The 55,789-nt window shown below is 70.3% G+C and carries 56 protein-coding genes and 2 riboswitches (2 of these 58 running past the window's edge); of the genes, 27 read left to right on the forward strand and 29 right to left on the reverse strand.

Features of this window, described 5'->3' with window-relative positions; translation table 11 throughout:
- Both DMC61_RS10025 and DMC61_RS10030 read right to left on the reverse strand, forming a co-directional pair.
- A protein-coding gene (locus DMC61_RS10025) for a substrate-binding domain-containing protein (RefSeq protein WP_125688672.1) crosses the window boundary here: on the reverse strand, positions 1-507 show its start. 1,026 nt of this gene lie to the left of the window's left edge; the window shows 507 of its 1,533 coding nt (coding positions 1-507); the start codon lies at positions 505-507; the stop codon falls past the left edge of the window.
- Positions 504-1,742, reverse strand: a complete 1,239-nt coding sequence (locus tag DMC61_RS10030; protein WP_125688674.1) for a hypothetical protein — start codon at positions 1,740-1,742, stop codon at positions 504-506. Before DMC61_RS10030 ends, DMC61_RS10025 begins: the two co-directional genes overlap by 4 nt.
- Before the next feature lie 170 nt (positions 1,743-1,912).
- On the opposite strand from DMC61_RS10030, the gene DMC61_RS10035 reads away from it, so the two are divergent.
- Positions 1,913-3,568 (forward strand): glutamate--tRNA ligase, encoded by a 1,656-nt coding sequence (locus tag DMC61_RS10035; RefSeq protein ID WP_125688676.1) that lies wholly within the window; start codon positions 1,913-1,915, stop codon positions 3,566-3,568.
- Between the two features lie 344 nt (positions 3,569-3,912).
- On the opposite strand, the gene DMC61_RS10040 is transcribed toward DMC61_RS10035, so the two are convergent.
- Both DMC61_RS10040 and DMC61_RS10045 read right to left on the reverse strand, forming a co-directional pair.
- Positions 3,913-4,626 (reverse strand): hypothetical protein, encoded by a 714-nt coding sequence (locus tag DMC61_RS10040; RefSeq protein WP_125688678.1) that lies wholly within the window; start codon positions 4,624-4,626, stop codon positions 3,913-3,915.
- A 15-nt stretch (positions 4,627-4,641) separates the two neighbouring features.
- Positions 4,642-5,475, reverse strand: coding sequence for a hypothetical protein (locus DMC61_RS10045; protein ID WP_233594746.1), 834 nt, complete (start codon positions 5,473-5,475; stop codon positions 4,642-4,644).
- Positions 5,476-5,686: 211 nt separating this feature from the next.
- On the opposite strand from DMC61_RS10045, the gene DMC61_RS10050 reads away from it, so the two are divergent.
- Positions 5,687-5,914, forward strand: a complete 228-nt coding sequence (locus tag DMC61_RS10050) for a hypothetical protein (protein WP_125688680.1) — start codon at positions 5,687-5,689, stop codon at positions 5,912-5,914.
- Between the two features lie 4 nt (positions 5,915-5,918).
- Here the strand turns inward: DMC61_RS10050 and DMC61_RS10055 are convergent, their stop codons facing one another.
- Positions 5,919-6,152 carry a hypothetical protein gene (locus tag DMC61_RS10055; protein WP_125688682.1) on the reverse strand — a complete coding sequence of 78 codons (234 nt, stop codon included), beginning with the start codon at positions 6,150-6,152 and terminating at the stop codon, positions 5,919-5,921.
- Between the two features lie 171 nt (positions 6,153-6,323).
- Between DMC61_RS10055 and DMC61_RS10060 the strand changes: the two genes are divergently transcribed.
- A complete protein-coding gene (locus DMC61_RS10060) occupies positions 6,324-7,043 on the forward strand; it encodes a sensor histidine kinase (RefSeq protein ID WP_125688684.1) in 720 nt (239 codons plus the stop codon).
- On the forward strand, positions 7,040-7,705 hold the full coding sequence (locus DMC61_RS10065) for a response regulator transcription factor (RefSeq protein ID WP_038511188.1): 666 nt from the start codon (positions 7,040-7,042) through the stop codon (positions 7,703-7,705). The genes DMC61_RS10060 and DMC61_RS10065 overlap by 4 nt, the downstream gene beginning before the upstream one ends.
- Here the strand turns inward: DMC61_RS10065 and DMC61_RS10070 are convergent.
- From DMC61_RS10070 to DMC61_RS10090, 5 genes are all read right to left on the reverse strand, one after another.
- Positions 7,669-9,225: an alpha/beta fold hydrolase gene (locus DMC61_RS10070; protein WP_125688686.1), complete on the reverse strand. Its 1,557-nt coding sequence runs from the start codon at positions 9,223-9,225 to the stop codon at positions 7,669-7,671. The genes DMC61_RS10065 and DMC61_RS10070 overlap by 37 nt on opposite strands.
- Positions 9,226-9,266: 41 nt before the next feature.
- On the reverse strand, positions 9,267-10,499 hold the full coding sequence (locus DMC61_RS10075) for a sodium:proton exchanger (protein ID WP_125688688.1): 1,233 nt from the start codon (positions 10,497-10,499) through the stop codon (positions 9,267-9,269).
- Between the two features lie 181 nt (positions 10,500-10,680).
- Complete coding sequence (locus tag DMC61_RS10080) at positions 10,681-10,977, reverse strand: hypothetical protein (protein WP_016335539.1); 297 nt, start codon at positions 10,975-10,977, stop codon at positions 10,681-10,683.
- A 115-nt stretch (positions 10,978-11,092) separates the two neighbouring features.
- Positions 11,093-11,671 (reverse strand): hypothetical protein, encoded by a 579-nt coding sequence (locus tag DMC61_RS10085; RefSeq protein ID WP_199749971.1) that lies wholly within the window; start codon positions 11,669-11,671, stop codon positions 11,093-11,095.
- Between the two features lie 101 nt (positions 11,672-11,772).
- Positions 11,773-12,336 carry a TetR/AcrR family transcriptional regulator gene (locus DMC61_RS10090; RefSeq protein ID WP_233594747.1) on the reverse strand — a complete coding sequence of 188 codons (564 nt, stop codon included), beginning with the start codon at positions 12,334-12,336 and terminating at the stop codon, positions 11,773-11,775.
- A 108-nt stretch (positions 12,337-12,444) separates the two neighbouring features.
- On the opposite strand from DMC61_RS10090, the gene DMC61_RS10095 reads away from it, so the two are divergent.
- Both DMC61_RS10095 and DMC61_RS10100 read left to right on the forward strand, forming a co-directional pair.
- Entirely contained in the window at positions 12,445-13,053 is a 609-nt protein-coding gene (locus tag DMC61_RS10095; RefSeq protein WP_125688692.1) for an SRPBCC family protein, read from the forward strand.
- 26 nt (positions 13,054-13,079) lie between these two features.
- Positions 13,080-13,439, forward strand: a complete 360-nt coding sequence (locus DMC61_RS10100) for a hypothetical protein (protein ID WP_043848231.1) — start codon at positions 13,080-13,082, stop codon at positions 13,437-13,439.
- On the opposite strand, the gene DMC61_RS10105 is transcribed toward DMC61_RS10100, so the two are convergent.
- From DMC61_RS10105 to DMC61_RS10130, 6 genes are read right to left on the reverse strand one after another with little or no spacing between them, the layout of a single operon-like run.
- Complete coding sequence (locus DMC61_RS10105; RefSeq protein WP_016335543.1) at positions 13,369-14,250, reverse strand: ECF transporter S component; 882 nt, start codon at positions 14,248-14,250, stop codon at positions 13,369-13,371. The two genes, DMC61_RS10100 and DMC61_RS10105, sit on opposite strands and share 71 nt — an antisense overlap.
- Entirely contained in the window at positions 14,247-15,842 is a 1,596-nt protein-coding gene (locus tag DMC61_RS10110; RefSeq protein WP_125688694.1) for an ABC transporter ATP-binding protein, read from the reverse strand. The genes DMC61_RS10105 and DMC61_RS10110 overlap by 4 nt, the downstream gene beginning before the upstream one ends.
- A complete protein-coding gene (locus DMC61_RS10115) occupies positions 15,839-16,951 on the reverse strand; it encodes an energy-coupling factor transporter transmembrane component T (protein ID WP_125688696.1) in 1,113 nt (370 codons plus the stop codon). Before DMC61_RS10115 ends, DMC61_RS10110 begins: the two co-directional genes overlap by 4 nt.
- On the reverse strand, positions 16,951-17,874 hold the full coding sequence (locus DMC61_RS10120; protein WP_125688698.1) for an ABC transporter substrate-binding protein: 924 nt from the start codon (positions 17,872-17,874) through the stop codon (positions 16,951-16,953). Before DMC61_RS10120 ends, DMC61_RS10115 begins: the two co-directional genes overlap by 1 nt.
- Positions 17,871-18,431: a flagellar hook-length control protein FliK gene (locus tag DMC61_RS10125; RefSeq protein ID WP_125688700.1), complete on the reverse strand. Its 561-nt coding sequence runs from the start codon at positions 18,429-18,431 to the stop codon at positions 17,871-17,873. Before DMC61_RS10125 ends, DMC61_RS10120 begins: the two co-directional genes overlap by 4 nt.
- Positions 18,428-20,872, reverse strand: coding sequence for a hypothetical protein (locus tag DMC61_RS10130; RefSeq protein ID WP_125688702.1), 2,445 nt, complete (start codon positions 20,870-20,872; stop codon positions 18,428-18,430). Before DMC61_RS10130 ends, DMC61_RS10125 begins: the two co-directional genes overlap by 4 nt.
- A gap of 89 nt (positions 20,873-20,961) precedes the next feature.
- A riboswitch (cobalamin riboswitch) is annotated at positions 20,962-21,029 on the reverse strand.
- Positions 21,030-21,122: 93 nt separating this feature from the next.
- Positions 21,123-21,272, forward strand: a riboswitch (cobalamin riboswitch).
- A 31-nt stretch (positions 21,273-21,303) separates the two neighbouring features.
- On the opposite strand from DMC61_RS10130, the gene DMC61_RS10135 reads away from it, so the two are divergent.
- Complete coding sequence (locus DMC61_RS10135) at positions 21,304-22,311, forward strand: prenyltransferase/squalene oxidase repeat-containing protein (RefSeq protein WP_233594748.1); 1,008 nt, start codon at positions 21,304-21,306, stop codon at positions 22,309-22,311.
- Positions 22,312-22,687: 376 nt separating this feature from the next.
- Here the strand turns inward: DMC61_RS10135 and DMC61_RS42010 are convergent, their stop codons facing one another.
- Positions 22,688-25,054, reverse strand: a complete 2,367-nt coding sequence (locus tag DMC61_RS42010) for a LuxR family transcriptional regulator (RefSeq protein WP_125688704.1) — start codon at positions 25,052-25,054, stop codon at positions 22,688-22,690.
- A 48-nt stretch (positions 25,055-25,102) separates the two neighbouring features.
- A complete protein-coding gene (locus DMC61_RS10145) occupies positions 25,103-25,699 on the reverse strand; it encodes a QsdR family transcriptional regulator (protein WP_038511150.1) in 597 nt (198 codons plus the stop codon).
- A 140-nt stretch (positions 25,700-25,839) separates the two neighbouring features.
- Between DMC61_RS10145 and DMC61_RS10150 the strand changes: the two genes are divergently transcribed.
- Genes DMC61_RS10150 through DMC61_RS10175 form a run of 6 tightly spaced genes read left to right on the forward strand, consistent with a single transcriptional unit; the run spans position 25,840 to position 31,415 of the window.
- Entirely contained in the window at positions 25,840-26,697 is an 858-nt protein-coding gene (locus tag DMC61_RS10150) for a serine aminopeptidase domain-containing protein (RefSeq protein WP_016335551.1), read from the forward strand.
- 59 nt (positions 26,698-26,756) lie between these two features.
- A complete protein-coding gene (locus DMC61_RS10155) occupies positions 26,757-27,527 on the forward strand; it encodes an ABC transporter ATP-binding protein (RefSeq protein WP_370456395.1) in 771 nt (256 codons plus the stop codon).
- Positions 27,514-28,218 (forward strand): ABC transporter ATP-binding protein, encoded by a 705-nt coding sequence (locus DMC61_RS10160; RefSeq protein ID WP_125688706.1) that lies wholly within the window; start codon positions 27,514-27,516, stop codon positions 28,216-28,218. The genes DMC61_RS10155 and DMC61_RS10160 overlap by 14 nt, the downstream gene beginning before the upstream one ends.
- A gap of 11 nt (positions 28,219-28,229) precedes the next feature.
- On the forward strand, positions 28,230-29,108 hold the full coding sequence (locus DMC61_RS10165) for a branched-chain amino acid ABC transporter permease (protein WP_125688708.1): 879 nt from the start codon (positions 28,230-28,232) through the stop codon (positions 29,106-29,108).
- A gap of 1 nt (position 29,109) precedes the next feature.
- Positions 29,110-30,111, forward strand: a complete 1,002-nt coding sequence (locus DMC61_RS10170; protein ID WP_125688710.1) for a branched-chain amino acid ABC transporter permease — start codon at positions 29,110-29,112, stop codon at positions 30,109-30,111.
- Positions 30,108-31,415, forward strand: a complete 1,308-nt coding sequence (locus DMC61_RS10175) for an ABC transporter substrate-binding protein (protein WP_125688712.1) — start codon at positions 30,108-30,110, stop codon at positions 31,413-31,415. The genes DMC61_RS10170 and DMC61_RS10175 overlap by 4 nt, the downstream gene beginning before the upstream one ends.
- A 1-nt stretch (position 31,416) precedes the next feature.
- Here the strand turns inward: DMC61_RS10175 and fahA are convergent, their stop codons facing one another.
- The 3 genes from fahA to DMC61_RS10190 all read right to left on the reverse strand — a co-directional run bounded on the left by fahA (position 31,417) and on the right by DMC61_RS10190 (position 34,045).
- Positions 31,417-32,592, reverse strand: coding sequence for a fumarylacetoacetase (gene fahA / locus DMC61_RS10180; RefSeq protein WP_125688714.1), 1,176 nt, complete (start codon positions 32,590-32,592; stop codon positions 31,417-31,419).
- Complete coding sequence (locus DMC61_RS10185) at positions 32,589-33,431, reverse strand: hypothetical protein (protein WP_125688716.1); 843 nt, start codon at positions 33,429-33,431, stop codon at positions 32,589-32,591. The genes fahA and DMC61_RS10185 overlap by 4 nt, the downstream gene beginning before the upstream one ends.
- An 80-nt stretch (positions 33,432-33,511) precedes the next feature.
- Entirely contained in the window at positions 33,512-34,045 is a 534-nt protein-coding gene (locus tag DMC61_RS10190; protein WP_125688718.1) for a MarR family winged helix-turn-helix transcriptional regulator, read from the reverse strand.
- Positions 34,046-34,185: 140 nt separating this feature from the next.
- Between DMC61_RS10190 and DMC61_RS10195 the strand changes: the two genes are divergently transcribed.
- Genes DMC61_RS10195 through DMC61_RS10205 form a run of 3 tightly spaced genes read left to right on the forward strand, consistent with a single transcriptional unit; the run spans position 34,186 to position 36,778 of the window.
- A complete protein-coding gene (locus DMC61_RS10195; protein WP_125688720.1) occupies positions 34,186-34,803 on the forward strand; it encodes a DUF1989 domain-containing protein in 618 nt (205 codons plus the stop codon).
- Positions 34,800-35,912: a tRNA-dihydrouridine synthase gene (locus tag DMC61_RS10200; protein WP_125688722.1), complete on the forward strand. Its 1,113-nt coding sequence runs from the start codon at positions 34,800-34,802 to the stop codon at positions 35,910-35,912. Before DMC61_RS10195 ends, DMC61_RS10200 begins: the two co-directional genes overlap by 4 nt.
- Positions 35,909-36,778 carry a polysaccharide deacetylase gene (locus DMC61_RS10205; RefSeq protein ID WP_125688724.1) on the forward strand — a complete coding sequence of 290 codons (870 nt, stop codon included), beginning with the start codon at positions 35,909-35,911 and terminating at the stop codon, positions 36,776-36,778. Before DMC61_RS10200 ends, DMC61_RS10205 begins: the two co-directional genes overlap by 4 nt.
- Here DMC61_RS10205 and DMC61_RS10210 read toward each other — a convergent pair.
- Positions 36,766-38,325, reverse strand: coding sequence for a PucR family transcriptional regulator (locus tag DMC61_RS10210; protein WP_125688726.1), 1,560 nt, complete (start codon positions 38,323-38,325; stop codon positions 36,766-36,768). The genes DMC61_RS10205 and DMC61_RS10210 overlap by 13 nt on opposite strands.
- A 117-nt stretch (positions 38,326-38,442) precedes the next feature.
- On the opposite strand from DMC61_RS10210, the gene DMC61_RS10215 reads away from it, so the two are divergent.
- The 3 genes from DMC61_RS10215 to DMC61_RS10225 are packed head-to-tail and all read left to right on the forward strand — an operon-like array spanning position 38,443 to position 40,918.
- Positions 38,443-39,648, forward strand: a complete 1,206-nt coding sequence (locus tag DMC61_RS10215; RefSeq protein ID WP_125688728.1) for a serine/threonine-protein kinase — start codon at positions 38,443-38,445, stop codon at positions 39,646-39,648.
- A gap of 56 nt (positions 39,649-39,704) precedes the next feature.
- On the forward strand, positions 39,705-40,331 hold the full coding sequence (locus tag DMC61_RS10220; protein WP_125688730.1) for a ClpP family protease: 627 nt from the start codon (positions 39,705-39,707) through the stop codon (positions 40,329-40,331).
- Positions 40,328-40,918, forward strand: a complete 591-nt coding sequence (locus DMC61_RS10225; protein WP_016335566.1) for a ClpP family protease — start codon at positions 40,328-40,330, stop codon at positions 40,916-40,918. The genes DMC61_RS10220 and DMC61_RS10225 overlap by 4 nt, the downstream gene beginning before the upstream one ends.
- Here the strand turns inward: DMC61_RS10225 and DMC61_RS10230 are convergent.
- Positions 40,915-41,247, reverse strand: coding sequence for a helix-turn-helix domain-containing protein (locus tag DMC61_RS10230; protein ID WP_016335567.1), 333 nt, complete (start codon positions 41,245-41,247; stop codon positions 40,915-40,917). The genes DMC61_RS10225 and DMC61_RS10230 overlap by 4 nt on opposite strands.
- Before the next feature lie 45 nt (positions 41,248-41,292).
- Positions 41,293-42,237, reverse strand: coding sequence for a GlxA family transcriptional regulator (locus DMC61_RS10235; protein ID WP_125688732.1), 945 nt, complete (start codon positions 42,235-42,237; stop codon positions 41,293-41,295).
- Between the two features lie 71 nt (positions 42,238-42,308).
- Between DMC61_RS10235 and DMC61_RS10240 the strand changes: the two genes are divergently transcribed.
- On the forward strand, positions 42,309-42,644 hold the full coding sequence (locus DMC61_RS10240) for a cupin domain-containing protein (protein WP_125688733.1): 336 nt from the start codon (positions 42,309-42,311) through the stop codon (positions 42,642-42,644).
- Here DMC61_RS10240 and DMC61_RS10245 read toward each other — a convergent pair.
- The 3 genes from DMC61_RS10245 to DMC61_RS10255 form a co-directional block, all read right to left on the reverse strand.
- Complete coding sequence (locus DMC61_RS10245) at positions 42,629-43,294, reverse strand: pentapeptide repeat-containing protein (protein ID WP_125688735.1); 666 nt, start codon at positions 43,292-43,294, stop codon at positions 42,629-42,631. The genes DMC61_RS10240 and DMC61_RS10245 overlap by 16 nt on opposite strands.
- Before the next feature lie 54 nt (positions 43,295-43,348).
- Positions 43,349-43,525 (reverse strand): CsbD family protein, encoded by a 177-nt coding sequence (locus DMC61_RS10250; RefSeq protein ID WP_016335571.1) that lies wholly within the window; start codon positions 43,523-43,525, stop codon positions 43,349-43,351.
- Positions 43,526-43,597: 72 nt separating this feature from the next.
- On the reverse strand, positions 43,598-43,804 hold the full coding sequence (locus DMC61_RS10255; RefSeq protein ID WP_125688737.1) for a hypothetical protein: 207 nt from the start codon (positions 43,802-43,804) through the stop codon (positions 43,598-43,600).
- A 146-nt stretch (positions 43,805-43,950) separates the two neighbouring features.
- Between DMC61_RS10255 and DMC61_RS10260 the strand changes: the two genes are divergently transcribed.
- Both DMC61_RS10260 and DMC61_RS10265 read left to right on the forward strand, forming a co-directional pair.
- The gene (locus tag DMC61_RS10260) at positions 43,951-44,478 is read left to right on the forward strand and encodes an EF-hand domain-containing protein (RefSeq protein WP_199749950.1); all 528 of its coding nucleotides are present in this window, start codon (positions 43,951-43,953) and stop codon (positions 44,476-44,478) included.
- Between the two features lie 87 nt (positions 44,479-44,565).
- Entirely contained in the window at positions 44,566-45,519 is a 954-nt protein-coding gene (locus DMC61_RS10265; protein WP_233594749.1) for a hypothetical protein, read from the forward strand.
- Here the strand turns inward: DMC61_RS10265 and DMC61_RS10270 are convergent.
- Together DMC61_RS10270 and DMC61_RS10275 are read right to left on the reverse strand one after the other, a co-directional pair.
- The gene (locus DMC61_RS10270; RefSeq protein WP_016335574.1) at positions 45,449-46,084 is read right to left on the reverse strand and encodes a response regulator transcription factor; all 636 of its coding nucleotides are present in this window, start codon (positions 46,082-46,084) and stop codon (positions 45,449-45,451) included. The two genes, DMC61_RS10265 and DMC61_RS10270, sit on opposite strands and share 71 nt — an antisense overlap.
- Before the next feature lie 75 nt (positions 46,085-46,159).
- Positions 46,160-46,411 (reverse strand): hypothetical protein, encoded by a 252-nt coding sequence (locus DMC61_RS10275; protein WP_125688739.1) that lies wholly within the window; start codon positions 46,409-46,411, stop codon positions 46,160-46,162.
- Positions 46,412-46,688: 277 nt separating this feature from the next.
- On the opposite strand from DMC61_RS10275, the gene DMC61_RS10280 reads away from it, so the two are divergent.
- From DMC61_RS10280 to DMC61_RS10300, 5 genes are all read left to right on the forward strand, one after another.
- Positions 46,689-48,746 (forward strand): BTAD domain-containing putative transcriptional regulator, encoded by a 2,058-nt coding sequence (locus DMC61_RS10280; RefSeq protein ID WP_125688741.1) that lies wholly within the window; start codon positions 46,689-46,691, stop codon positions 48,744-48,746.
- A gap of 63 nt (positions 48,747-48,809) precedes the next feature.
- Positions 48,810-52,457: a BTAD domain-containing putative transcriptional regulator gene (locus DMC61_RS10285; protein ID WP_125688743.1), complete on the forward strand. Its 3,648-nt coding sequence runs from the start codon at positions 48,810-48,812 to the stop codon at positions 52,455-52,457.
- A 20-nt stretch (positions 52,458-52,477) separates the two neighbouring features.
- A complete protein-coding gene (locus DMC61_RS10290; protein WP_125688745.1) occupies positions 52,478-53,737 on the forward strand; it encodes an ABC transporter substrate-binding protein in 1,260 nt (419 codons plus the stop codon).
- 11 nt (positions 53,738-53,748) lie between these two features.
- Entirely contained in the window at positions 53,749-55,098 is a 1,350-nt protein-coding gene (locus DMC61_RS10295; protein ID WP_125688747.1) for a GH1 family beta-glucosidase, read from the forward strand.
- 55 nt (positions 55,099-55,153) lie between these two features.
- Positions 55,154-55,789 carry the 5' portion of an HNH endonuclease signature motif containing protein gene (locus tag DMC61_RS10300; RefSeq protein ID WP_233594750.1) on the forward strand. Its footprint extends 603 nt past the window's final position, so only the first 636 of its 1,239 coding nucleotides appear in the window; its start codon is at positions 55,154-55,156; its stop codon lies beyond the right edge, outside the window.

A 55,789-nucleotide genomic window follows, 5' to 3' on the forward strand; every position in this document is an offset into this window, starting at 1 on the left:
GCCCGCGGCGGCCGTCGCCACCCCGACCAGTGAGGTGAGCCCACTGGTCGACTTGGCCGGATCCGCCATCGCGAACCGGAAACCGCCGCCCGCCGCCGCGTCCGCCAGATCCGCCCACGAGAGCTTGCCGTCCGGTTTGCCTCGGCGCAGTTCCGCCGCCTTCGCCGGGGTGATCCCGACGATGACCGGCGACACCATGGTCTTGGTCGCGAGCGGCCGTTCCCCCTTGTCCCCCGACTGCCGGTGCTTGAGCTGGAAATACCGGTCGGTGGAAAGCCAGGCGAGATCGTGCGTGGCTTTTCCCGGGGTGAGGGAGGCGACGGCGTCGATGGTTCCCCGGAAATCCATTTCCAGTTCGATTCCCGTTTCCGCGCGAAGGTCTTCGAGAATCGGTCCGAGATCGGCCAGCTCCGAACTGGCCAGCACGCGCAGCTTCACCTTCTGCCCGCCACTCGTACAGGCGGCGGCCAGGAGCAGGCAGCACAGGATCGCGAGGAGCCGCTTCACGGGCAGTCCCCGACCGTCTTGATCATCTCCTCCAGCACCGGGCTGTCCGGCAACGGCGTGGTGCTGTCGTCACCGGCGATCTGCGGCGCGGGCAGCCCCTGTTCGCGGACGAAGTCGTACAGCCGCGCGCTTTTCGTGCTGCCCGCGGGGGTCGCGACGCCGAAGCCGAGCTCCATCGCGCGACGCTGCAGCTCCGGATCGAAGGTGATCAGCTCGCCGAGCCGTTCCGCTTCCGGTTTCAGCGCCAGGAACTGGGGTTTGGTCAGGATGTCGTCCTTCGGGTACAGCAGCACCCGGTCGAGATCCGGCTGCCCGCTCTGCGCCTTGGCCCGCAACTGCATGGCGAGATACTGGTGCTCGTAGATGACGACGATCGGCTTGTCGCCCTCGGCCAGATTCGCGTACGACTCCGACAGATCCGCCGACGAGAAGCCTTGTGCCGCCACGAGCGGTTTGATGCGATTGGCCAGCTTCTTCGCGGACGAGAGGTTCGGCGGACCAGCGGGCGCGCCCGCCGGTTGCGGGTCGGCGACCGGGACATGGCGGCCGTTCTCCAGGAACGCCAGCAGGATCAGGTACGTCGCGCCCGAGTTGGAGTCGCAGACGTTCGAGGTCTGGGCGAGCACCCTGTTCCCGTTCTGCGCACCGAAACGGCTGATGCCCAGCGAGTCCCAGGTCTGCCCCTGCCTCATCGTCTCGATGAACTTCTGGGTGTCCAGCGTGTAGTACAGCGGATCCCGCTCTCCCGGCGGTTTCGTGGCGATCTTGTTGCTCTCCAGCGTTTCCGCGTAGCGGCGATACGTGGCGAGGACGATCGGGCTGGTGAACGGCTGCCGCGCGCTGCCCGTCCATTGGTCGGCCCTCGACCGGCGGACGAGGCTCGCGGCGGGCTCGCCCGACATGAACACGAAGTCGTACTGGCTGAGGTCGTGGGTCGCGACGTCCCGCGAGCCCGCCCTGGTCACATGGACGCGGATGTGGTGGCGCATCAGGATTTCCTGGATCTTCGCGTCCTCGAAGAGATCCGATTTGGAGCCCATTTTGCCGCGCAGGACGAGCGTCTGCTGGAACGGGACCACGATCGTCCCGCTCAGGAGCAGGGCGATCAGGCCGCCGACGGCCAGAGCCAGCGCGGGCCCGAAAGTGCGGAGAAAGCGACGGCGCAGAAAGAACGCCGAGGGTTTTGGTCGGATGGTGAGCTGGGGTTCTTCACGAAGCGAGCTATCGGTGGTCACCGATTTCCTCCCCGAATGTCCGGCACGCCCATTTTACCGGGGAGCACCGACGGAAAAGCACGTCTCGATCCGGCTTCGGGACCACCCTCACCAGGCCCGGAGGCCGGACGGTTAGGCTCTTCGGTGGCGAAAACCGCCATGCACCACGACGCCGGGAGATCTGAACCGCCATGCTGGACCGAGCAGTCATCGACGCCCTCTTCCCCGCCGACCTGCCCGAGCCCGAGCACTGGGAACAGCGTTACCCCGCCCGCGAGCTGCCCGAGGGCGCCCTGGTCACCCGGTTCGGCCCCTCGCCGACCGGGTTCGTCCACATCGGCGGGGTCTACGTCGCCACCATCGACCAGGACGTCGCCCGCCGCAGCGGCGGCCGCTACCTCGTGCGGGTCGAGGACACCGACCGCTCCCGAGAGGTCGAGGGCGCCATCGACCAGTTCGAGCGCGGGTTCGCCTACTTCGGCCTCGCCGCCGACGAGGACATCCACCGCGGCGGCGACTACGGCCCGTACCAGCAGTCCGAGCGCGAGCAGATCTACCTGACCTACGTCCGCCACCTGCTCCGCTCCGGCCGCGCGTACCTCGACTTCGCCACCAAGGACGAGCTGGCGGCGATCACCGCCCGCCAGCAGGCGACGAAGCTGCCGACCGGCTACTACGGCTCGTGGGCCATCTGGCGTGACGCCGACCCCGCCGACGTGCAGGCCAAGCTCGACGCCGGCGACCCGTACGTCGTGCGGTTCCGCGCGCCGGACGACACCGGCGCCCGCGCCCGGTTCACCGACGCCATCCGCGGCCCGCTGGAGGCCGAGGCCAACCGCAACGACGTCGTCATCCTCAAGAGCTCCGACCAGAGCCCGCGGCTGCCGACCTACCACTTCGCGCACGCGGTCGACGATCACCTCATGCGGGTCAACCTGGTCATCCGCGGCGACGAGTGGATCTCGTCGGTGCCGGTGCACCAGCAGCTGTTCGACGCGCTCGGCTTCGAGCCGATCACGTATGCGCACATCGCGCCGCTGATGAAGCAGGAGGGCGGCAGCAAGCGCAAGCTGTCGAAGCGCAAGGACCCGGAAGCGAGCGTCGACTTCTACATCGAGTCCGGCTACCCCACCAAGGCCGTCCTCTACTACCTGCGCGGCCTCGCCAACGGCCGTCTCGCCGAGATGCCGCTCGACCAGGCGCTGGCCGAGCCGATCAACCTCGACGAATGCGGGGTCGCCGGTCCACTGGTCGACCTGGTCAAACTCGACGACATCTCGGCCGACCACATCGCCACGCTGTCCGGCGCCGAGATCCTCGAGGAGGTCCGGGGCTGGGCGGAGCGGTTCGACCCCGAGCTGCGGACCGTCCTCGACGCCGAGCCGGACCTCGCGCTCCGGGCGCTCGCCGTCGAGCGTGACGGCGCCGAGAACCCGCGCAAGGACCTGAAGAAGTGGAGCGAGTTCCGCGCCGTCTACGGCTTCTTCTTCCCGCAGCTGCACGCGGCCGTCGCGAGCCCCGACGACGAGCGGATCACCGCCCTCGGCGTCGACCCCGCGGTCGTCCAGGCCGTGGTGCGGGACTTCGTCGAGAACTACCAGCAGCTCGACGACGGCCAGGAGTGGTTCCAGCAGATCCGCGACGTGGCGGCGAAGCACGGCTTCGCGAAGAACGCCAAGGAGCTCAAGAAGAACCCCGAGGGCTTCCCGGGCTCCATCCGCGAGGCTTCGCAGATCATCCGGATCGCGATCACGGGCTCGACCCGGAGCCCGGACCTGCACTCGATCACCCAGGCGCTGGGACGCGAGGAGACGCTGGGCCGGTTCTCCGGTCTCGTAGGCGAGTGACTCGTGAGTGGTAAGGACGGTTAGAGCGGACCGGTACTTACCTACCCACGCCTGACTATGGTTCCGCGGCTGCCGGGCGCGACGATGGAGGATTTGGGACGTTGAACGTCCCAAATCCTCCATCGTCGCCAGGGACGCCTGGTCTTGGACCTTGATCAACGGAAGGTTCGGGACACTCGACGTCCCCGCCCCTCCGTTGATCAAGGTCGCGCCAGGCGCGACCGGTGGCAGACGAGGTGACAGGGGAAGATTCCGGACGTTCAACGGCCGGAATCTTCCCCCGTCGACCGCCAATCACACCAGTGAGTAGGTAGATGCGAGTCGGTTAGAGCCGTCCTTACCACTCACGAGGCGGGGACGAACTGGTCGTAGAACGCCGTCTTGACCGCGACCACCGCCTCTTCGGTCTCCCGGAACCGTTCCCGCGCCTCACTGGAGTCGATCAGCTGCACCAGCCGCAGCCCGAGCTGGTCGGAATGCGTCAGCGAAAGCGGGGACGCCGCGGCGAGCGGGCGCGACTTCGCGTCGTGCACGTGGTGCGGGTAGTAGAAGACGGACTTGTCGCCGAGCACCGGGCCGATCCGACGCCAGAGTTCGCCGTACTCCACCGAGACCAGCACCTCGCCCCAGAACCGCAGGATGGTCAGCAGTTCGATGTCGGCGTACTTCGAGTCGCCCGCCGAGGCGATCAGCTCCATGGTGGTGTCGAGGCAGGCCGACGTGGCCAGGGACTTCCTCGACCGTACGAGCACTTCGCGCGGGACGCCCAGGGCGAGGATGTCCGTCATCAGATCCTCGCGGTGCGAAGGTGTGCTGCCGGGCGAAGTGTTGTCCGGGTACTCCTCGCGCACGATGACGCGGGCGATCCGTTTGGACTGCTCGTCGGTGAGCAGGTCGATCGCCAGGTCGTAGGCCATGGTGAACGCCAGCGACAGGAACCGGCGCTGCAACAGGACGGCATGGAGACCCTCCACCGGGAGCTCGGTGACGCCCCGCAGCGCGGGGTGATTCCTGAACCGCTCGATCAAACCGTCTTCGAACTCGTCGAGTTCGCGCATCAGTACACCTCTTGCTCAGAAACGGATCATGTCGATGCTTCGGTTCCAGTCGGCGAGGTCGACGTCGCGGCCGATGTCCCACAACGTGTCGAGCTCGCGCTGGATCTGTTCGCCGAGCACGGTGTCGTGCGTGCCCTCGATCTGGAACTGCGGCGAATTGACCGCCAGCTGGCCGTGCAGGAACATGCTGACCAGGTAGCGCCCGTCGGCCCGGTACACCGAAACCGAGGCCTGCGAGTTGAACACCCGCACCTTCAGGTTGCTCTGGCGCTTCGCCAGCCGCCGGTGCAGCCGGGAGAGGATCTCCAGGCACTCCGCGATCCCCGTGCTGACGAAGGGGTTGCCCGCGCCGTCGTTCCGGCCCAGCGCCGCCTCCCGCAGCCCCACCAGCATCGAGTTCGGGTGCAGCAGCATGATCCGCACCTCGGCGCGCCGGTCGACGATCGCGGCTTCGAGTTCCTTTTCCAGGCGCTGCAGGTTGGGGATCCAGGTGTTCAGGATCGTCACCTGTTTGGCCTTCGCGACGTGTGCCGCGAACTCGTCGTCCGGAAAGCGTTTGTGCACCTCGACCACGCCACCGTAGTGCGAACGGCGGAGGCTCGTGGCGATGGTGTCGATGTCGAGACCGGCGAGCCGATCGCGGATGTCCTCCAGCGCGCGCAACGGGGTCAGCTCGACGAGCAGCACCACGACCACCCCGCTGACCATGATCAGGGTCAGGGTGGTGACGCCTTTCGGCGCGACTTTGTCGAGCAGGCCGAGTTGTTCCGCGATCCCGACCGCGAAGCCGGCCACCGCCAACCCGCCGAGACTGAGCAATTCGAGCCAGCGACGCATTCTGCGGAGCATTCACCCTCCGGGATCCGGCAGCTTGGTCCTCATGTTCTCACGATCGGGGAGGTAATTTGTGATCGGGGTCACTCTCCACGGAATTCACGAAAAGAATCGGATCCGGCGCGGGATTCCGCAGCGCGAAGGGCGCAGATCACAAGGGCGAAGTGAAACGCGCGGACCCCGACAGACGACATACCCGATACGCAAGTACGGAAAGTTGTGGTCGATGAGCGCTGATCGCGTTGTCCAGCTGCGCTGGGAGCACCGCCACGTGGCCGGCGACGGCGGCCGCGCGGCCTTGTCCTACCCCGGGATCTCGGTGGTCCGGCGGACCGAGGGCGAAATCGTCGACCGCACCTGGATACCGGTCGGGGAAGAACCCACCTTCGCCGACGACGAGGCGCTGATCACCGCCCTGCACGCCGCCTGGCGCTGGACGAGACCCGCCGCCTGACCCCTTATTCTTCGCCCGATTTGTACCGGCGCTTAAGTTCTTCGTCCTGTTCACGCGGCGATTTTTCCGACCAGCGACCGTGGACGAGGTCGTTCTCCGTGTAATCGGCGCGCCGTGAAGCCCAGCCAGGCAACATGATCTTGCGCGTCCCGCCCCGCCCTCGATCGCGTATGTCGGTGACGACGGCGATGCCGATCACCAGCACCAATATCCCGAGCACTATCCAGATCACGGCCATGGTCCGCTCCCCCGCAGATCGGTCGGTTCCGCCAGATTAGCGGGGCGAAGGGTTTCGGCATACGGGATTTCCGCCGCCTTTCCTTGCTCCGTTCGGGCTAGCCCGGTGGGCGTACTCGGTTTCAGTCCCCGCGCCGAAGTGACGACGGCGCCGCGGCCATAAGGTGACGACGTGCTCGGTGAAAGGCTCGACTCCTGGCTGCGCGGACACCAGTCGCTCGTCGACGTCCTGATCGCACTGCTCTTCGCGGGATGCTGTGTCCTTTTCGGACTCTTCGTCCGGGCGGAGGCCGCGTATTTCCTGTTCTCCCTGCTTCTCGCGCTTCCGCTCGCCTTGCGACGCCGCAATACCGTGGTGTGCGCGACAGTGGTGCTGGGAGTCGCGGGTGTCCAGTGGCTCACGATCCGGGACGGCGTCGGTGCCTTGCCCGCCGATCTCGCCGTGCCGCCGGCGGTGCACGCCGCGGCGGCCTACGGACCGCGGCGAGCCGGTGGCGCCGCGCTGGCGGCAGGGCTCCTCGGCGCGGTGCTGGGCGGGCTGAGCTGGCCGATGCTGCCGTCGTCCGCGGCCGCGCATCTGCTCGTCGGCGCCTTCCTGGCCAGCACCGTGGTGGCCGCGTGGGCGACCGGGACGTTGCGCCGGGTCCGCCTGTCCCACAGCCGCCAGCAGGCGAGGCTCGCGGTCCTCGCGGAGCGGGAACGGATTGCGCGCGAGATGCACGACATCGTCGCCCATTCGCTCGCGGTCGTGATCGCGCAGGCCGACGGTGGCCGGTACGCGGCCACGCCTGAGGCCGGACGGTCGGCCCTGGTCACCATCGGCGACTGCGCCCGGAAGGCGCTGGGCGATCTCCGGCGGATGATCGGCGTCCTGCGGGACGGACCGGCGTGACCGCCCCACCGGTCCGTGTCCTGCTGGTCGACGATCAGGCCCTGGTCCGGGCGGGCTTCCGGCTGGTCATCGAGTCCCAGGCCGATCTGACCGTCGTCGGTGAGGCGGGTGACGGTCTCGCCGCGGTCGACCACACCCGGCGCCTGAATCCCGATCTGGTCCTGATGGACGTCCGGATGCCGGTGCTCGACGGTATCGAGGCCACTCGACGGGTGCTCGCCCTGCCCGACGCGCCCAAGGTCCTCATGCTCACGACCTATGACCTCGACGAGCACGCGCTGGCCGCGATCCGGGCCGGGGCGAGCGGTTTCCTGCTCAAGGACGCCACCCCCGAGGAACTGCTGGCCGGCATCCGGACGGTGCACGACGGGGACTCGGTGATCGCCCCCTCCACCACCCGCAGGCTGCTGGACCGGCTGGCGCCCCCGCTCGATCCCGGCGCGGCCAGGTCGGCGGCGACGCTGACCGGACGTGAGCGGGAGGTGCTGGCCGCGATGGCCCGCGGCTGGTCCAACGCCGAGATCGCCGAGCGGCTGGTGGTCGCGCCGGGAACGGTGAAGACCCACGTGGGCAACATCCTGGCCAAGCTGCGGGTGCGGGATCGGGTGCAGGCGGTGGTCCTCGCCTACGAAGCGGGCGTGGTCCGGCCAGGCGAGCGGTGACGGGCACAGGTGACGTCGGTAGAGGGCAGGGCTCCGCCGAGTAGATACGACTCGACGATGTCGGTGACGCAGGACGTCGGGTCGAAGAGATAGACCCCGTGCCGGAAGGCGCCGTCCAGCGTGACCATCCGGGATCCGGTGAGGGCGCGGCGCAGCGCCAGTTGCCCGGCATACGGCGTGACCGGATCCCCCGAGGCACCCACGAGCAGGGCGGGCCGGTCGTCCCCGACCGGGACGGGTGGCTCCGCGGGCGGGACGGGCCAGAACGCGCAAGGCGTGATGTGCCGGGCCAGCGGACCGAACAGGGGCTCGGCGGCCCGGTGCGCCAGGATGTCCCGGTAGTAGCTTTCGGGGTCCCGGGAGGCGGCGCGGTCCGCGCACTGGTTGGCGACCGTGGCACTGAACCCGAAGGACGGCTCGACGTTCGAATCCGTGTACAGGGAGAGTTTCCACTCCTGTGTGGGCGTCGGTGTCACGGTGAGACCGCGGGCGGCGTCACGCAGCACGGCGATCTGGGAGCCGAACTCCGCGTAGAACGCGTCGCTGTCGTCGACGGTGAGCAGCAGGCCGGGGATCATCGCGGCGTCGATCCGGTGCTCGCCGACGCGCAAGGGCGCGCGGGCGGCGGCGCGGGCGATCCGGTCCACCGTGGCCAGTACCTCTTCCGCGGTGGTGCCGAGATGATGGTGTGCGTCCCGGCGGGCGGCCCACTGCGCCCAGTCGCGCAGGGCCGCGGCGTCCGCCGGTGCGGTCTCCCTGGTGAGCGCGGGGCCGGCGGCCCCGGGCGCGGCGGCGCTGTCGAGCACCATCCGCTCGGTGCGCCGAGGGAAGAGCCGTCGGTAGACCGAGCCGAGATGACTGCCGAAAGACCAGCCCAGATACGAGATCTTCGGTTCCCCGAGGGCCGCTCGCACGAGGTCCAGATCCCGCGCCATGTCGCGGGTGGAGGCGTGCGCGAGAAGATCGCCCCGGTCCGCGCAGCTTCGCGCGAGCTCCCGCGCGACCAGCACGCTGCGGTCGAAGGAGGCCCGGTCCGGGCTCGCCAGCTGAGCACTCTGCAGGTATCGCCCGGTGGGCCAACCGCATTCCAGCGGCGAGCTGAGCCCGAAGAACCTCGGGTCGATCCCGACGAGGTCGTATCGCGCCGCGAGCGAGGGCGCACCGGAGGGGACCTCCGGGGGCAGCCCATGGACCAGCAATGCCACACCGTCGCGGGACGGGCCGGGCCCGCCGGTGTTGACCACCAGGGTGCCGAGGCGGCGCGCGGGATCACTCGCGGGACGGCGTGCGACGGCCACCGAAAGGGTTCTGCCGCCCGGGTCGGCGTGGTCCAGCGGCACGACGACCTCGCCGCAGGTCGCCCCGGCGGCGGCGAGCCGTTGTCCCGTCCCGTCTTCCGGCCCGGTCCGGCAGTCGTGCCAGTCGATCCGCGGCGCCGGGGTCGCCGAGGCGGATGGCCCGCCATCCGCCAGGAGCAGGATCGCCAGGCCCGCGGCGAGTACTTTCCTTCGTTTGGTCATACCTGGACGCTAAGCGCGCGAACCGGCGGAAACCTCCGCCCTCAGAACGAAATCCGCTCCTCGCGACTACTCCCGGAGGCATAGGGTGCGCGGCGGAACGGGGCGGTCAGGGTCGGCAGGAGATGGCGGCGGTTGCGGATCAGGGCGGCGAACGCGATGAGCGCGTAGACCCCGCAAAGGACATAGCGCGCGGTCTGGCCGGGCAACGCGAACTGCACCGCGAACAGGCCGAGCAGCGTCCAGGCGGCCCAGCGCGGGAAACGCAAGGCGAGCAGCGCGGCGACGCCCAGCAGAGTCTGGGTCGCGGTGAGGAGGAATTCCTCGATCTGACGGCCGTCCAGGCGGAGTGCCGCTCCCCCACCGCCGAGGACATAGGCGATCGGCAGGCTGCCGACGAGCAACGTCCATTGGTTGACCTTGCTGGAAAGCAGGGTGCCGAGCGCCGCGTCGCCCTTGCCCCGCAGCGCGAAGAGGATCGCCACGATGAACTCCGGCGCCTCCGACGCCAGCGGCGCAAGCCACTGCACAAGCAGGAACCGGTCGGCGCCCAGTTCCGTCCCGACGGCGATCAGGTTGTGCGCGAACGGTTCCGCACTGGCGAGGATCACCACGGCCGCGAACACGAACAGCGTGGCCACGAGGGTCCGGCGGGATCGCCGGGGCAGCGCGCCCAGTGCGGCGGCCGGACCGACGAGTTCGGGTTCACCGGGTTCGGCGCGGGAGACCTTCCAGAGGTAGAACACGAAGAAACCGAGCAACGCGAAGCCGAGGACCAGCGAGATCTGCCCGGTTCCGGGGATGACGAACGCGACGATCGAGGCGATCGCGAGGAAGCCGAGCTCGATCCGGTACGGCGCGTCGAGGATCAGCTCGCGGACGGTGGCGCCACGGCGTTTCTTCGCGACGGCGAGCGCGACCAGCACGACGGCGGACCAGCCCAGGCCGAGCAGCAGCCGGTTGGAGCCGGTCATGTTAGCCGCGGCGTAGGCAACGTACTCGGGGTTCGAGCCCGCCGTGTAGGCGAAGTACAGGTCCACCGCGTACTCGGGAAGGACCGCGATGACGGCCAGCACGGCGATCGCGAGGCCGCCGGAGATGTCCACCTGCGCGGCTTCGGCCGCCCAGGCGAGCAGGAACGACGCCGCCACGACCGCGAGGCCGAACAGCAGCAGCCCGGCAAGCGCACCCGGATCGGTGCCGGTGAAGCGCAGGAGAAGGGCGGGCACGGTGAGCCCGGCACACAGGCCGACGGGCCTCAGTCGGTTGACGATCACCGACCGAGCGTCGCGGCCGTGGACGGGTTACCACAACCGTTTCCTCATCCACCCGACCGGCGACAATCCCCTTGCGGGACAAGGAAAAACGAAGATCGTCCTGCCGAAAACCGGACGTCGTCCCACCGGAGAAATGACGAACTCCCCGGTATCCGCGGGATACCGGGGAGTCCGGGGGCGGTCAGCCCCGGGCGTTCGGGTCGATCACGTCGCCCGCCAGTCCGGTGGCGGCGTCACCGAGCGCACCGGTGGAGTCGACGACGCCCTGACCGGCCGCGGTGGCCGAGTCGACGGCGTCCTGGCCTGCCGTGGTGGCGCTCTCGGCGAGGCCCTGACCGGTCTCGGCCAGCCCGCCGGTCGCCTGGGTGACCTGGTCGGCGGCGCCGGAAAGGTCGACACCGGTCAGCTCGCTGACCTTGTCGCCCGCGCCGCCCAGCAGTTCGGCGGCCTTTTCCTTGAGCGAGTCGAACAGGCTCATCAGGGGTACTCCTCGGATCGGTCTTGCGAAGGCGGCTGAAGGTTCACCGTACAGGACAAATCGGGCACGGTGTGCGATGGCCGTCGCTCCGGACAGGTGAAATGCCGAGGAGTGTTCAGAGACAGGGCGGCCGGTAGCGGTCGATCGAGAGGCCGCGGAAGTCGAGTTCGTTCGGCGTTTTGCCGACGAAGACCAGGCCCCGCGCCTCGGTGAGCGCCGAAGCGAAGGAGTAGCCGGGCGTACCCAGTTCGGGCAGCGTCGTCCAGGCGCCGGGCTTGAAGCTGAAGAACTTCTTCACCCTCTTCCCGCCGGTCGACGGCACCTTCGTGAGCCACTTGTCCCCGCCGCTCCAATGCGAGGCGGGACGCAGCTGGACGTACAGGTCGTCGGTCGCGCTGTAGGTCATCCAGAAACCGGCGGATTTCGAGAGATCCGCCTGCGCCTCGAACTGATTCCCCAGCCAGACGACGACAACGTGCCATTCGGCGTTCAGGAAGGTCACCTTGGCCGCGTAACCGCCGCGTTCGCGGACGAGCAGGCTGCCGGTCGGCGGCAGCGTGGTGCCCTCACCGGAGGCGAGCCACTGCTGCAATCGGTCGATCGACGGGGTGGCGCATTCACAGCCGTGCCCGCCGGACGCGTTCGCGACGGCACCGGGGCCGATCAGCGAAGCCAGGAGCATCGACGAGAGCACCGCGAGCGTACGAATCCTGGATCCTCCGCGCATTCCGGGAAGTTAGCACGGCGAACGCGAAAACCGCCGTACAGCGCCGAAAGCGGCCACTGATGCACCGCTCAGCGGGAACCGTCCTTTATGGACAAAGAGTCGACCTCGGCGGCGAACAGCAGGGCGGGGTTGAACCCCATGCCGGCGAAATGCCCGGCGAGCTCCAGCGAGAGAACGCCGTGAACGCGGGTCCAGAAGGTGACGGCACGATGGAGCGCCCGGCCGTCATCCGGCTCCGCCGCGTACGCCCGGAGCAACACGGCCATGATTTCGTCCGAGATCTTCGTGGTGTCGCCAGGTGCGTGATAGCCGGGGATCGGCGTCCCATAGACGAACAGGTATCGCTGCGGGTCCGCCAAAGCCCATTCCCTGATCGCATAGGCGACTTCAGTCACCCTGACTGCCGTCTGAACGGCATCGGCGAGGCTTCGATACGCGTCGCGGACGAGGTCCGTGATCAGGTCGTCGCGACCGGGGAAGTACCGATACAGCGCGGGGCCGCTCATGCCGACGTGCTTGGCGATCGCATTGAGGGACAGCGCGGACAACCCCGTCGTGGCCAGCTGCTCCCAGGCGTGCCGCTTGATCTCCCCGCGCACTTGGGACCGGTACCGCTCCCGCGAGGTCTCCACCAGCCACTCCCTCCCGTTCAGTTAGAGGCTATCACTTTCCCTATTGACACTCACCTCGTCGCAGTTATAGCTTCTAACAATCGCAATCACAGCTAACGAGGAGTCCTCATGAAGTCGCTCTACCGCACCGCCGCGCTCGCCCTCCCGCTGGCGATCGGCCTGCTGGGTGGTGCGGTGGCACCCGCACACGCCACCACCGCGTCCCCCGCCCCGCTTTCGTGCCAAGGCAAGACGATCGACACGAAGGCCCCGATCCACTACCGGACCGAGGCCTTGATCAAGGCCCCGCTGAGCAAGATCTGGCGCCTGCAGACCGACGTCGGACGCTGGCCGTCCTGGCAGGAGCCGGTGCTGAGCAGCGAACGCCTGGACCACGGCCCGCTCCGGAAGAACTCCCGGTTCCACTGGACCACCCCGGCGCCTGCCACGGCGACGACCCCGGCCACCACGCTGTCGATCACCTCGACCGTCCACCAGATCCAGCGTGGCGAATGCCTCCGCTGGAGCGGGCCCGCGGTCGGCGAGGGCCTCGGCATCGACAACGGGATCCACGTCTGGAACTTCACCGAGGTCAAGGGCGGCGTGCTCGTCCGCACCGAAGAGAACTGGTCCGGCGCCCAGGTGGAGGCCGACGTGCCCACCGCGACCAAATTCCTCGGCTGGGGCCTCGAAGCCTGGCTGAAGGACCTCAAGGCGACCGCCGAATCCCACTGCTGACCGCACTTCACACCTCGGAGGAACCGATGTCCACCCAGACGCTCGACCGCGAAACCACCGTCCGCCGCGCTTCGCGTACCGTCATCGTCTCGGCCTGGGCCGTGCCGATCATGGTCGCCGGCCAGTTCGCGATGCTCGCGATCGTCCCGGTCGCGCTCGTCCTGATCGGCACTTTGCGCGACGCCCGGCTCAGAACGCTCCGCTGGGGCGCGATCGCTCTCACCGCGGCCTACGCCACTCCCCTGGCGCTGTGGGCGATCGGCCCCGAACGGGCGCAGAGCCTGTCCAAGGACATGCATCCCGTCTTCGCCGCGATCATCGTGGCCGCGGGAGTGGCGTTCGCCGTGTCCTTCCACGTCCTGCGCCGGAAGCGGGCTCATCGGTGAACGAGGGGATCACGCCGTAGGAAGCCTTCCGCGAAGCCCGGCGCAACGTCGCGAGCACGGCGGGCCCCAGCACCAGGATCGCCACCGTGTTGGTGATCGCCCGGCCGGTGTCCCAGCCCGCCGTCGACGTCAGCAGGGTGAACACGGCGAAGCGGTGCAGGTTCTCCAGCAGCGGGGCGCCGGGCACGTAGGAGATGTGCCCGTCGTGGTACGGCACTTCGGCGTCGGTGATGAACGGCCAGAACCACAGGTTCATCAGGAATCCGAAGACGTACGCGACGAAGATCCCGTACGCCACCAGCATCGCGATCTCCGCCTTGCCGGTGACACGGCGGGGCAGCAGCCCGGCGCCCATCCCGATCCACGCCGAGCACATCATCTGGAACGGCAGCCACGGCCCCACCCCGGCGGTCAGCAGCGCCGAAGCGAACATCGACGTGCAGCCCAGCACGAAACCGAAGCCGGGGCCGAGCACCCGCCCGGCCAGCACCAGCAGGAAGAACACGGTCTCGATGCCCGCGGTCCCCGCGCCGAGGGGCCGCAGGGCGGCGTTCACCGCGGAGAGCACGCCGAGCATCGCGAGGGCCTTGGAATCCATGCCCCCTTCGGACATCTCGGCCAGCACGATGACGATCAGGATCGGCAGGATCCCGATGAACACGAACGGAGCGTCCGGGCCGTGCTGCATCGATTGCGGCTCGACGCGGACGAGCAGCGGCCAGACGAACATCATCAGCCCCGCCAGCGACGCGAGGCCGAGCACCGTCGCCGAGCGGGGGCCGAGCCGGACCGCCGGGGCCGCCGTGGTCACGGGACCTCCTGCGGAAGCGCCGCCCGGACCTCTTCGACGGTGAGCCAGGGCTCGCCGAGGATCTTCGCGATCTGCGTGGCGAACGCCGGGGAGCCGCCGAGTACCTCACCGGTCGGGCCGTCCGAGACGACCTCGCCTTCCGCCATCACGAGTACCCGGTCCGCGATCGTCGCGACGAACTCGACGTCGTGGGTGGCCACGACGATCGCCTTGCCCTCGGCCGTCAGCGAAGCGATCATCCGTGCCAGCGCCGCCTTCGCGGTGTAGTCGAGGCCGCGGGTGGGTTCGTCCAGCAGCATGATCCGCGGGGCGGCCGACAACTGGACCGCGAGCACGAGCGCGAGGCGTTGACCCTCCGAAAGATCACGGGGATGCGACGCCGGATCGATGCCCGGAGCGAGCCTGTCGAGCAGTTCCCGGCACTTCCCCGGCTCCGCGTCCGATTCCGCGTCGGCGGCGTCGCATTCGGCGGCGACAGTCTGCAGGTACAGCAGGTCGCTCGCGGTCTGCGGCACCATCCCGACCAGGGCACGGGCCGCGGCACTGCTCAGCGTCTTCGGGTCCTTGCCCTCGACGGTGACCTTGCCACCGTGGCGGGGGCCGGAACCCTGCACCGCCCACAGCAGCGACGACTTGCCGGAACCGTTGCGCCCCATCATCGCCAGCACCTCGCCGGCGCGCAGGGTCAGGTCGACCTCCCGCACCGCCACCTTCGGCCCGTACCGCACGACGACGCCGGACGCGGCCAGCAGTTCTTCGCCAACGGCCGTGTTCCGTGCGGGCGGCTTCCCCAGCGTCAGCGAAGAAGCGCGCCGCCGGGCATCACGGACCGACATCGGCAGCGGATCCCAGGCCGCCAACCGTCCCAAGTGGACGATCGGCGGCGCGATGGGCATGTCCTTCAGCACCTCCGGCGGCGTTCCGTCGATCACTTCCCCGGTGCCCGGGACGTGGATCATCCGGTCCGCGAACGGGATCACGCGTTCCATCCGGTGCTCGGCCATCAGCACCGTGGTGCCGAGGTCTTCCACCAGCCTGGCCAGCGTCGCGAGCACCTCCTCGGCCGCGGTCGGGTCCAGCGCCGACGTCGGTTCGTCCAGCACGAGCACCTTGGGATGCGTGGTGAGCACCGCGCCGATCGCCACCCGTTGCTGCTGCCCGCCGGACAGCGTCCGCAGCGCGCGCCTGCGCAGTTCCGCGATGCCGAGGAGGTCGAGGGTCTCCTCCACCCGGCGGCGCATCACCTGCGGACTCAGGCCTAGCTGCTCCATGCCGTACGCGAGCTCGTCCTCCACCGTGTCGGTGACGAAGCCCGCGAGCGGATCCTGGCCGACGACGCCGACCAGATGCGCGAACTCGCGCGGCGGCCGGGACCGCGTCGTCACGCCGTCGACGGACACCGTGCCTTCGAGGTGACCACCGGTGAAATGCGGGACGAGACCGTTGATCGTGCCGAGCAGCGTCGACTTGCCCGCCCCCGTCCGGCCCGCGAACAGCACGAGCTCGCCTTCACCGATGGACAGCGTCACGTCGGACAGCACCGGTTCGGCGCGGCCGTGATAGGTGAAGGAAACGTGGTCCAGTTCGATCATGCCCGGGCTTCTTCTTCCAGTGCGGCGTAAGGCGGTTCGGGGGCGGGGGTGAGAAACGCGGGCAGCACGCCGATCAGCACCCCGAGCAACGGCACCCACGACAGCGACGGCCAGGACAGGCCGATCAGCGACGGGTTCATGTTCATCGGGTTCACCTCCGACGTCGTGAACAGGACGGCCGCGACGGCCATCCCGCTGAGGGCGACGACGATTTCCGGCGGTTGCCAGCGATCCGGCCGGTAACGGGTGCGCCGGACCCGCTTGCCCGCCGACCAGAACCCGATCAGACCGATGACGACCCCCGCGGAAAGCACCGGTGCGGCCAGGTATCGGGGCGTCGAACCGTCCAAAGTGGCGTAAACACCGACGCAGACGCCGAGCAGCCCGATGATCATCAGCGTTCCGGTGATCAGCCTGGCCCGCGCTTCGACCGCTCCCACGCGGCCGTAGCCGCGTGAGTCCATCGACGCGGCCAGCTGCAGCGAGCGGGAAAGCGCGTCCTCCAGCACCGGGATGAGGATGGTGTGCAGGGCCTTCACCTTCTTCTTCCCCGAACCGCCGCGCAGCCTGCGGGCCCGCCGGACCCGCAGCACGCTCTCGGCGAGCTGCGGGAACACCGACAGCGCGACGATCACCGCCGTGCCCACCTCGTACAGCGCCGGCGGCATCGCCTTGAGCAGCCGTTTCGGGTTCGCGAGCGCGTTGGCCGCGCCGAGACAGATCACCATCGTCGCCAGCCGCATCCCGTCGTAGAGCCCGCCCAGCAACGATTCCGCGGAGACGTCGCCGAAGAGCCGGATGCCCGCCGCCCATTCCGGCAGCGGGATCTCGGGCAGCCGCAGGATGATCGTGGATCCCTCCGCTCCGCCGAAAACGACGCGGAAGAACACGCGGATCGCGACGATGAACGCGCCGAGGTACAGGTAGAGCCGGAACGCCAGCGCCCACGGCGCCTCGCTCCGGCGGGCCACGACGACGTACCCCGCGACGGCCACGATGGTCAGCAGCAGCCACGGGTTCGTCGTGCGGGTCGCGGCGACGGCGAGTCCGAGCGCCCACACCCACCACGCGGCCGGATGCAGATCGCGCGGCAGGAAGTACGACGTCATCAGATTCCTTGTGCGCGTTTGCGTCTGCGTGCCATCAGGAATCCGGCCACGCACAGCGCGAGCACCGCGGCGCCCGCCGCCCAGGGCGCCCAGCCCGCCGCCCCGGACTCGCGTTCGATGACCGCGTTGACGTCTTCGGCGTTCTCGCCGCCGGTGAACGCGACGTTCAACGACGGGTCCTGCGCCTTCGGCCGCGCCGAAGCGCTCGGACGCGGCTTGGGCGGCGGCAGCGCGCCGGAACTCGGGCCCGCGGCCGGAACCTCTCCGGCCCCTGTCGTCGGCTGAGGTCCGTCGGCCTGCTGTCCGTTCCCCGACGGCGGTCGCTGCTGCCGCCCACCGGGGTCCCCGGTGACCGGCTTCGCCTCCTCGCGGGGCACACAGGGCTGGCTCTCGGTACCCGGCCGTACGGCGGAGACCCGCGGGACCGGGTTGCTCTGGGTGGTGGCGTTCAGGGAGAACGACCAGCCCTCGAAACCGCCCGGGATGAAGTCACGGTTCTTGACGCCCCACTGGCTGTAGTCCCAGGCGCAGTTGTTCGAGGCGTGCCAGTAGGACCAGTAGGCCTGTGCCGGTGGCGTGTCGACGCACGGCTCGCGGTAGTCACCGCGGCCTGTGATGGGGACGTTCTCGGCCGCGGACGGGCGGTTCTCGACCCGGCAGACGAACGACTCGCCCCAGCGCTGGACCCCGGCGATCTGGAAACCGGCGCCCTTGAGCGCGTCGAGCCCGGTGCCGCGGGTGCTCTGCGGATTGCACCGGACGATGGTGGTGCCGCCGAGCTGCTGGAAATCCACCACCACGGTGACCCCGGTGGCGTCCTTGCAGAACCCGGGATATCCCTTGCCCTGATCGACCGCGTGCGCGGACGGCGCCGTGGCGGCGATCAGGAAGACCGCCGCCACCACCGCAAGGACCCTTTTCACGGGATGGCCGGGTTCCTCGGCGTGACGCCGGGCGGCGGGTTGGTCGTCGCGGACTTGTTCAGCGAGAACGACCAGCCCTCGAACCCACCCGGGACCACGTTGCGGTTGAGCGCGCCCGAGCTGCTGTAGGTCCAGGTGGAACCGGAACCGTCGGCGTGCCAGTAACCCCAGTACGCGCCCGCGGGCGGGGTGGTGACGCACGCTTCCTTGTAGTTCGGGTTGGTCGTCAGCGGGAGCGTCTCCGTCGCCGACGGGCGACCTTCCAGACGGCAGACGAAAGCGAGCCCCCAGCGTGCGGTGCCGGCGACCGCGATCCCCGCGTCCTGCAACGCCTTGATCCCCGTGCGGGCGGTGCCCGGCGTGGCGTTGGGCGAGCAGCGGGTGATCGTCGGCGCGGCGAGCTCCTGGAAGTCGAGCACGACCGTGACCCCGGTGCGCGCGTCGGCGCCGGTGCAGATCCCGTTGTACCCCTTCGTGGTGTCGACCGCGTTCGCGGGTGCGGCGGACAGCCCGATCAGTCCGATGAGGACGGTCGTGACGGCGAGCAGTCTCTTCATGGTGTTACCCCCTTTTTCTTGGTGAAACGGCGAAGGACGAAGACAAGCGCGATCGCGGTGAGCAGGAGCAGCACGGCCAGCCCCGCGAGCCCCCAGACCACCCAGGCCGGCTGGTCGTCGGATTGGGCGGCGGCCAGCACCGGCGTCTCGGTGCCGGTGGTCAGCGGGAGCCGGATCGCGGGTGACAGCGGCGAATCCGCGGCGGTGAGCCAGGACCGGCCCGCGATCCCTTGAGCGGCGGCCGAACTGGTGGGGAGATCGGTCTCGCCGCCGGATGCCTTGGCGAACCCGCCGTCCGCCTGGACGAGCTTGCCCAGCGAGCGCGCGGTTCCGCTCGCGTCGAGCCCGGCGGTCTGCCGCGCGGCGGCGACGGCGGCGCTGAGCGCGACGTCCGTCGCGCCGCCTTCCCCGGTCACCAAACCTTCGGCGGTGGGCCGGACGCCGAGCGCGCCCACCGCGGAGACGAACGCCGACACACGCCGCTCGGTCCAGGCGTCCGGGCGTCTGGTCGGCGGCGCGGTGTCCGTATGCGGACGGGCGACCAGCGCGGTGACCGCGGCGGCCGTCGCGGCGAGATCACCGGAACCGCATTCCGCGGTGTCGAGGTGCTTCGGGAAGGTTCCGTCCGCGCATTGGCGGGAAAGGAGCAGTTCGATCGCGGGGCCGGGATCGGCGGCGGTGGCGAGCACCGCCCAAGCGTGCCGCTCGACCGTCCGATCGGCGTCGGCGAACGATCCGGTGTCGGTGAATTCCCCGTCGGCACCGCGCAGTTTCACCAGATCGGCACGCAACGGACCGGCGGCGTCCGACTTCGAGAATTCGGCGACGAGCACGAGTTTCGCGAGCGGTTCGGCGTACGCCGCCTCGCCCTGCTCGTACGGCGCGCCGTGGGCGTAGGCCTGGACGGATTCCGGCTTCAGAAGGAATTGTGAAGCGCGGGCGACCGAATCCGGCTGCTGGTCCAGCGCCCGCAAGGCCAGCACCACATCGGCGGTGGCGTCGTAGTCGACGTAGGTCTTGCCGTCCTCGGTGACCTCCACGTGGTCGCCGCCGACGAGCCGGTTCGTCAGGTAGGCACCGAGGCGGGCGGCCGGGGTCGCGGCGACGGGGGTGGTGATCGCCGCTACCGTCGATACCCGGGCGCCGGTGGAGGCCCTGGGAGTGACGAATTTCTTGGGTTTCGGAGCAGGCTTGTGCGGCTGCGTCGTCGGGGCCGGGGTTTCCGGGACTCCGGTGGCCGGCGGCACGGTTTCGCCCTTCGCGAGCGCGTAGAAGCCGACCTGCGACAACCCGAGCGAAGCCTGGGCACTCGCGCGGATCCAGGTGTCGGCGCCGCTGATACCGGAGGAGCGGGCGGCTTCGTAGGAAGCCGGGTCGTAGGCGATCGCGCCGAGTTCGCCCGCGAGCTTGTTCCCGGCATCGGCCGCGGCGTTCGCCTGCGCGGATTTGAGGTACCGCACGCCCTTGTCCACCGCCGTGTCCGCGCCGCCGGTGTCGACGAGCGCTTGGACGATCAGGCCGGTGCTGTTGGTGTTCGGCGCCTCGGTGCCGACACCGCCGCCCCAGCCGCCGCCGGGCTTCTGGTTCGCCTTGAGCCAGGAGACGGTCTTGGCGATCGGGGCGTCGAGACCGGCCGCGCCCGCCTTCTTCGCGGCCAGCAGCGCCGAGAGGGCGAGGCCGGTGGCGTCCCCGTCGGTCGGGGAAAGGCCGAGTGGTTTGCCCTCGTCACAGGTCGAGACCTTGCGGCCGTCCGGGGTGACGTGGTCGCCGGTCTCCTTCGTCGGGATGTAGGAGAAGAGGACGCGGAAGTAGCCCTCGGAACACTGCTGGGTCAGCAGTTTGTCGATGGCGAGCCGGTCGTTCGCGCCCGCGGCGGCGAGGCCGATCACCCCGAGCGCCTGGCCGAACATGTTCGCGTTGTTGCTCACCGCGTCGGCGAGCGCGGGATCCTTCGAGTAGTCGCTGATCCGGCCCTTGTCGGGGCCTTTGCGCATGATCGCGCCCTGGGTTTCGGCGACCAGGTCGTAGCCGTCGAAGGCCCGGGGGTTCCGGCCGGAGACCTGGGCGGCGACCAGCGTCTTCGCCACGGCGCCGCCGACGACGATCTTGTCGTAGCCGGCACCGGGAGCGAGCCCGTCCCAGGTGAAGTAGTCGGTGGCGTGGCCCTGGTCGTCGAGGAACTTCACGATCGGCTCGGCCCGCGCGCCCTCGCCCGCGGCGTGCATCGCGAAGAGCACGTCGAGCATCAGGCCGTGGTCGGGCAGCGAGCCGCCGCTGGGGTTGTCGAGCGTGCCGTCCGGCTTCAGCTTCGTCGCGAGCCAGCGGGAATTCGCCTTCGCCGCGCCGGGATCGTTCGCGGCCGTCGCCGTCCCGGCGAGCGGTGCGGCGATCAGGGCGGCACCGACGGCGAACGCCGACGCGGCCAGGTACCCGCGGCGCATGTCTCCTCCTTGCGGCATGGCGGAGGACAGCGCGGGACGCCGCGGTCACCCCTGTTTATCGCGACAGTGGTTCGTTCATCCGCCCGTTCGGTATCCCGGCTTGCCCCTGCGAAGGGCCCACGGTTGCGCGACAGCGCCGGATTTCGACCGGCTTCCCCGTCACGGGCGGCGGTGTTCTGTTGTGGAGCCAGCCGAGGTTAACACCCGTTCACCTCCGGCAGGTACCGCTGACCAGGTCGGTTGCCAGGATCACATCGGCACCCGGCGGTATCCCGCGTTCGACCGGGGTGAGAGTCTTCTCGCGCGGTCGTGGGGGAAGTCCGGTGAGAGTCCGGCGCTGTCCCGCAACGGTGTGCCTTCCAGGCGAGCCCGGTCACCCATGTCGCGCTATGTCACCGACTCCTGTCGTGGAAATGCGGGAAAGGGTTCTCATGAGACGTTTGGTTTACGCTGTCGCCCTGCTGTGCGGCATCGGGCTGGTCGCCGCTCCGCCGGCGGCCGCGGCCACCCACAACAAGGCCGATGCCGCTGCGGGCTGGCTCGCCAGGCAGATGACCGACGGCGAACGGTTCGAGGCCGACTTCGGCGGCCAGAAGTTCCCGGACCAGGGCCTGACGATCGACGCGATCTTCGCGTTCGCCGCGGCCGGGGTGTCGGACACGAACGCGGGCAAGGCGATCGCCTGGCTCGCGAAACCGGAGATCACCACCGCCTACGTCGGCGGCGGCACCGAGTCCTACGCGGGCGCGCACGCCAAACTGATGCTCGCCGCGCAGATCCGGAGCAAGGATCCGGCGTCGTTCGGCGGCGTCGACCTGAAGGCTGGCCTGCTCTCGCTGCTCACGCCGTCCGGCCGGTTCTCCGACCGCTCCGAATACGGCGACTACTCCAACGCCCTCACGCAGTCGCTCGCCCTGCTGGCGCTGGACCGTACGCCCGGCGGCGCCCCGGCTCCGGCCGTGACGTTCCTCGCGGGCACCCAGTGCGCGGACGGCGGTTTCCCGCAGAACTTCGGCGAAGCGACGTGCACGAGCGACGTCGACGCGACCGCGACGGTCGTCCAGGCCTTGCGCGCCGTCGGTGACCCGGTGAACGCCCGCGAGGGCATCTCGTGGCTGGTCACGAAGCAGCACGCGAACGGCGGCTTCGGCTTCGGCACGAACGCGCCCAACGCCAACAGCACCGGCCTCGCCGCGGAAGCGCTGGCCGGTCACCGTCCCGCCGCCGCGGGCAAGGCGCGGGAATTCCTGCGCTCACTGCAGACCGGCTGCGCCGGCGCCGAGCCGGACCGCGGCGCGATCGCCTACGACGCCACCGGTCTGAACCCGACAACCGCCCCGCGCGCGACCGCACAGGCGATCCTGGGCCTGGCCAGGGTTCCGTTGAGCGACCTGCACGGCGGCGGACGTCCGCAGGCGCCGGTACTCGCCTGCCCGTAACGCCACCTCGTGACCAGTAGGGACAGTTCCGACCGTCCCTCTACTGGACGTCTTGCGTGACTGGATGGACGACACACGTGATCAGACGGACGACACGCGTGTCTGGGCGGACGACTCGCGGCGGAGGCTTCGCCGTGGTCGTGTCGTCCATCCGGTCACGCGTGTCGTCCGTCTGATCACACCTGCCGTCCGTTCGATCACGCGAAGCCGCCGTTCGGTACAGGTGGTCGCGAGTGGCGGAAGCCCAGGGCGCGGCGTGAGCGAAGGCGTAACTCGCGTGATCAGGGACGTGACTCACGTGATTGGAGGCGGAACTCGAGTGTTACGCCTCCAATCACGCGAGTCGCGCCTTCGATCACGTGAGTGACGGGCGGCGTCACTCGCCGGCGGCGACACGGCGCGCGAGTTCCACGCGGGACCGCACCCCCAGTGCGGTGAATATGTTCCGCAGGTGGTGGTCCACCGTCCGGTGGCTGATCACCAGCCGCCGCGCGATCTCCTTGTTCGTCTCCCCCGCCGCCACCAGCCGGGTGATGGCGTCCTGTTGCGGGGTGAGGCCGGCGAGCGACCGGTGCGGTACGTCGACGGTCTCGCCCGCCGCCCGCAGCCCGGCCCGGGCCCGTTCGGCGAACCGGGTGGCGCCGACGTTTTCGAAGCCACGCAAGGCATCGCGGAACTGGTCGCGGGCGTCGCGGGTCCGGCGATGGCGTCGCAGCAGGGTGGCGTACGCGAACCTGGTCCTGGCGAGTTCCACCGCGCCGCCCGCCCGCCGGTGCGCCTCGACGGCCAGCCGGAAACGCCGTTCCGCCACGCCGGGATCCGACGCCATCAGCGCGTGACAGCGGTGGCTCAGCGCGAGCCAGCAGGGCTCCGCCCCGGCCAGGGTCCAGCGGTCGAACACCTCCAGCGCGGCACGGGCGCGTTCAGGACGCCCGGTGCTGACGGCCGCCTCGACGAGTTGCGGAGTGGCCAGCACGCGGATCACCGGCTGGTCGCCGGAGACGCCCGAAGCGAGATCTTCGAGCCTGCTCAGCGCGTCGTCGGGCCGGTCCTCGGCCAGGTCCAGGCACGCGTACGCCCACGCGGCGACGGCGGCGGGCCTGCCGAGGCCGCGTTCGGCGATGCCCTCGGCCGCCTCGTCGAGTTCCGGCGCCCGGTCGCCGAGGAGCGCGGCGGCCAGCCCCAGCAGCGTCAGATGTTCCATCCGCAGGTTGTGCGGCGCGTGCAGGCCGTCGCGGGACGCCGCCCGCGCACAGGGGATCCGGTCGAGCGCGATGGCCGAAAGCGAAAGGTAGACCAGCGCCCACGGCAGTTCCGCGTGCCGTTTGCCGAGCCGCGCGCGGCCCACCGCGGCCGCCGCGTACTCGTGCGCCTGTTCGGCGTGCCCGCGGGCGAAGGCCGCTTCGGCGGCCCAGACGGCTCCGGCGACGTCGGTGTCTGCCATCCCCTTGGCGACGGCTTCCTCCAGCGGAGCGACGGCGTCGTCGTGACGTCCCTCGTAAACCGAGGTCAACCCACGGAAGTGCGCGAACGCCAGCCCTTCACCGGCCGGGACCGTCCGCGCGAGGGCCCGGTAGCCACCCAGGTCGCCGCCGAGCCTCCGCGCCTCGCCCGCCAGCAGGAGCGCGGCGGCCGGATCGGGCAGCAGCCGCGCCGCCGTGCCGAGTTCGTGGGTGGCGACGGCGGGATCGCCGTCGCGCAGCTCGATCTCCCCGTGCAGCAACGCGACCGCACCCGGTTCGGCGTCGGCCCTCGACAGCAGCAGCCGCGCCCATCCCGGTCTGCCCGCCTGCCAGGCCGCGTCCGCCGCCGCCAGCAATCGGGCCGCCCGCGCGCCCGGATCAGCGGTCAGCGCGGCGGCGCGTTCGAGATGCCGCGCCGCCGCCGCGTGATCCGCCGCGGATGCCGTGGCGAGCGCGTCCGCGAGTGGCTCGGACGGCGTGGCCGTCGCCATCGCGCGATGCCAGAGCGCGTCCGGTCCCTCCTCGACGGAGGCCAGCCGCGCGTGCGCCGCACGGCGGTCGGCCGGTGACGCCGCCGCGTACCAAGTCGCCTTCCGCGCGGAAAAGTCCATGCAGGTGCCGAGAAACCGCAGACGCTCGTCGAGCGGCATCGCGTCGAGCTCGGCCGTGTACCGAGGCAGGCGGTCCCGCAGGATCGGCGAAACCGGCTCCCGTCCTGCCGCCTGCGCGGGCGTCAGCGAGGCCGCCAGCGCGACCAGGTCGGCAGGATTCCCGTCGCCCAGCTCGACCAGCTGCGGCCGGACACCGGCGGGCACACCACGGTCGCGCAGCACCTGATCGGCGGCGGATTCGCTCAACGGTGGCAGCTCGACGGAGTCGAACTCGTCCGACCCGGATCGCGACGCGAGCACCATCCCGACCGACGCGCCCGCCAAACGCCGGGCGGCGAAACCCAGTGCCGCCAAGGACTCCGGGTCGATCCAGTGCGCGTCGTCGACCCAGCAGATCGTCGGAGCCGAGACGGCGCCGAGCCGGTCTCGCGCTTCCGCGCCGCTGGAGACCGACGCGCCGAACATCCGCTGCAGGGCGCCGTACGGCAGCGTGCTTTCCGCCCGCAGACCCCGTACTCCGACGAGCCGGACGCCGAGGGTGGCACGCAGCTCGGCGAGCAGAGCCGACTTGCCCAGGCCCTCGGTGCCGCGGATCAGCACCGCGCGCCCGGCGGCCGAGCGCAGCCCACCGAAGAGGTCGTCCCTGCCCCGCAACGGGTACACAGGCATCCGCGCCTCCTCGAGATCCCTCTCGATGAAACACCAGGCGCAAGTGTTTCACAAGGTCTTGCTCGGCACCCGTCCCTCCACGAGCGCTCCGAGCAGCGTCGACGCCGCGTCGAGATCGGGGGTCCGGGAGGCGAGGACGTCCGAATACAGGAACGCCTCCCCCAGCCGCACGATGGCGTAGCAGAGGCTGTCCAGCCCGACGCTGGGCTCGAAGCCGCCCGCGTCGACGTCGCGGCGCAGGAGCTCGACGTGCGCGGCGATCACCCTCGGCTGGACCCGGCCGTCCGGGTCGGTGAGCAGCCTGATCGCCAGCACCGGCTCGTCGTCGAGGAAGCGGCGGAACCCCGCGCTCGCCGCGAGCACCGACCGGTACTCCCGCATGATCGCGAGACAGCGCAGTTCGCCGGCCGCGTTGCGCACCACGTCGCCCTCTTCGCGCTCCCAGGTGCGCGCGGCGGCCGTCAGGGTGCGCTCGGACAGGTAGTAGAGGGCATCACCGAGCAGGTCTTCCCGGTTTCCGACGCGACGGAACAGGGTGCTGCGCGAGATGCCCAGATCCTGGGCGAAGGCGGAGGTGTCGACGCGGACGCCGCGATCGATCCACCGGGCCGCCGCGCGGACTATGTCCTCGGCTGAGGGATTCACGATCGCCGATCGTACGGGCGCCCGGCCCGGGGAGGGCGACCGCGGAGCAAGACCGGCGATTTCACCGATGCAGGCGCCTCCGTCCGTTTGTCAGAGTCCATCACCACGGACTGTGTTCAACGGCGAACGGAGACGGCACCATGCGTAGTACGACCCGGATCCTTTGTGGACTGGCCACCGTCGCGGCACTCACTGTCGCCCCCACGGCCTACGCCGCCGAGAACCCCTACGAACGAGGACCGGACCCGACCGAAAGCAGCATCGAAGCCTCCCGCGGCTCCTTCGCGGTGTCGCAGACCTCCGTGTCGAGCCTGGCCGTCACCGGCTTCGGCGGCGGAACCATCTACTACCCGACCAGCACCGCGCAGGGCACGTTCGGCGCGGTCGCCATCTCGCCGGGGTTCACCGCGACGCAGTCGAGCATCGCGTGGATCGGCCCGCGGCTGGCGTCGCAGGGGTTCGTCGTGTTCACGATCGACACCAACACCATCTACGACCAGCCCGACAGCCGCGGCGACCAGCTGCTCGCCGCACTCGACTACCTGACCCAGCGCAGCACCGTACGCTCCCGCATCGACACCTCGCGGCTCGCCGTGGCCGGGCATTCGATGGGCGGCGGCGGTTCGCTCGAAGCCGCACAGGACCGGCCGTCGCTGCAGGCCGCGGTGCCGCTCGCGCCGTGGAACACGCAGAAGTCGTGGTCCTCGCTGAGGGTGCCGACGTTCATCATCGGCGGCGAGTCCGACTCCGTCGCGCCGGTGGCGTCGCACTCGATCCCGTTCTACACCAGCATTCCCGCCACCGCGGAGAAGGCGTACATGGAGCTGGACAACGCGAGCCACTTCTTCCCGAACACGGCGAACACGACCATGGCCAAGTACACGATCTCGTGGCTGAAGCGGTTCGTGGACAACGACACCCGCTACGAACAGTTCCTCTGCCCCGCCCCGGACGACCGCGCGATCAGCGACTACCGGGACACGTGTCCGCACGCCTGAGTGTCCTCGGCCCCGGCGCGCCCGCGCCGGGGCCCCCTTCCGCCGTTGGGAGTTCTTGCGTGACCCTGTCGACCTTCGAGATGTCCGGCGTATCGGTGACCTTCGGTGGTCTCGTCGCATTGTCGGACGTCTCCCTCACCGTCGCACCGGGCCGGGTGCTCGGGGTGATCGGCCCGAACGGGGCGGGCAAGACCACGCTGTTCAACGTCGCGTGCGGTTTCGTCCGCCCGGACACCGGCACGCTGTCCTGGCGCGGCACGGAACTGCGGCGGCTGCGCCCGCATCATCTCGCCGGCCTCGGCATCGCGCGCGGCCTGCAGGAACTCGGCCTGTTCGACCGGATGACCGTGCTGGAGAACGTCCTCGTGGGCGCGGGCAGGCACGCGAAATCCGGCTTCTGGTCTTCGTTGCTGGGGTTGACGAAGGACGAGAAGGCCCTGACCGAGCGGGCGATGAAGCAGCTGGACGACTTCGGCATCGCCGACGTCGCCCATCGCTACCCCACCAGTCTTCCTTACCCGACGAGGAAAAGGGTCGCTTTGGCGCGAGCGCTCGTGAGCGAACCCGACCTGCTGCTGCTCGACGAACCGGCCGGCGGCCTGTCGTCGGCCGAGATCGACGAGATCGGCGTGCTGGTCCGCGGCCTGACCGAAAGCATGTCGGTGATGCTCGTCGAGCACCATATGGATCTGGTGATGGGGGTCTGCGACGAGATCGTGGTGCTGGACTTCGGCAGGGTCATCGCCCGCGGCACCCCGGACGAGATCCGCGCCGATCCGGCGGTGCAGGCGGCCTACCTCGGCGAGGAGGTGGCCGGTGCTGACCGTTGAGCGGATCTCGGCGAGCTACGGCCCGGTGCGCGCGCTCGATTCGGTGAGCCTTTCGGCCGCCGAAGGCGAGATCACCGCGGTGCTCGGCGCGAACGGCGCGGGCAAGACCACGTTGCTGCGCACCATCTCCGGCCTCGTCCGGCCCGCGGGCGGCCATATCCGTCTCGGTGGCAGGGAGTTGAGCCGGGTGTCTACAGAGGACCTTCCCGCGCTGGGTCTCGCGCATGTTCCCGAAGGCCGCGGCGTACTGGCCGAACTGACCGTCGAGGAGAACCTGCGGCTCGGCGCGCTCGGGGCGCGCGGCCGGGTGAAGACGGCCGACCTGCACCGGATCTACGACCTCTTCCCCGTGCTCGCCGAGCGCAAGAACGGCCTCGCGCACGTCCTCTCGGGCGGCGAGCGGCAGATGCTGGTCATCGGCCGAGCGCTGCTCTCCCGGCCGAAGGTGCTGCTGCTCGACGAACCCTCCTTGGGTCTCGCGCCCAGGGTCGTGGCGCGGATCTTCGGGCTGCTGCGCGGTCTCGTCCACGACGAAGGCCTGGCCGTCGTGCTGGTCGAGCAGAACGCCCGCAGCGCGCTGTCCATCGCCGATCACGGTGTCGTGCTCAACCTCGGGCGGGTCGTCGTCCGGCGGGACGCGGCCGCGCTCGTCGCGGACGACGCGCTCCGGCACGCCTACCTCGGATTCTGAAAGGGAGCTTCGTGCAGCAACTGCTCACCACCGCGCTCACCGGCCTGACGCTGGGCGCGGTCTACGCCGCGTTCGCGCTGGCGCTCGTGCTGATCTGGCGGGCGACGCGGATCGTGAACTTCGCGCAGGCGCCGATGGCGATGATCACCACGTACGTCGCGCTCGTCCTGATCGACGCGGGCTGGTCGTACTGGGCGGGTTTCGCCGTCGCCCTGCTTTCGGGCCTGGTACTCGGCGCGCTGGTGGAACGGTTCGTGATCCGGTTCGTGTCCGGGAAACCCGAGATCAACGCCGTCATCCTGACCCTGGGGCTGTTCATCGTGCTGCACGCGCTGGCGGCGCTGGTGTTCGGCTCGCGGTACCGGTCGTTCCCGGCGCCGTTCGGGCTCACCGGTTTCCAGGTCGGCGGCACGACGATCGCGCTGACCGGGTTCGGCGTGTTCACCATCGCCGCCGTCGGCGTGGTGCTGATCGGGCTCGTGGTGCTGTTCCGCGGTACCGATCTGGGCCTGCGGATGCGGGCCGCGGCCTTCGACCGGGAGGTGGCCCGCCTGCTCGGGGTGCGGGTCGGGCGGATGCTCACCCTCGGCTGGGCGCTGGCCGCGCTCGCCGGTTCGCTGTCGGGCCTGCTGATCGCCGGCGGCGGCCTCGTCCATCCGTCCTATATGGACGGTGTGGTGGTGTACGGCTTCGTCGCCGCGGTGCTCGGCGGGCTGGACAGCCCGGTCGGCGCGGTCGTCGGCGGCGTCGTCCTCGGCCTGTCGCTGAGCCTGGTGAGCGGCTACGTCGGCGCGGAACTGGTGCCCCTCGCCGCGCTGGCCCTGCTCATGGCGGTGCTGCTCCTGAAACCCGGCGGCCTGTTCACGAGCGTTCACGAACGGAGGGTCTGACGTGCTGCGACGTCATCTGCTGGGCGCGCTGGCCGCACTGATCATCGTCGTGCTCGCGCTGGAGAACTCCGGGCCGTATCTCACCGCGCAGTTCACCACGATGGCGTATCTCGCGATCGCGGCGGGCGGCCTGACCGTCCTGACCGGACTCAACGGGCAGCTCTCCTTGGGACACGGCGCGCTGATGGCCGTCGGCGCCTATTCGACGGCGCTCCTGCTGAGGTCGGATGCCTTGCCGCTCCTGGTGATCCTGCTCCTGGCGATGGTGATCACCCTCATGGTCGGGGCACTCGTCGGCGTTGCCGCCGCCCGGTTACACGGGCCGTATCTCGCCGGGGCGACGCTCGCGCTCGCCGTCGCCGTCCCCGGTATCCCGTTGTTCTTCGGCGAATCGCTCGGCGGTGAGCAGGGCTTGCCGGTCCGGATGCCGGAGATCCCCGCCTGGCTGGCGGACGCAGCGTACTTCGTCACCGGCCAGGACCTCACGTCGATCCGTTACCTCGCTTACCTTTCGTGGTTCGCGGTGATCGCCGTGTTCGTCCTGCTGGCGAACCTGTCTCGCGGTCGCGTCGGACGCGACTGGCGTGCGGTCCGCGACGAGGATGTGGCCGCCGAACTGGCCGGGATCGACCTCGCCCGCACCCGGGTGCGGGCGTTCGTGGTCAGCGCGGGCTGCGCGGGGCTGGCCGGTGCGCTGATGGCCCTGTCCGCACGGTTGGCCGCGCCGAGCGGTTTCGCGCTGACGCTGTCGCTGCTGCTGGTGTCCGCGGTGGTGCTCGGCGGTCTCGGAAGCCTCACCGGAGCGTTCGCCGGGGCCGCGCTGCTGACCTTCCTGCCGCCACTGGTGACCGGCGCGGGAACGGATCTCGGCCTGTCGGACGTGCAGGCCGCGCATCTGGCGCCGTTGCTCTACGGCCTGGTCACCGTCCTGATCGTGCTGCTCGCACCGGCGGGCCTCGCCGGCGGGCTGCGGAAACTCATCCACTGGAGGCGAAGTTCATGAAACGCTGGACCAAGGCCGTGGCCGTCTTCCTGGCCGTGACGGTCACCGCCGCCTGCGGTGCGGGCGGCAGACCCGAGGGCGACCGGAAGGGCTCGACGGTCGGCGTCACCGACACGACCATCAAGATCGGGGCGCATTTCCCGCTGACCGGCGTCGCCGCGCCGGGCTACAGCGAGATCCCCGGCGGACATCAGGCGTACTACGACTACGTGAACGCGAATGGCGGTGTCCACGGCCGCAAGATCGAGTTCGTGGTGAAGGACGACGGCTACAACCCGACCACGACCAGCGCCGTGACCAACGAACTGGTGCTCAAGGAAGAGATCTTCGCGATGGTCGGCGGCCTCGGGACGCCGACGCACAGCGCCGTCGTCGACTTCCTGAACAACTCGAAGGTGCCGGATCTGTTCGTGTCGTCGGGTTCGCTGCGCTGGGGCGACGACCCGAAGAAGGCGCCGTTCACCTTCGGCTGGCAGCCGGACTACGAGATCGAGGGCAAGATCATCGGCGACTGGGTGCGCAAGAACCTGCCGAACGCCAAGATCGGCCTGTTCCTCCAGGACGACGACTTCGGCCGCGATGGCGAGAAGGGCGCGCGGCGCTACCTCGGCGAGCAGATCGTCGAGGTAGCGAAGTACTCGCCGGGCAACACCGACATCGCGCCGCAGATCGCGAAACTCAAGGCCGCGGGCGTGGATCTGGTGCTGGGCTTCACCGTTCCGTCGTACACCGCGCTCTCGCAATTGGCTTCGCTGAAGATCGGGTTCAAGCCGAAGTGGTTCTACAGCAACGTCGGCTCCGATCCCGCGCTCGTCGGCTCCCTGCTCGCGCGGTTCTCCGAAGGCAAGGTGACCAACGGCGCGTCACTCATCGACGGCGTGGTCACCACCGAATACCTGCCCGGTGTCGACGCGCCGGACAACGCGTGGACGAAGCTGTGGCAGAACGTCTGGAAGGCGCACGGCAAGGGCGGCGACCTGACGAACTACCGCATCTACGGGATGGCGCAGGCGTACACGTTCGTCCAGGCGTTGCAGGCGGCCGGAAAGGACCTGACGCGGGAACGGATCGTCGAAGTGCTCCAGCAGTCCGGGAAGACCTTCGCGGGACCGGGCCTGGCGCCGTTCCGCTACACCGGCGAGAACCACCTGGGCATTTCCGGGATGTCGGTGGTCGAGCTCAAGGGAGGCGTCGGCAAGGATCTGACCCCGGTACTGGTGACAGACCTCGGCGACGCCCCCATCGAGGCGAACGATTCGGCGGCGAACGACGCGCCGCCGCCGAACGGGATCGCCGGCAGCTGAGTCACCGTGCCGGCAGCACGCGTCCCCGCACCTCGCCGAACCCGATCCGCGAGCCGTTCGCGCCGGGCGCGGTGCCGGTGATCACGACCTCGTCGCCGTCCTGCAGGAAGGTGCGCTCCTCCCCCTTGACCGTGAGCGGTTCCTTGCCGCCCCAGGACAATTCGAGGAACGCGCCGCGCTGACGCTTCTCCGGCCCGGAGATCGTCCCGGAGCCGTACAGGTCACCCGTGCGCGACGACGCGCCGTTGACCGTCAGGTGCGCGAGCATCTGCGCGGGTGACCAGTACATCTCGCGGAACGGCGGGCGGCTGACCTCCTCACCGTTCCATTCGATGACGAGGTCGATGTCGAGCCCCCACGGGTCGCTCTCCCGCAGGTACGGCAGCGGCTCCGGATCGGTCTGCCCGGGCAGCGGGATCCGCGCGGCTTCCAGCGCCAGGATCGGCACCACCCACGGGGAGATCGAGGTCGCGAAGCTCTTCCCGAGGTGCGGGCCGAGCGGGACGTACTCCCACGCCTGGATGTCGCGGGCCGACCAGTCGTTGAGCAGGACCGCGCCGAAAACGTGGCGAGGGAAGTCGTCCGGCGTGATCGGGGTGTTCAGCGGCGTCCCGGTGCCGACGACGAACCCCATCTCCGCTTCGATGTCGAGCCGCGCGCTCGGCCCGAACACCGGCGCCGTGTCGGCCGGGGCCTTGCGCTGACCGCTCGGGCGCACGATGTCCGTACCGGAGACCAGGACCGTGCCGGAGCGTCCGTGGTAGCCGACCGGGAGGTGTTTCCAGTTGGGCAGCAACGGTTCCGCGTCGGGGCGGAACAGCCTGCCGACGTTCGAGGCGTGGTGTTCGGAGGCGTAGAAGTCGACGTAATCGGCGACCTCGATCGGCAGGTGCAGTGTCACCCGTCCGACTGGGTGGACCGCGCCGTCGGGGAGTTCGCCGGAGACCAGGTCGCGGATCCGCTCGCGGACCGCCACCCAGCGGTCGTATCCCTGTGCCATGAACGGGTTCAGCGTCGGCGCGGCGAACACGTCGTCGCCGAGCGCCGCGGCCAGGTCGACGACGGAGTCGCCGACGCGCACGCCGACGCGCGGGGAATCACCGTCGACGGAGAACACGCCGTACGGCAGGTTGTCGATCCCGAACAGGGAGCCTGCGGGGATGTCGATCGTGGTCATGCCTCTCCTCGGGGCGCCTCGAGCAGGCCGAGTCCGGCCAGTTCGGTCAGGGGGTCGGTGATGCTGCAGGTGCCGAACGACGTGAAGCCCGCGCGGACCGCGGCGACACGATCCGCGTCCAGCGCGCGGAGCCGCTCGGCGATGACGGCGCCGTCTCGTTCGGCGAGAACGGCTTCGGCGTCTCCGCCGGTGAGGACGGCGTCTGTGGCGAGCATCAGGTTGAGGAAACCGTGCTGTTCGAAGCCGGTCTCCGGATCGGTGTTGCGGAGTGCGTGATGCAGGCCCGCGGTGGCCTTGAACGGCACACCCGTGTCGCAGGCCGCACGGACCGCGGCGGCGAGTTCGGCTTCGTCGGGGTACAGGTCGGCGCGGACGCCGCCGGTGCGGAACTTCGCCCGGTGACCGGTGCCGGAAAGGGCGGTCAGCAGCGGGATTCGCCGCTCGTCACGCGGGATCTCGACGAAGACCGGCGCGGTGGCACGGGAAAGCGCGGCGAGCACCTCGTCCGCACCCATCCCGTCCGGGACGGCGATCTCGAGCGCTTCGAGCTTCACCGGGAGTTTGGCGACCGCGTCGAGCACGCCGTCGAGCTGCGCGGGTCCGCCGGGCAGGGTCACCGAGACCGGCAGCGGGGTCTCCCGGCCGTCCAGCACCTCGGCGAGGTCGCCGAGCGCGGTCGCGGCGATGACCAAGGGCCCGACGAGGCCGGCGTACCAGGCGGAGACGTGCTCGTCGTGCGCCGCGACGGCGTCCGGCAGCGGGGCCAGACCGGGCGGGAACACCGCGGCGTCGTCGCACAGCCCGGCGAAGAGCGCGGGAATCCGTCCGCCGTCCACCATGGTCTCCTCCTCGCCGATTTAGTTCACACTTTGACTATCCATCGGGCAGCGTAGTCCGGTCTTCCGGGGGACGGGAAGGCCTACTTGCGGCTCCGGGTGCCGAACTCGGCGCGGCTGGTGATCAGCTTGCCCAGCAGCATCACGAGGATGCGCTGTTCGGTCTCGGTCAACGCGTTCGTCCAGCCGAATTCGCGCTCGTTGTGCTCGCGGAAGACCGAGACCATCTCCTCCCGCCCCGCCTCGGTGAGCGACAACCGCACCGAACGTCCGTCGCGCTCGTCCGGTGCCCGGTCGAGCATGCCCTCCGCGACCAGCGTCTTGACCAGGTTCGACACCGCGGCCCGGCTCATCCCGGTCAGCCGGGCGGCGCTGGTCGGTTCGAGCGGTCCGGCGAGCCAGACCACGAACAGCAGCCGGAACGCCGACCAGGACCGCCCGCGCGGCCGGTGCACCGCGGCTTCGAGGTCGTAGGTCACCAGGTCGGAGGCGCGGTTGAGGGTCAGGAGCACCTCGGTCGCCAGCTGGTGGCGGAAGCCGTACTCCTGGGCGAGCCGCCGGTTCGCCAGCGCCACGAACGACCAGAAGTCCAGCCCGGCCGCGTCCACGTCTTCCATCGGCGAACACTAACCCGGTCCTGCGAAAATGGTCAAAGTCGAAACTACTTTTACGCGCTTGGAGATTCCTCCATCAAGGCCACGTGATCATGGACATCTCTCCATGGCGAGACATCGGTCCGGCCCTGTTTGCTGGGGCCATGAGCAGAACGGAAGTGCCACCAGGAACCGCCAAGGCGGTCCGCGTGGCCGCAGGCGACCTGATCCGCGTGATCGACGTCGACGGCGGCCAGGTCGGGGACGTGTTCGCCTTCCGCGACAGCGGAGGGGCCGAACTGACCGAGCACCACAGCGCGGCGCACACCCGCGCCGGCGTCGACAGGCTGTTCCCCGCGGTCGGCGAGGCCTTCCTGACCGACCTGCGCCACCCGATCCTCACACTGGCCGAAGACACCTCGCCTGGCGAGCACGACATGCTCATCCCGGCGTGTGACCCGGCTCGGTACGCCGCGCTGGGCGCACCGGACCACCGGTCCTGCGCCGCGAATCTGCGAGAGGCGTTGGCAGCGGAGGGCCTGAGCTTCGCCGGTCCGACCCCGCAGCCGATCAACGTCTTCATGCGCATCCCGGTCGGCGAGGGCGGACGCCTGAACTGGCTCACCGCGAACTCGCGCCCCGGCGACGCGGTGACCCTGCGGGCCGAGCTGGACTGCGTCGTCGTGGTCTCCGCCTGCCCGCAAGACCTTGTCCGGATCAGCGACGCCGGACTCTCCCCGCTCGCCATCGAAACCGTCCACAATGGAGGAACCAGGTCATGACGACCACCGTCGAACACCCCGCGCTCGCCCCGGTCACCCTCGGCGGTCTCGCGCTGCGCAACCGCTACGCCGTCGCCCCGATGTCCCGCGTCTCCGCGCGGCCGGACGGCACCCCGACCGGCGAAATGGCCGACTACTACGCCGAATTCGCCCGCGGCGGCTTCGGGCTGGTGTTCAGCGAGGGCACCTACCCCGACAGCGCGGCCAGCCAGGGCTACCTCAACCAGCCGGGCCTCGCGCGGGACGAGCACGTCGCGGGCTGGCGGGTGGTCACCGCCGGAGTCCGCGCGGCGGGCGGCCGGATGATCGCGCAGCTCATGCACGCCGGGGCCATCGCGCAGGGCAACCCGCACACCGTCGGCCCGTCGGCCGTCCAGCCGCGCGGGGAGAAAATGCGCGCGTACGGCGGTTCCGGGCCGTGGCCGGTCCCCCGCGAACTGACCACCGCCGAGATCGACGACATCATCGACGGTTTCGCGGCCGCGGCCGTGCGTGCCCGTCAGGCCGGCTTCGACGGCGTCGAGGTGCACGCGGCCAACGGGTATCTGCTCGACCAGTTCCTGACCGACTACACCAATCACCGCACCGATTCCCACGGCGGACCGGTCGCGAACCGGATCCGGCTGACCGCCCGGGTCGTGACCGCCGTCGCCGAGGCGGTGCCGGAGCTGGTGACCGGCGTGCGGTTGTCGCAGACGAAGGTCAACGACTTCACCTATCGCTGGCCGGGTGGCCGCGCCGACGCCGAGGTGATCTTCGCAGCGGTCACCGAGGCGGGCGTGCAGTACCTCCACATCGCCAGTGAGGGCCGGAACTGGCTGGAGACGGCGAAGCTGGCCGACGGCGGCACGATCACCGCGCTCGCCCGCGAGGTCACCGGGCTGCCGGTGATCGCCAACGGCGGGATGCACGACCTCGCGCAGGCACACGACGTCCTCACCGGCGGGCACGCCGACCTGCTGTCGATCGGGCACGGCGCGCTGGCCAACCCCGATCTGCCCGCCCGCGTCGCGGCGGCGGAACCGCTGGCCGAGTTCGACCGGGCGATGGTCTCCCCGACGGTCACGGTGGCGAACGCGCGCCGTTGGCGGGAGAGTCGGCAGGCGTGACTGAAGCAAGCTGGCACGGCGGCGCGGCCGCGGTCGCGACCCTGACCTTCGACGTCGACGCGGAGTCCCCGATCCTCGCCCGGGGACGGGGCTACGCGGACCACCTGTCGACCATGTCCCATCAGGCGTACGGACCCAGGGTCGGGGTGCCGCGCGTCCTCGATCTGCTCGACGAACTGGCCGTGCCCGCGACGTTCTTCGTGCCGGGCTGGGTCGCCGAACAGCGGCCCGGCCTCGCCGCCTCGATCGTGGAACGGGGGCACGAGGTGGCCCACCACTCCTACAGCCACCGGCCGCCGACCGCGATGACCGCCGCCGAGCAACGCGCCGATTTCGAACGGGGCATGGCGGTCTTCGCCGCACAGGGCATCGAGATCAGCGGACATCGCGCGGCGGGCTGGGAGTCCACATGGGACACTCCGGCGCTGGTGGCCGGACACGGGCTGAGCTACGACTCGTCGCTGATGGCCGACGACCGGCCGTACCTGATCGACACCGGGGCGGGCCGGATCGCCGAATTGCCGGTGCACTGGTCGCTCGACGACTGGGAGCAGTACGCGTTCCTTCCCGCACCGCACGTCGGCTCGGTGATCACGTCGCCGATACGGGTGCTGGAGATGTGGCGCGCCGAGCTGGACGCGATGCGCCGCTATCGGTGCCTGTTCAACCTGTGCCTGCACCCGTTCCTTTCGGGCAGGCCGGGTCGGCTTGAGGCGGTGCGCGCGCTCATCGAGTTCGGGCTCGGGCTCGGCGACGTCCGGTTCGCGCTCTGCCGCGACGTGGCGGCCGCGGCGCTGGCGGACCCCGCCTTGCCCGTGGAACCGTTGCGGCGCCTCGAAGTCGACCCCGCGGTCTATCCGGACTGACCCGCTTCGAGCGCCAGGAACAGGTCGACCCGGTCCGCGGTCCGCCCGACGTCGCGGCCGGTCAGCTCGGTGACCTTGGCCAGCCGGTTGCGCAAGGTGTTGACGTGCACGAACATGGCCGCGGCGGTGGCCGCCCAGTGGCCGTCGTGGTCGAGGAACGCCCGCAAGGTCGTCTCCAGTTCGCCGTCGCGGAGGCGGTCGTGCTCGCGCAGCGGCCCGAGCAGGGCGTCGGCGAAGGTGTGCCGCCACTGTTCGTCGTGCGACTCCAGCAGCAGCCGGTAGCTGCCCAGCTCGGCGAAACTCGCGGCGATCGGCCCGCCGCGCCTGCCACGGAGCACGCGGCAGGCTTCGCGGCTGCGCGACAACGGCGTCCGCAGTTCGGCCGCGCCCGGCACCGGGTCGGCGAGTCCGACGACCACGCGCCCACCGGAGAGCCGGTGCGAAACCGACGCCGCCAGCCGCGGCGCGAAGGCGGCGGGCGACTGCCTGCCCGAACGGAACGGCAGCACCGCGACGACGTCCTGGCTGCCCGCCGCGACGACCGCGGGGAGCCCGTCCGCCAAGAGGAAGTCCGTGACGGCCTCGGCCATCCCCGGCGGGGTGGCGGCTTCTTCACCGGCGAACGCCAGCGCGATCACCGCCAGCGGACCGTCCGGGTCGACCCCGAAGGCGCGCAGCCTGCCGGGCACCTCCGCGGCGCGCTGCGCGCCGGAGAGCACCATGTCCAGCAGTTCGACGGCGAACCGCATCTCGATCGCCTGCACCGCCTGGTGCCGGGCCACCTCCAGGCTGAGGTAGCGGGCGGTCTGCTCCAGCGCGTCCCGCTCCCCGCGGGTTAGCTCCGCCGCAGGACGCAGGCACAACAGCGCGGCGTCCGCGTCGCCGATCGCGCCGACGGGGAACAACGCCGCCCGCGTGCCCGCGCCGAGATCCGCCTCCAACGGCGGCGGATGCCCGGCCAGCGCCTCGGCCGCGGCGCGCGTCTGCCCGGCGTCCAGTTCGGCGCCGGCGGACGCCAGCTCCCGGCCCATCCGGTCCACGACCGCCAGCGGGAGTTCGTGTTCCCGGCGGAGGACCGCGAGCACCCCGGACGCGCCCGCGCCCCTCGACAGCGCCGAAGTCAGCTCGTCGCCTCGGCGCACCAACGACATCAGCGCGTTCTGCCGATCGGTGGCCTGGATCGCCGCGGCGGCGCGGGTGACCGCCGTGAACGGCACCGCCACCGAGATCTCCAGCAGCGGCAACCCGGCTTCCCGGCAGGCGTCGGCGAGCGCGGGCGGGGTGTCGCGTTGTTCCACGCGCAGGCCGAAGATGATCCCCGCCGCTCCGGCGCCGACCACCCGCGCGACGAAATCCGCCGGATCGACCCGGTCCAGCCACAGGCCGTTGGTCAGCACGACCTCGTGCTCGCGCACGTACGGTCCCGGATCGGGGAGCTCGGTGTTGTGCACCCACAACACCTGCCCGGCCAGTGCGCCGTCGCGGCCGGGGACGACCACCCGCAGTTCCAGGGCCGGGTCCTCGACCAGTGCCGCCAAGGTCAGCATGGCTGTGAATATATCCAGCCGCGCCGGTCCTTCATGGATGAACGGCCATTTCATCGTTTTGTCATGAGCCCTGGTTAGCGTGCCTCGGAGACCCTTCAGGATTCGAGGAGCCCCACTGTGACGGCAGTTTCGAGCACGATCGCCGAGCGCTACACCCTGCTCGAGAAGTTGGGCGGCGACGGGACGGCCGTGCTGTGGCGCGGCGAGGACGGGCCGGACGGTCCCCCGGTCGTGATCAAGCAACTGCCGCTTCCCACGCACGAACCCGCCCGCGTGAAGCGGCTCCAGGAGGAAGCTCGTGTCGCGGTGGATCACCCGTCGGTGGTGCCCGTCCGGGATGTCGTGGTCGCGGACGGAAGTGCGTTCGTCGTGATGGATCCGGTGGAGGGACGGACCCTGGAGGGCCTGGCGTCCGCGGGGCCGCTGTCGCCGCGGTTCGTGGCCGACCTCGGCGGGAAGGTCCTCGGCGCGCTCACCGCCGCGCACACGGCGGGCGTCGTGCACGGGGACGTGCGGCCCGCGAACATCCTGGTGGCTCCCGACGGTGCGGTGAAGCTGATCGGCTTCGGGATCGCCAAGGCCCTCGACCCGGCGGGCACACCGGCCTTCCTCGCCCCCGAAACGATCGCTGGACACGAAGGCACGCCCCATTCCGACCTCTGGTCGCTCGGCGTGACCCTGCTCAGCGCGAGCGAGGGCGGGAACTTCTTCCAGCGGGCGAACGTCGCGGCCACGCTGTACGCCGTCGTCAACGAGCAGCCCGCCATCGACCGGACGCCCCGCCCGCTCGCGGACGTCCTGCGCGGGCTGCTGGCGAAAGCGCCGCACGCGCGCATGCTGCCGGATCAAGCGCTCCCGTTACTGGCCCAGGCCGCGAGCGGGATCGAAACGCCGGTGCAGATCCCGCCGACGCGTCCCGGCCTGACACCGCCGTCGGTCTTCGCGGTACTGACCGGGGTGGCGAGCATGCTCTTCGGTTTCTTCGTGCTGACGGACGCGATGCTGGTCCACTACGTGTACCTGATGCACTGGCATTGGGTGCCACTGTTGCTCTGTCATGTCGCCCTCGTCTTGTCGGGGGTGTTTTCGGTGGCCGGCGGCGGGCTCCTGCTCGCCAACGTCCGCCGCGGGCAGGTCATGATCACCGTCGGCGGCGGGCTGACGCTGTTCAGCCTGCTTCTGCTGAAGGCGCTGGATGAAGCGGAGTACCTGGGTCTTCCTCTACAACCGGGGCTTACCCTCGACCTCCTCGCCATCGTCTTCGCCGTGCTCTTGACCATCACCGTGTGGTTCGTGCCGGCGAAACGCCCTGCTGTGGGCTGATCCGCTCACAGCAGAGAAACCGGCGGGCGAGCAGGCCCCGGCGGCATGGTCGGGGCATGAGCGACAACGAGAAGCAGCCACTCTTCGACCAACGGCAACGGGAACGGTTCTTCAGCCAGCGTGTGCTGGTCCTCGACGGCCCGCTCGACGACGACAACGGGACGGTCCTCACCACCCAGCTGCTGTCACTGGCGAGCGAGGACCCGCGCAAGGACATCGCGCTGTGGATCCACTCGCCGGGCGGTTCGGTCCCGTCGATGCTGGCGATCCGGGACGTGATGCGGCTCGTGCCGTGCGACGTCGCCACCCTCGCGCTGGGGCTGGCGTGCAGTGCCGGGCAGTTCCTGCTCTCCGCGGGCACCCCGGGCAAACGGTTCGCCCTGCCGCACGCGCGGATCCTGATGCACCAGGGTTCGGCGGGCATCGGCGGCTCGGCCGTCGAGGTGGAGGTGCAGGCGGACGACCTGCGCTACACGCGCGACACGGTGCTCGGGCTCATCGCCGACGACACCGGGCAGCCCATCGACCGGATCTTCGCCGATTCGCTGCACGATCGCTGGTTCACCACCGGACAGGCCCGCGAATACGGCTTCATCGACCACATCGTCGAAAGCCTCGACCAGGTCGTCCCCGTCCGCACCCACAAACTCGGCCTCGGCACGGAAAGGGGTGCGGGCAAGTGAGCACCTACACCATCCCCAACGTCATCTCCCGCAGCCCCGCCGGCGAGCGGATCATGGACGTCTACTCGCATCTGCTGTCGGAGCGGATCATCTACCTCGGGACCGCGATCGACTCCGGGGTGGCAAACGCCCTGATCACGCAGCTGCTGTACCTGGAGGCGGACAACCCCGAGCAGGAGATCAACCTCTACATCAACACCGAGGGCGGCGACCCGTCGGCGATGCTCGCGCTGTACGACACCATGCGCTTCATCAAGGCGCCGGTGGCGACGACCTGTGTCGGCCAGGCCGTCGCGGCGGGCGCGATCCTGCTGGCCGCGGGTGAGGCGGGGCACCGGTTCGTGCTGCCGCACACGCGGGTGGTGCTGCACCAGCCCGCGGCGCAGGGGCGCGGCACGATCCCGGACCTCATCCTGCAGGCCGACGAGGTCGTGCGGGTGCGGACGCAGCTGGAGGAGATCCTTTCCGCCCACACCGGCCGCGCCGTCTCGGACCTGCGGCACGACACCGACCGGGACCGCGTGTTCGACGCGGCGGGCGCCGTCGCCTACGGGCTGGCGGACCGCGTCCTCGACGAACGTGCCTAGGCGGCCATGAGCACGGGCCCTCGCGGACGGCGGCCGACCGCGAGGCCCGTGCTGCCGCCCCGGCTGATCGTGCCCGCGATCCCGAAGAGCAGCTCCGCCAGGTCGAGCCCGAGCGCGCCGGTGACCGCGGCGATCATCTCGCTCGACGGCTCCTTGCGGCCGCGCTCGATCTCCGAGAGGTACTGCGGCGAGATCCCCGCGCGTTCCGCGACGTCGACGAGGCGGCCGCCCTGTTCCTCCCGCGCGGCGCGCAGGCTCCGGCCCAGCACGTCACGCCACAGCGGTTCCGGTTCGGGGCGCTTCTGCTGGAAAGGAAGGATGTCCGCCATACGGTCATCGTGACATCGGGCCGGGGCCCGCGTACGCCGTTCCGCTCAAGGCGAAACCGGGTCCCGGAACGCGCGACGGTACGCGCCCGGCGTCGTGCCGACCTGGTCGCGGAAGCGGCGGCGGAGGTTCACGGCCGACGTCAGCCCGACGCGGGACGCGATCACCTCCACCGGGAGGCCGGTCTCCTCCAGCAGGGTGCGCGCTTCGGTCACCCGGCGCGTCAGCAGCCACGCGCCCGGCGTGGTGCCGAGCTGATCGGCGAAACGCCGGGCCAGCGTGCGCGGCGAGACGTTGAGGTGCGCGGCCAGATCGGCCACCGACAACGGCGTCCCGAGGCGGGTGCCTGCCCATTCGAGGAGACCGTCCAGCTCGTCGCCGGGCGGCGGGGCCGGGACGAACTGCGCCTGCCCGCCGTCGCGATGCGGCGGCATCACCATGTGCCGGGCGACGAGGGCGGCGTGCGCGGCGCCGTGGTCACGCCGGACGAGGTGCAGGCAGAGATCGATCCCCGCGCCCGCCCCGGCGCTCGTGGCGACGTCTCCGTGGTCCACGTAGAGCACGTCCGGTTCCACCTGGATCAGCGGGAATTCCTCCCGCAGCTGGGCGGCGCGCGCCCAATGCGTGGTCGCCGACCTGCCGTCGAGCAGCCCGGTGCGGGCCAGAGCGAAGACACCGGAGCAGATCGTGACGAGCCGCGCTCCCCTGGCGTGCGCGCGCAGGAGCGCCCGGCGCACGGGGGCCGACAGCGGCGCCTCGACCGGGGACCAGCCGGGGATGAGCACGGTGTCGGCGTCCGCCAGCGCGGAAAGTCCCCGCCTCACGGACATCGCGTACCCGGCCGTGGTCGGCACCGGGCCGGGCTTCTCCGTGCAGACGTCGAACTCGTAGTACTTCGGCACCCCGGCCCGCTCCGTGCCGAAGACCTCGGCGGCGATCCCGAGCTCGAACGTCGACTGCACCGGCCGCACCAGTGCCCTCACGCGATGCATGGCAAGAAAGTACCCCATGGTGTCTTCCCTGACACTGTCCGGCGGCCCGACGACCGAGGCAGCATGGGGACATGCACTCAGAGATCCTCGCCCAAGAGGGCTACACTTCCGTCTCCGCCAAGGAATCCCCCGCGCGCGAGCTCTTCCCCGGAATCCGTCTTCGTCCACTGTGGACAGGAACGGACGGCGCGCAGGCGAATCTGCTGGAAATGGATCCCGGAAGTTCGTGGCCGCACCGCGACGTCCACGAACCCGGCCCCGAAGAGGTGTTCGTCGTCTCCGGCACCTTCAACGACGGCGCGCGCGAGTATCCGGCGGGGACGTTCCTGCACGCCCCGGCCGGTTCATGGCATGTGCCCGCGTCGGCGACCGGGTGCACGCTGTTCGTCTTCTACCCCGAGGGCTGAACCGACAAGCCGCTCTCGGTCGCGAGGATCCCCGCGACCGAGACGGCCTGTTCACTGGTGATCTTCGCGCCGCGCAGGGTCAGCAGACCGCGGACGCCGGACAGTCGCGAGCCGCGGAGATCGCAGCCCACCGCGGCGGTCGCCGCGAACTCGGTTTCGGTGAAATCGCAGTCCACGAAGGTCAGCCGGGACAGATCGCCGGAGAACACCGTCTCCCGGAACGAACATCCGGAGAACACGACCGAACCCTTCACCCGCTCGACGGTCACCGAGGCGTAGTCGAATCGCCCGTTCTCGACGTACAGATCGGTGGCGGAACTGATCGCCACTCCGAGCCCGATCGCCCGGCAGCGCAGGATTTCGACCCGCCGGGCCGACAGTTCGCGAATCGCCGCGTTGGACAGGTCGACGCCTTCGAAAACCACGTTGGAGAGCGTCAACCGGTCGAGGCGGGCGTTCGCTAAACTCACGTCCGAGACAAGCGAGTGCGCGATCTCCCCGCCACCGCGGGCACCGTCCTGCTCGCCGCCGTCGAGGTGGACCGAGTCGAAGTCGAAATCGCCGCGGAACACTGCGGGTTCGCTTCCGAGGTCTTCGCGCTCGACCGAAGGCCGCCGCACCCTGATGCCGTCGAAATCCCGGAACTCCATGCCCCGGACCGTACCGGGGCCCGCCTGGGCAGGCGGGCCCCGCCGGTCACGAGGTCAGTCCCGGACGCCCTTCACCGCGTCCTTGACCTTCTCGCCCGCCTGCTTGACGTTGGCCTTGCCCTGCTCGGCCTTGCCTTCCGCCTGCCACTGCTCGTTGTCCGTGGCGTTCCCGGCGGCTTCCTTCGCCTTGCCCTTGAGCTCGTCGATCTTGTTCTCGGCCTTGTCGTTCATCGGAGCCTCCTTCGTTGTCCGTCGCCTCCGAATACCCGGCTCACGGCCCCGAAAACGGCGCGTTCGTCACAGTCATCTCTCGCCGCCCGTGTGACCGCAGGGATATTCCGTCCTGGCGGCGACGGCTTCGCAGACCGGGCAGTTGTTGACCGGCCGCTCCCGCCGACCCCAGTAGGGATGAGTGGCTCCGCAGAGCGCGGTGACCGGCTCGCCGAGCCCGGGGTCCGGGTTGCAGACGGGGCAGTAGGCGTGTGCCGCCCGCTCGATTCCGGCTGTCATGCTCCACCTCCTGGTGGATAGGCCGTTCCCCGGTCAGAATACGGCGGTCCTCGCTCCGCGTTCTCCGAGACGTCCCCCGATCGTGGCGCCCCGGGGCCCTGAATGGCCGCTGTTCCGCTACTGCGTCCGGTTCTATCGTTCGGCGCATGGCAAGCGACTTGCAGCGGCGCAAGGTGTCGGGGGTCTTCGCCGCGATGGACGTCGACGGCGACGGTTTCCTTGAGGAGCAGGACTTCCAGGCCCTGGCCGACCGCTGGGCGCGGCGGCGCGGGCCGGGTGACGAACGGCGCCTGACCGGCATCATGCTGAGCTGGTGGACGACGTTGCTGGCGGCCTCGGATCTGAACCGCGACAACAAGGTCACCCTCGACGAAGTGCTGCTGGTGGTCGACAAGCTCCCGGACACGCCCGAGGCCGTGACCGCCACGGCCGACGCGATGTTCGAAGCGGTCGACGAGAACCGCGACGGCCTGATCTCCGCGGCGGAGTACCACCAGTTGATCGAGGTGTGGAACGGATGCCCCACCGACACCGACGCCACCTTCCCGCTGCTGGACTCCGACGGCGACGGGATGCTGTCGCGGGACGAGTTCGCCGCGCTGTGGCTGGAGTTCTGGGCCGGTGACGACGCGGAAGCGCCGGGCACGCTCGTCTTCGGCCCGCTGGCGGTCTGACGGCTTTCGGGCGGACCCCGCGTCCATACGGGCCGACCGCGGCGGCTCGGCACGTCGCCACCGTCCCGGCCGCTCAGGATGGCACGCGTGGAAGCCGACTCGATGGTCTCGCGCGCGATCGCGCTGTGCCTGCGGGACCGGTGGAAGGAAGCCGCCGAACTGTTGGCGGAGAACGATTCCTGGCTGGGCGAGCTCTTCGGCGGCCTGGCCGACCTCTGGGACGGCCGTTCCGCGCGGTTCGGCGCGAGTCTGACCGAGCGCGAGCGGTGGCCGTCGAGGACGGTACCGCGATGCCTGGACGACCAGATCGCTTCGTACGTCGCCGCGTTGCTGGTGCTGGGCGAACGAGCACGCGCGGAGAAGCTGCTCGCCGACGAGGCCTTCCCCGAATCCCGCCTGCGGGACAGCGAACGTTCGCTGCTCGCGGCCATGCGCGGCCGGCCCGGTCCGGCGATCGACTTCGCGCACCGGAGCCTGGCCGACGGCTCCGGGCCCGGCTACGACATCGGGGCCTCCGCGATGCACCTGTCGACCGTGTCGGTCCTGCTGTCACAGGGACGGTCCGCCGAAGCGCGGAAACTGCTGACGGCCGCCCGCGCCACGGCACCGGCGCTGGCGCACCTGCTCGACATCGCCGAAGCCCGCGTCGAACTCGCGGAGGGCGAAACCGAGCGCGCCACCCGGCGCCTCCACGCGGCCACCCGCGGACTGGCCGTCGGCACGGACATCGCCTGGGCCGACCTCGCCGACCTCGCGTTGCGGAGGAACGACCGGGCGTCGGCGAAGCAGGCCCTCGACGCGCTGGAGGCTCTCGCCGCCGCGATGCCGACCGGACGGGTGTTGCTTCATCGGCATCTGGTCCGGGCCTGCCTCGGCGAGGAGCCCGCCGACGAGTGCCTCTGGCTGGCCCGCGAACGCGACCAGCCGCTCGAACTGGCCGTCGTCGCCGAACGCCTGGCGAGCCGTGAGGCTAGATCACCCCGGCCCGGACCGCGTACGCCACGGCGTGCGGCCGGTTCTTCAGCTTCAGCCGTCCGGTGATGCCCTGGATGATGTGCTTCACGCTGCGTTCCGAGTAGCTGAGCTCACCGGCGATCTCGACGGTGTCCTTGCCTTCGGCCATCAGCCGCAGCACGTCGATCTCCCGCGTGGTGAGCCCGGCGGTGTTGACGCCCATCGGGTCGAGCACCTCGCGTTGCAGCCGTTCGACGTGTTTGAGCAGTTCACCGAGCAGGCTCGGCGGAAGCACTCCGCCGCCGGTGGCCGCCGCGCGGACCGCGTGCGCCAGCCGTTCGCCGGTCGTGGCCGACCGCGGCAGGACCGCCACCACCCGGCATTCGATGGCGGGTACGAGCTCAGCCTCGCTGATCTGGCTCACCACGAGCACCACCGGCTTGCCGTCCTCGGCGGCGAGCCGTCGCAGCCAGAGCACGATCTCCGGCGTCAGGCATTCGGCGGCGAACACCAGTACGTCGGTCTCGGCGCGCCGATCCCAGTCCCGGATGTCGATCCCCTGCTGCGTGCCCAGCTGGCTGGCCAGGCCCGCCGTCGTGATCGGGTCGGGCGCGTGCACCGCCACGGTGATCTGTCGGGTTTCCGTGTCCACTTCGTCCCCTCCGCTTGTCCGCGGCCCCAGTCGGATGGATGGGACACAGTCTGCGAAGGAGCTCTTCACGAATTCTCAACGAGGCGTGAAGGACTTCGTGGCCTGCTGAAACGCCTCGACGTACTTGGGGAGCTCGTCCAGAACCTCGCGGAGCCTGTCCTCGGGGCCGGTGTAGTCCGGGTCGGCGAGGAGGGCGTAGCCATAGGCGAGCGTCCGGCGAAGTTCGGCGACGCGGGTTTCCGCCTCGTCGGCGTCGAGGACCAGCCTGCCGTTCTGGGCGAGACTGAGCAGGACATCACCGGCGAACAGCTCCTGATCCTGGCTCACCGGCACAGCATGCACAGCCGCGCATGCCCGCCACCAGGGCCGGACGACACTTTGCCCCTGCGAACGCCCGGGTTTGCCCACTCGCCCGTCACCCGTCCGAGGCCGCGAAAACCACATGAACGGACATCCGATAGTCCATGGGGCGGCGAAATCCGGTCATGGCCGGGCAAACCCACACGGTGAGTGTCCGATTGATTGCGAAACCCACATCGGCGCCACTAGGATTTTCGTCGAGCGGGACATTCTTTTCGGCGGTCGGACGCACAGGCGGCAGGTCATGGACGAGGTTTCCTCGCTGACGGTGCGGCTGCTCGGCGGTTCCCCCGCCCGCCACGGCGACGGCGAGATCGCGCTGGGTCCTGCCCAGCGCCAGGCGGTGTTCGCCACGCTCGCGCTGCACGCCGGCCAGTTCGTCTCGCGCCGGGAGATCATCGACGCCGTCTGGGGCGAGCGGCCCCCGGACAGCGCCACCGGCATCGTGTACACCTACGTCTCGGCGTTGCGCCGCGCGCTGGAGCCGGCCGGTGAACCACTCGTCGCCAGCCGCGCCGGCTACCGCCTCGACCTGCCGAAGCAGCAGGTCGACGTCCACGTCTTCGAAGCCGAGCTGGACCGTGCCCGCGCGCACCGGCTCGAAGGCGCGCACCGGCGGGAGCTGGAGTCGCTGCGGTCCGCGCTCGGACAGTGGCGGGGCTCCGCGCTCGACGGGATCCCCGGCCCGTTCGCCGAGACCCAGCGTGCCCGGCTGAACGAACTGCGCCTGAGCGCGCTCGAACGCCAGGCCGAGGTCTCGCTGCGGCTCGGTGAGCATCGCGAACTCGTGGACGAGCTCGCCGTCCTGGTCGAGCGCCATCCGCTGCGCGAAGGCCTGCACCGCGTGCTGATCACCGCCCTGTTCCGGTCCGGGCGGCAGGACGAGGCCCTGGCCGCGTTCGACCGTGCCCGCGAGACGATCATCGAGCGGTCCGGCCTCGAACCCGGCCCGGACCTGCTGGACCTGCGGCGACGGATCCTGGCCGGCGATCCGTCCTTGCCCGGCCGGCCGGAACCTCCCCAGCGGACGCAGGCCGTCCCCGCCCGGCCGTCCGCTTTCGTCGGCCGCGAGTTCGAGCTCGGGCGGCTGCGACGGCACCTGTCCGCGCTGCTGGACGAAGGTCGCGGCGCGACGATCTGGGTGGACGGCGAAGCGGGCGGCGGCAAGAGCACGTTCCTGGCCGAGGCGCTGGCCACGGCGAGGAGCCGGACACGCTGGGTCGAGGCCGACGAGCTGAGCGGCGCGGTCCCGATGGGCATCGTCGCCGACTGTCTCGGCAGCGAGGCACTCGACGATCTCGGCAAAACGGTCACCGAACTGTGCGAAGCCGGGCCCCAGGTGCTCGTCTTCGAAGATCTGCACTGGGCGGACGAGGAAAGCCTCCTCGCCTGGCAGCGGCTTCACCGGCTCACCACGCATCTGCCGCTGCTGCTGATCGGCTCGGCGCGTCCGCTCCCCCGGCGCCGCACGCTCGACGTCCTCCGCTCGGAGTTCGACGGCGAGATCGTCCCGTTGCCGCCGTTCGACGGCCCGGCCGTCGCCGCGCTCGCCGAAGAGACCCTGGCCAGGGATCCGGGTGAGGACTTCCTCCGGTTCGCCGCCGAGTACACCGCCGGCAACCCCGGCTATCTGCGTGAGCTGTTCGCCGAGTTCGCCGACGGCCACGAGCCGGACACCACGCCGCATGGCAGGCTCGCGGCTGCGGTGGAGGACCATCTCGCCACGCTTTCCGTGCCCGGCAAGCGAACGCTGAACTCGGCCGCGTTGCTCGGCTCGTCGTTCACTGTCGCGGACCTGGCGGGGGTCACCGGCCGAGAACCGCGATCGCTCACCGGAGCGGTGGAGGAGGCGCTCGCCGCGCACGTGCTCGAAGCCGACGGGGAACGTCTGCGGTTCCGCGTCCCGCTCGTTCGAGCGGTGTTCGCCGCGAACACCCCGCCCGCCATCCGCGCCGTACTGCACCAGGAGATCGCCACGACCATGGCGGACTCCGGCGCGCCCGCGGATCGTGTCGCCGAGCAGCTGCTCCAGGCAGGCGACGAGCTGACCGCGCCCTGGATCCCCCGCTGGGTGCTCGACAACGTCCGCGCGCTGTCCGCCGGGACCGCCGTCGAACTGCTCGATGTGCTTTCCCACCAACGGAATCTCACCGAGGAGCAACACCAGGAGCTGACCGGCGAGCTCGCCGCGCTCCTTCTGCCCGAAGCGGACGCCGCGCCCTCCTGGCCCACCCAGCCCTGGTGCACGCCGCTGCACGCGCTCGCCCGGGTGCGCAACCCGACCGCGCCGAGGACGTCCTAAACTGCGGGGAACACACACCAGTGATCCGGCCACTTTCGCTGTATGACGAGAAATGGAGCCGGCGTGACGAACGGGCTGCGCGTCGAGCTGCTCGGGCCGCCTCGTGCCTGGCTCGACGACGTCGAGCTGAAGCTCGGGCCCGCCCGCCAGCGCGCGGTCTTCGCCACCCTGGCGACGCGGCGCGGCCAGGCGATCTCCCTCGGCGAACTGATCTCCGGCGTCTGGGGCGGTTCGGCGCCCGCCAGCGCCACCGGCAGCGTCCACACCTACGTCTCCGGTCTGCGCGGGGCGATCCGCAAGGCGGGCGGGGACGCGCACGAAATATTGCGTTCGTCCGGATCAAGCTATTCGCTGCGGCTGGACGGTGAGGCGCTCGACGTCCACCGGTTCGAAAGGGACGTCGCGGCCGCCAGGGCGGCGCTCGCCGATCAACGGGGCGCGGCCGCGCGGCTCACCTCCGCGCTCGGTCTCTGGCGCGGCGAGGCCTACTCCGGCGTGCCCGGCCCGTTCGCCGAAGCGGAACGCGTCCGGCTCGCCGAACTCCAGCTCACCGCCGCCGAACTGCGCGCCACGGCCCTGCTCGGCACCGGCGATCACCGGGAGGTGGTGGCCGAGCTGACCGCGCTGGTGCAGCGGCATCCATTGCGCGAGTCCCTGCACGAGACGCTCATGCGCGCCCTGCACGCCGGCGGGCGGCAGATCGAAGCGCTCGGCGCGTACCGCGAGGCCAGGCGGATCCTCCGCGACGAACTCGGCGTCGAACCCGGCGCCCCGCTGCGGGAGCTGCACCAGCGCATCCTCGACGGCAGCGAAAAACCCGTCACCGCACCGAAACCGGCTCCGGTCCGCGTCGTGCCGCCGCCGGTGGCCAAGGCGATCGAACGCGGCGGCCACGGCCACCTGCCCGGCCGTGCCCGGCAGGTGGAGCGGCTCGACGGCTTCGTCACCGACGTGCTGGCCGGGCGCGGCCGCCCGGTCTGGCTCGAAGGCGAACCGGGTATCGGCAAATCGGAACTGCTGATCGCCGGGCTGGCCGGTGCCGCGGCGCGTGGCTGCCAGCTCGCCTGGACCGCGGCCGACGAGCTGCAGCAACGGTTCCCGCTGCAGGTGATCATGGAATGTCTCGGCGTGCACCACGGCGCGGCGGATCCGGCCAAGGCCAAGCTGGCCGGTGAGCTGCACGCCGAACCCGCGCACGGCGACTGGGGCCCCGCCGACCCGATCCTGTCCACTGTGGACAAGCTGCTCACGCTGGTCGACGAGACCTGCGCGGCGGGTCCGCTGGTGCTGGTGATCGACGACCTCCACTGGGCCGACGAGGCCAGTGTGCTGCTGTGGCAGCGGCTGGCCGCCGCCACCCGTCAGCTGCCGTTGCTGCTGGTCGCCGCCACGCGCACCGGGCACGGCCGCCGGGATCTCGCCCAGCTGCGTCGCGGGGTGGAAGCGAGGGACGGCGTGATCATGCCGGTCGAGGTGCTGACCGACGACGACATCGCCGCCGTGTTCGAGGCGATCCTCGCGGCCAAGCTCGGGCCGAGCCTCCGCCCGCTGGTCCGGCGCGCGGCCGGGAATCCGCTCTACGCCAGGGAAGTCGCGCACGACCTGGTCCGGACGGGCGCGGTGCGGATCACGGCCGGCGTGGCCGAAGTGACGCTGGACGGCACCGAGAACGCGCCGCGTTCGCTGCTGGCGGCGGTGGCCAGGACGCTGGAGACCCTCGACCAGGCCACGACCGAGATCCTGCGCACCGCTTCCCTGCTGGGCGCGGAGTTCGCCGTCGAGGACATCGCCACGCTGGCGGGCAAGAGCCCGCTCGAGGTGCTGCAGGAGCTGGAGCCCGCCATCACCGCGGGCGTCATCGAGTACGCCGGTGACAAACTCGCCTTCCATCATCCGTTCCAGCGGCAGGCGCTCTACGGTGCCATCGACGAACCGGTCCGCGCCGAGCTGCACCGGCGCGCCGCCGAATCGCTCGCGCGGGCGGGCGCGCCGGTCAAACGGGTCGCCGAGCAGCTGGCCGCCGGGCCGGTGCCGTTCGACCCGTGGCTGGCGGGCTGGCTCACCGCGAACCACGTCGCGGTGTCCAACCGCGCCCCGCATATCGCGGCCGACCTGCTCCGCGGCGCGCTCGACAGCGCGGTGCCCACCCGTGAGCAACGGGAGACGCTGATCGCCGCGCTGGTCCGCGTGCTGTTCCGGCTCGAACTCACTCCCGAGGCCGAAGCCGAGGAGGCGGTGAAGACCGTCGCGGACAAGGCGGATCTGGCGCAGATGCGGCATTTCCTGGCCGCGCTGCGCTACCGCCGGGGTGACACGCCCGGCGCGATCGAGGCGCTCGGCGACACCGCGGACGACCCCTCGATCCCGGAGCTGTGGCGCACCAGCACCCGGACGCTGCTCGCCAACTTTCGCCGTGGAGACCTGTCCGATCTCGACGAGACCGAACGGATCGCGCGGGCCTTGCACATCGAGGCGGCCGAAGCGGGTGAGCGCTACCCCGCCGCGCACGCGCAGCAGACGCTGTGGCTCGTGCACTCGATCCGCCGCGAGCATGACCGGGCGCTGACCGCGATCGACGCCGCGCTGGAGACCGCCGGCCACGAGGCCGATCTGGCGACGCTGCGGTTCGATCTGCTCGACAACCGGCTCTTCACGCTGCAGAACCTCGACCGGCTCGGCGAGGCCGACGCCACGCTGCACGCCGGCTACGAGACCGCAGCACGGCACGGCCTGCCGACCGGCCCGCAGGTCTCGGCGGCCGTGCACTACTACTGGACGGGGCGCTGGGACGAGGCACTGGCCGAACTGGACTCGGTCACCGAGGACGGCCCGGCGATCACGTTCTACGGCGTGCGCGAGCCGGGTGCCGCCGCCCTGTTGCTGCACGGGGTCGCCGCGCTCATCGCGGGCCATCGCGACGAACGCGTCGCCGTCCGCGCCCATCTGGAAGCGGCCGAGGCGCATTCGCCGTCGAACTCGTCCGAACGCGAGAGCTGCGATTTCTACCTGGCGGCACTGGCGATGGCCGCCGAACAACGGGGCGAACTCGACGACGCGCTACGCCTGATCGCGCCGGTGCTGCGCCCCGATTACGCCCGGATGATGCTGCGCCACCAGTGGCTTCCCGACGTCGTCCGTGTCGCGCTCGCCGCCGGGAACGACGCCGTCGCGCACGAAGCGCTCGCCGTCTGCGCCGAGGAGGCGAGCCAGGAGACCGTGCCGGCGAGGGCCACGGCCGCCGCCCTGCGGTGCCGGGCGCTGATCGACGGCGATCCCGAAGGTATGCGCGCGGCGGCCGATCACTACCGCGAGGTCCGCCGTCCCATCGAGCTCGCGGCCGCTCTGGAGGACGCCGCCGAACTGCTCGGCCGCGCCGGCTACCTCGAAGAGGCCACCCGCTCGCTCACCGAGGCGTGTGAAGTGCTCGGGCCGGTCGGCGCCACCTGGAGCATCCGCCGCGCGGAAAGCAGGCTGCGACGCTACGGAGTCCTGAGCCGCGCGGAACGAGGCCCCCGGCACAGCGCGGCACTGTCGCCGCTGGAACTGCGGGTTGCGCGGCTGGTGGCGGCGAAGCTGTCCAACCCGGAGATCGCCGCGGAGCTGAGCCTTCCGAGGCGGACGGTGCAGTCGCTGGTGTCCAGGGTGCTGACCAAACTGCACGCCGATTCCCGGCTGACCGTCGGCGACCAGCTGCCGAGACGACTCGCGTGACCGCACGAACGAGGAGAACCATGACCCGCGTACTGGCCGGATTGACGGCCCTCGCGCTGCTGCTCAGCGGCTGTTCCGGCACGCCGGAAGCCGGTGGTCCGATCAAGCTCACCGTCGCCACCTTCGGCGAGTTCGGGTACGAGAAACTCTTCGACGACTACGAAAAGACCCATCCCGGCATCATCGTCGAAGGCCGGGTCGCCGACTTCGAGACGCATCACCGGCAGCTCGCCACCGGGCTCGGCGCCGGACGCGGCAGTGCCGACGTGGTGGCGATCGAAGAGCAGTACCTCCCCAAGTTCCGCCAGTCGACGGACAAGTTCAGCGATCTGTCCGAGTTCGGCGCGCAGGGCCTCCGCGAGCACTGGCCTGCCTGGAAATGGGACCAGAGCACCGCCGAGGGCGGGAAGTTCGTGATGGGCCTCGGCACCGACATGGGCAGTCTCGCCCTCTGCTACCGCCGTGATCTGTTCGCGAACGCCGGCCTGCCGACCGACCGCGACCAGGTCGCCGCGCTGTGGCCGACCTGGGAGAAGTTCGCCGAAACCGGGGAACGGTTCAGCGCCAAGGCACCGGACGGCGTCAAGTTCGCCGACTCGGCGGGCACCGTCTACACGGCGATGCTCAACCAGGCTCAGGAGAACTACTTCTCCAAGGACGACAAGTTCATCGCCGACACGAATCCCAATGTGCGCAAGGCCTTCGAGCTGGCGGGCGGGATGGCGCTGAAGAAGGAGACGGCGGCGGTCACCACCTTCACGCAGCCGTGGACGGTGGCGATCAAGCAGAGCCGGTTCGCCGCCATCACCTGCCCGGCCTGGATGCTCACCCAGATCCAGGAGGCTGGCGGCCCGGAGCTCGCGGGCAAATGGGACGTCACCTCCGTTCCGGGCAAGGCGGGCAACTGGGGCGGCTCGTTCCTGACTGTCCCGAAGCAGGGTGCGCACCGCAAGGAGGCGTACGACCTCGCCGTCTGGCTCACCGCGCCCGAACAGCAGAAACGGATCTTCCTGGAGAGCGGGCTGCTGCCGAGCGCGCTGGGCGCCTATCAGGACAGTGCCGTGCTTTCCCACACCAGCCCGTATTTCAGCGGTGCCCCGATCGGCAAGATCTTCGCCGCGTCCGCCGAGGCCTTGCGGCCGAACTACCGCGGGCTGCGCGACGGTGAGGTGCGGCCGGTGTACGGGCACGCGCTCGGCCGCGTCGAAGAAGGGAAGCAGTCGCTCGACGAGGCCTGGAACCAGGCCGCCACCGAAGGCCGCGCCGCGGCCGCCAACTGAGCGGAGACGGCGTGACACTGGGGTTTCCGGCCGGGTTCCGATGGGGCACGGCCACGGCGGCGTACCAGATCGAGGGCTCGACGACGGCGGACGGTCGTGGACCGTCCATTTGGGACACCTTCACCGCGAGACCCGGCATGGCCACCGGCGATCCGGCTTGCGACCACTACCGGCGTTACCGCGAGGACGTCCGCCTGCTGAGCGAACTCGGCGTGCCGTATTACCGGTTCTCCGTCGCATGGTCACGGGTCATGCCGGACGGCCGCACGGTCGAGCCACGTGGGCTCGCCTTCTACGACCGTCTCGTCGACACGTTGCTGGACCACGGGATCACCCCGATGGTGACGCTCTACCACTGGGACCTGCCCGAGGCACTGCAAGCGGAAGGCGGCTGGCCGAACCGCGCGCTCGCGGACCTTTTCGCGGACTACGCGCTGACAGTCCACAAAGTACTCGGTGATCGGGTGCGGCAATGGACCACGATCAACGAACCGTTCTGCGCCGCCTTCATCGGCTACGGCAACGGCGACCACGCGCCAGGCATCCGGGACGAAGGCGCGGCACTGGTCGCCGGACACAACCTCCTTTTGGCGCACGGCAAGGCGACACAGGCGTTGCGGTCTGCCGGCGGCGAACAGGAAGTGTCCATCGTGCTCAACTTCGCCCCGGTGCTGACCGATGTGGACGACGCCGCGCACCGCGAGGCCGCGCGCAAATTCGACTTCCTGCACAACAGGTTCTTCCTCGATCCGCTGCTGGGCCGCGGCTATCCGCCTGAGCTGCTTGCGGATCTGGCCCATCTCGGCACACTGGAACCGGCGATCGCCGACGGAGATCTGGAGATCATCGCGCAGCCGCTGGACGTCCTGGGCGTCAACTACTACGCGCCCGCCCGCGCGGTCCCCCTCGACGACCCCGAGACCGACAGCAACTGTCCCCTGCCGGGCCTGCGCGGAATGGACGTCCAGCCACCGCGCGGTGAGCTGACCTCGCTCGGCTGGGAGCAGCGGCCGGAGTGCTTCACCGAACTTTTGCTGTGGCTGCATGAACATTGTGGCGGCCTGCCGCTCGTGATCGCCGAGAACGGAGCGGCCTTCGAGGACGAAGTCGTCGAAGGCCGCGTACACGACGAGAAACGCGTACGGTACTTCGCCGAGCATCTCGCCGCCGTACACACCGCGATCGAGCGCGGCGCCGACGTCCGCGGTTACATGGCCTGGTCGCTGCTGGACAACTTCGAGTGGGCCATGGGGTACACGCAGCGGTTCGGGCTCGTGCACGTCGACTTCGAGACCCAGGAGCGGGTGCTCAAGGACAGCGCCCTGTTCTATGCGGATGTGGTGGCGCGCAACGGTCTTTAGCGGCCGCTTCCGCTTGCCGCCGAAAACTGTCGGTGGTCGGTCGTATGTTCTCCGTGTGGACACACTCAACGCCACTGTGGCGCTACTCAAGGAAATCACCGCACTGGAAGCTCTTCGGGAGGTCAATGCTTCACTGGATACGTTGGGAGACAACGATGCCGTGGATGCCGCTATCGCAGCCACGGAAGGAATCGCGCGCCTGGAAGCCGTCCGGTTCCGCGCATTAGGCCGGTTGAGCCGACATCGCGACGGCGCCCCCAGCGTGGCACAGGAGGTCGCACTCGCTCTATCCGTTGTGGACGGACACGCTGCCGGCTTGGTCTCCACCGCCCAGGCATTGACCACCCGCCTGCCCCGCACCCTCGGGTTGCTGGATGCCGGAAAGGTAGGCGGCTATGGGGCGATGAAAGTCGCCACGGCCACCGCCTGGCTCTCCGACGACGACGCCCGCGCGGTGGACGCCGTCCTGGAAGACCGTCTGCCGGACCGGAACTCCGACCAAATCCGGAAAGCAGCCAACCACGCCGCGATGATGGCCGACCGCGACGGCGCCTCCCGCCGGGCCGAGCGGAATCGTGGCGGACGCCGTCTCTCGGTACGCCACGGCGAGACCGGAGTGGCCTCCATCGAAGTCGAAGACGGCCCCGTGGAGAAAGTGGCCGCCGCCTACACCCGCATCGACCGCGAAGCC

This window comes from Amycolatopsis sp. WAC 04169 (genome assembly GCF_003947535.1).
Classification (GTDB): Bacteria; Actinomycetota; Actinomycetes; order Mycobacteriales; family Pseudonocardiaceae; genus Amycolatopsis; species Amycolatopsis keratiniphila.

Coding starts and splice junctions, on each gene's coding strand:
- DMC61_RS10035 (WP_125688676.1), top strand. CDS start 1,913: ATGCTGGACCGAGCAGTCATCGACGCCCTCTTCCCCGCCGACCTGCCC.
- DMC61_RS10040 (WP_125688678.1), bottom strand. CDS start 4,626: ATGCGCGAACTCGACGAGTTCGAAGACGGTTTGATCGAGCGGTTCAGG.
- DMC61_RS10045 (WP_233594746.1), bottom strand. CDS start 5,475: ATGCTCCGCAGAATGCGTCGCTGGCTCGAATTGCTCAGTCTCGGCGGG.
- DMC61_RS10050 (WP_125688680.1), top strand. CDS start 5,687: ATGAGCGCTGATCGCGTTGTCCAGCTGCGCTGGGAGCACCGCCACGTG.
- DMC61_RS10055 (WP_125688682.1), bottom strand. CDS start 6,152: ATGGCCGTGATCTGGATAGTGCTCGGGATATTGGTGCTGGTGATCGGC.
- DMC61_RS10070 (WP_125688686.1), bottom strand. CDS start 9,225: ATGACCAAACGAAGGAAAGTACTCGCCGCGGGCCTGGCGATCCTGCTC.
- DMC61_RS10080 (WP_016335539.1), bottom strand. CDS start 10,977: ATGAGCCTGTTCGACTCGCTCAAGGAAAAGGCCGCCGAACTGCTGGGC.
- DMC61_RS10095 (WP_125688692.1), top strand. CDS start 12,445: ATGAAGTCGCTCTACCGCACCGCCGCGCTCGCCCTCCCGCTGGCGATC.
- DMC61_RS10100 (WP_043848231.1), top strand. CDS start 13,080: ATGTCCACCCAGACGCTCGACCGCGAAACCACCGTCCGCCGCGCTTCG.
- DMC61_RS10110 (WP_125688694.1), bottom strand. CDS start 15,842: ATGATCGAACTGGACCACGTTTCCTTCACCTATCACGGCCGCGCCGAA.
- DMC61_RS10115 (WP_125688696.1), bottom strand. CDS start 16,951: ATGACGTCGTACTTCCTGCCGCGCGATCTGCATCCGGCCGCGTGGTGG.
- DMC61_RS10125 (WP_125688700.1), bottom strand. CDS start 18,431: ATGAAGAGACTGCTCGCCGTCACGACCGTCCTCATCGGACTGATCGGG.
- DMC61_RS10130 (WP_125688702.1), bottom strand. CDS start 20,872: ATGCGCCGCGGGTACCTGGCCGCGTCGGCGTTCGCCGTCGGTGCCGCC.
- DMC61_RS10135 (WP_233594748.1), top strand. CDS start 21,304: ATGAGACGTTTGGTTTACGCTGTCGCCCTGCTGTGCGGCATCGGGCTG.
- DMC61_RS42010 (WP_125688704.1), bottom strand. CDS start 25,054: ATGCCTGTGTACCCGTTGCGGGGCAGGGACGACCTCTTCGGTGGGCTG.
- DMC61_RS10150 (WP_016335551.1), top strand. CDS start 25,840: ATGCGTAGTACGACCCGGATCCTTTGTGGACTGGCCACCGTCGCGGCA.
- DMC61_RS10175 (WP_125688712.1), top strand. CDS start 30,108: ATGAAACGCTGGACCAAGGCCGTGGCCGTCTTCCTGGCCGTGACGGTC.
- fahA (WP_125688714.1), bottom strand. CDS start 32,592: ATGACCACGATCGACATCCCCGCAGGCTCCCTGTTCGGGATCGACAAC.
- DMC61_RS10185 (WP_125688716.1), bottom strand. CDS start 33,431: ATGGTGGACGGCGGACGGATTCCCGCGCTCTTCGCCGGGCTGTGCGAC.
- DMC61_RS10190 (WP_125688718.1), bottom strand. CDS start 34,045: ATGGAAGACGTGGACGCGGCCGGGCTGGACTTCTGGTCGTTCGTGGCG.
- DMC61_RS10195 (WP_125688720.1), top strand. CDS start 34,186: ATGAGCAGAACGGAAGTGCCACCAGGAACCGCCAAGGCGGTCCGCGTG.
- DMC61_RS10200 (WP_125688722.1), top strand. CDS start 34,800: ATGACGACCACCGTCGAACACCCCGCGCTCGCCCCGGTCACCCTCGGC.
- DMC61_RS10210 (WP_125688726.1), bottom strand. CDS start 38,325: ATGCTGACCTTGGCGGCACTGGTCGAGGACCCGGCCCTGGAACTGCGG.
- DMC61_RS10220 (WP_125688730.1), top strand. CDS start 39,705: ATGAGCGACAACGAGAAGCAGCCACTCTTCGACCAACGGCAACGGGAA.
- DMC61_RS10230 (WP_016335567.1), bottom strand. CDS start 41,247: ATGGCGGACATCCTTCCTTTCCAGCAGAAGCGCCCCGAACCGGAACCG.
- DMC61_RS10235 (WP_125688732.1), bottom strand. CDS start 42,237: ATGCATCGCGTGAGGGCACTGGTGCGGCCGGTGCAGTCGACGTTCGAG.
- DMC61_RS10240 (WP_125688733.1), top strand. CDS start 42,309: ATGCACTCAGAGATCCTCGCCCAAGAGGGCTACACTTCCGTCTCCGCC.
- DMC61_RS10245 (WP_125688735.1), bottom strand. CDS start 43,294: ATGGAGTTCCGGGATTTCGACGGCATCAGGGTGCGGCGGCCTTCGGTC.
- DMC61_RS10250 (WP_016335571.1), bottom strand. CDS start 43,525: ATGAACGACAAGGCCGAGAACAAGATCGACGAGCTCAAGGGCAAGGCG.
- DMC61_RS10255 (WP_125688737.1), bottom strand. CDS start 43,804: ATGACAGCCGGAATCGAGCGGGCGGCACACGCCTACTGCCCCGTCTGC.
- DMC61_RS10260 (WP_199749950.1), top strand. CDS start 43,951: ATGGCAAGCGACTTGCAGCGGCGCAAGGTGTCGGGGGTCTTCGCCGCG.
- DMC61_RS10280 (WP_125688741.1), top strand. CDS start 46,689: ATGGACGAGGTTTCCTCGCTGACGGTGCGGCTGCTCGGCGGTTCCCCC.
- DMC61_RS10290 (WP_125688745.1), top strand. CDS start 52,478: ATGACCCGCGTACTGGCCGGATTGACGGCCCTCGCGCTGCTGCTCAGC.